The sequence below is a fragment of the Streptomyces sp. NPDC001093 genome, from assembly GCF_040298985.1.
Lineage (GTDB): Bacteria > Actinomycetota > Actinomycetes > Streptomycetales > Streptomycetaceae > Streptomyces.
In genome coordinates, this window is sequence record NZ_JBEPBF010000010.1 from 1 (window position 1) to 56,937 (window position 56,937).

Here is a 56,937-nt window from a genome sequence, read left to right on the forward strand (position 1 = left end):
GCGCCGAGCAGATCGCGCCGCCGGCGCAGCCCCCGCCGGCGGCGCGGACGAACCGGACGGCGCCGCCGCCCTCCTCGGTACGCCGCAACCGTGCCGCGCCCTCCGGTGACGGGACCCACTCCCCGCCGAAGGCTTCCGACAGCGCGCTGTCGATCGCGGTGTAGTCCGCGTCCGTGGCCGGCACCTCCACCTCGACCGGGTCTGCCGCGCCGTGGCCGGGAGCCGGCACGGCCAGCGTGGCGGGTGTGCAGACCAGGTATTCGTGCACCGCCTCCGTGCCGAAGCCGGCCCGGCGCAGCGCGGGTTCCACGGCGGGGGCGGTGTCCGGGGCGAACTCCAGCCGGGGCCTGAGTCCGCGCTCGCGGAACGCGGCGATCAGGTCGGCGACGTCCCGGTCGGTGGGCCGGACGCCGGGAAAGGGGGTGGCGTAGTTGACGTACGGGCTGGTCGTCGAGGGGTCGAACCCCACGACGAAGCCGCCGACTTCACGCGCCGCCGGGCGGCGCAGCAGGTGGGCGACGGCAAAACTCTGGACATCGGTGCGCACGACGAAAACCTCACGGTGTGGGCTGGCACAAGGGGACGACCTCTGCGAGGAGGCGAGCGGTGTACGGGACACCGCGTCGTCGGGCCGCCGTGAGGAGACGCGAAGGGTACTGCGCAGCACTGCGGTCGGGCAGGTGGCTCAGTACCGACGGCGGCCGCTGGGGGACGCCGGAACCATGGACCTCAGTCCTTCGTGACGAGTGGTCGGATGCGCTGTCGAACTCGGTGGATCCTGCCATGGCGGCGAAGTGCCTGACAAGAGGCCGCCTCAGCGGCTCGAGCGCTGCGCTGCCACGATCGCGTTCACCGTCGGCTCCGCCCCGGCCAGCCGCTGCACCCGCTCCGCGAACCCCGGGAACTGCGACGCGACCTTGGTGAGGAAGCGCAGCTCGGGCGGCGCCACATTGACCTCGGGGAGATCGCGTTCGATCGCCCGCGTGACGCCCTTGCAGACCTGCTCCGGCGAGACGGTACGGACACGGCCGGGCGTCGCCGAACCCGTCTTGGCGAACATGCCCAGCTCGCGCACGAAACCGGGCTGGACGATCGAGACGCCCACGCCGGTGCCGTGCAGATCCTGGCGGAAGGCCAGTGAGAAGCCGCGCAGTCCGAACTTCGTCGCCGTGTACAGGGACGACGACTTGGTGGCGGCCATGCCGGACAACGACCCGACGAAGCAGATGTGACCGCGCCCGGCGGCCACCATGCCGGGGGCGAGCAGCCGGGCGAGCATCGCCGGGGCCCGCAGGTTCACGGCCAGGGCCCGGTCGATCTGTTCCGGTGTGTAGTCGAGGAGGTCGCCGCTGGACGGCAGGGCCGCGTTGGCGATCAGGATGTCCGTGCCGGCGGTCTCCTCGGCCAGCCGCCGCACATCGTCGGGGTCGGCCAGATCGGCGGCGACGGTGCGGGCGCCGTATCGATCGGCGAGGGGCTCGAGCGCCTCGACACGGCGGCCGGTGAGCACGAGACGGGCGCCACGGGCGGACAGTTCGGCGGCGAGCGCGCCGCCGATGCCTCCGGTGACACCGGTGAGCAGAACGGTTGACCCGGCAATGTGCACGAGGACCCTCCAGTTTCCTGTTCGTTCGAACGAACAATAGAGAGGCCGGGCGGCCCTGTCCACAGCCGGGGCAACCCGGTGATGGAAGAATGCAGGCCATGCATGCCGCCCCTGCCGCCCCGATGCGCCAGCGCATCATCACCGCCGTCCTGAAGATCATCGGCGAGGACGGAGTCGCGGCGGTCACCAACCGGCGGATCGCCAAGGAAGCCGGCGTGTCCCTCGGTTCGGTCACCTACCACTTCGAGACCCAGCACGAGCTGTTGCGGGAGAGCCTGCTGCACTTCGTGCGCGAGGAGGCCCGGCACTTCACCGAACTGGCCGACCAGTGCCAGACGGAGGGCCTGGACGTCGAGGACGCGGCGTCGCTGGCCGGCCAGGTCGCCTGCGGCTCGGCCCTGGACAGCGCCCATCTGGCGCCCTTCGAGCTGTACCTCCACGCCGGCCGTGACGAGCGCCTGCGCGAGGCGGCGGCCGAGGCCTTCCGCGCCTACGACCTGCTCGCCGCCCGGATCCTCACCGCACTGGGCGTCCCCGACGCGGAACGCCTGGCCGCCACGACGGTCGCCCTGGTGATGGGCCTGCAGCTGCGGCGGCTGGCCACGGGCAGCCCCGTGGACGACCTGGTCGACGCCCTGCTGCTGCTCGTGCGCGGCTCCGCCGACCGGTCGTCCACGGCCGCTTCGGGAGAGCCCACGGCACGGTAGGCCGTCCGGCGCAGGCCGGACCACACCGTGCGGCCCGGCCTACAGGGCCCGGGCGATGAGCAGGGCCACGTCGTCGTGGTCGTCGGGGTGGCGCAGGCCGTACAGCAGGACGTCACAGGTTTCCTCCAGCGGCCGGTGCGGCTCGTCCAGGAGGTCCAGCAGGACGTCCAGCCGGTCGTCGATGGGGTGCTGACGGGTCTCCACCAGGCCGTCGGTGTAGAGGACCAGCACATCACCGGGGCGCAGGGCGACCGACGTGGTCTCGAACCGGACGCCGCCGACGCCGAGCGGTGCAGCGGTCGGCAGTTCCAGGAACCTCGGGGCGTCGCCGGGTCGCGCGAGGGCGGGCGGCATGTGTCCGGCGTTGGCGATGCTGCACTGGCCGGTGGTGGGGTCGTACACCGCGTACAGGCAGGTGACGATGTAGTGCTCCAGATCGCAGGTGATCTTGTCCAGGTGCTGGAGCACGGCGCCGGGGTCGAGATCGACATCGGCGTAGGCGCAGGTGGCGGTGCGCAGCCGGCCCATGGTGGCCGCCGCGTCGATGCCGTTGCCCATGACGTCACCCACCACCAGGGCGGTCTTGTCGTCGTTCAGCGGGATGACGTCGTACCAGTCGCCGCCGACCTCGCTGGTGGCCTGCGCGGGCTGGTAGCGGGAGGCGAGTTCCAGGCCCGTGTGGTGCGGGGAGTGGTCGGGCAGCAGACTGCGCTGCAGGGTCAGGGCGGTGTTGCGGACGCTCTGGAACCAGCGGGCGTTGTCGATGGCGACGGCGGCCCGGCCGGCGAGTTCGGCGGCCAGGACGACGTCGTCGTCGTCGAACGGCGCCGGATTGCGGGTCCGCTTGAGATCGAGGGCGCCGAGCACCTCGCCGTGGGCGATCAGCGGCACGGCGAGGTACGAGTGGACGCCGGCCTCCGCGAGCAGGGCCCCGGCCGCGGTGTCCCGGGCGATGCGCGGCAGATCGTGCGGCTCGACATGCCGCACCAGAACCGGCCGCCCGCTGTGGACGCACAGGGTGACCAGGCGGTCACCCTCGTAGGCGGCGATGTCGCCGGGAGGGTCGGCGGCGCGCAGCGCGGGGGTGGGATGGGCCGCCTTCAGGGCGAGGGCGCGGAAGAGCTCGGGGCCGTTGTCCGGTCTGCGCACACGCCGGCAGGACAGGGCGGAGTCGAGGACGTCCACGGCGACCACGTCGGCCAGCGCCGGCGCCGCGATCTCGGCCAGTTCGTGGGCGGTCTGCTCCACGTCCAGCGCGGTGCCGACCCGCGCGGAGGCGTCCGCGATGAGCGCCAGGCGCCGCCGGGCCCGGTCCGCCTCGGCCGCCGCGCGGTGCCGCTCGGTGACGTCCACGACCGAGACGGCCGCGCCCAGCACCCGGCCGCCCGGATCCTCCAGACGGTAGAAGGACAGCGACCAGGCGTGCTCCTGGCTGGCATCGGCCGGCGGCCGGCCGACGTGGTACTGGTCCAGCAGAGGCGTACCGGTGGTCAGCACCTGACGCAGGGCGGACTCGACGGTGTCCACGTCCGGGAAGGGCAGGGTCTCCCTCAGGTGGCGGCCGATGTGGTCCTCGGCGCGCGTGCCGTCGATCCGCTCCAGCGCCGGGTTGACCAGGACATACCGGAGGTCCGGGTCCAGGAGGGCCAGACCGATGGGGGACTGGTTGATCAGCCGCTCGCACAGGGCCAGGTCGGTCTCGACGCGCTGGAGCAGGGAGTGATCGGCCGCGATACCCAGCGCGTAGACGTCCCCGAGGTCGTCCAGCAGCCGCATGGTCCGGAACTCCGTCAGCCGGCTGCTGCCGTCCTTGTGCCGGACGGGAAACGCGCCGGCCCAGCCCCGCCCCGTCTCCAGCACCTCCGCGAACAGACCCTGCACGGCCTGCAGATGTTCCGGGTCGACGAGCAGACGCGCCGCGGTCCTGCCGAGGGCCTCCTGCGACGAGTAGCCGAAGAGATCCTCGGCCTGCGGGGTCCAGAAGACGATGCGGCCACGGATGTCCAGGGCCACCGCGGCCACGCTCAGCACGTCCAGCAGCCCGGTCGGCCGGGGCGTCCTGTCGCCGTCTTCCTCGTGGCCGGCCGCCAAGGAGTCCATCGCCATGCCGGTTCACCTCCACCGGCCGAGCGGGCACGCGCCGAGCGGGCACGCGCTGATGCAGACGACCGGTGCTTCATGGTCCTTCCCTCCATGGTCCCTCCGGCCTCGGCCCCGCCCAACCGCAGCGCGCCGCATCCGGGCGGAGCCCCACGCCGCCCGCCGTATACATGCGCATCAGGTCCAAACGGTCTCATAGTGGTGTATGGGTGGAACTGATGGAATCTGCGCCAGAGGATTTCGCCGCAGCCACGCCGAGGGGACCGGGTGATCTCTTCGACGCGTCCACCGACGCGGCTGCGGTGATATCGGAACACGGCGTGGTGGTCGGCTGGACCCGCAGCGCCGAAGCAGTCCTCGGCCACGCGGCACGGGACGTCGTGGGCGCCTCCGCCGCGCGGCTGCTCGCCATGCCCGAGGACCACGTGCGGCTCGCCGGGGTCGTGGAACGGTGCCGCGCCGGAAACGGCTGGAGCGGGCAGATCGCCGTACGGCACCGCGACGGCCGCAGCCTCGACCTCCAGCTGCGGGTCTCGGCCGCGTTCCGCATCGGTGACACCGAATGCTTCCTGGTGTCGGCCCGGGAACCGCGGCAGCGGTGGAGCATGGGCCAGTCGGTCCTGGACGGGTTCCTGACCCGCTCCCCGGTCGGCATGGCCGTCATGGACACCGAACTGCGCTACGTCTGGCTGAACGACACCCTGGAACGGCTTGGCGGGGTCCCCCGGGACGAGCGGCTCGGACGGCGGCTGAGTGACCTGCTGCCCGGGCTGGAGGGGCAGGCCCTGGAAAGCCTGATGCGCAAGGTGCTCGCGACGGGCCTGCCGGTGACCGACTACGAGTACACGGGCTGGAGCTGGGCCGACCCGCACCGCCGGCACGCCTACTCCGCCTCGTTCTTTCCCCTGGTCGACGCCGACGACACCATCACCGGCGTCTGCTACATGGTCCAGGACGTCACCGAGCGGTGGAACGCCCGGCAGCTGCTGACCATGGTCAACGAAGCCGGCACCAGCATCGGCACCACACTCGACGTGATGCGCACAGCCCAGGAGCTCGCCGACTTCGCCGTCCCCCGCTTCGCCGACTTCGTCATCGTCGACCTGCTGGAACCCGTGCTCAGCACCGAGGGCCACGGGGCATGGCTGACCGACGCGGGCCCCGCGCCCGCCCGGCCCGCGATGCGCCGGGCCGCACTGCGTTCCGTGCGTGAGGGCGCCCCCGAGGCCGTCGTCGGGATCGGCGGGCGCGTCGACTTCCTCCCGCCGCCGCACGACGGGCACCTCGTCCTCCACGGCGAGCCCCTGCTCATCCCGACCCTCGACTCGTCCGACGAACTGTGGGTCGCACGGGACGCCCAGCGCACGCAACGCATCCGCGAGTACGGCCTGCATTCACTCATCGCCGTGCCGATGCGGGCCCGGAACACCGCCCTCGGCCTCGCCACGTTCGCCCGGTCGCTCAACCCGGTCTCGTTCGGCTCCGACGACGTCCTGCTGGCCCGGGAACTGGTGGCACGCGCGGCGGTGTGCGTCGACAACGCCCGCCGCTACACCCGGGAGCACGCGGCGGCGATCACCTTGCAGCGCAGCCTGCTGCCCCCCGCCCTGACCGGCGGCACCGCGCTGGAGGTGGCCTCCTCCTATCTGCCCGCGGACCCCTCCGGCGGCGTCGGCGGCGACTGGTTCGACGTGATCCCGCTGTCCGGCGCACGGGTGGGCCTCGTCATCGGCGATGTGGTGGGCCACGGCATCGGCGCGGCGGCCAGCATGGGCCGGCTGCGCACCGCGGTGCAGACCCTCGCCGTCATGGAGATGCCCCCCGACGACCTGCTCGCCCATCTCGACGACCTCGTGCTCCGGCTGAGCGACGAGGAGGCGGCCGCCGGTACGGCCGCCCGCAGCACCTTCATCGGCGCGACCTGCCTGTACGCCGTCTACGACCCGGTCAGCAGGCGGTGTGCGATGGCCCGCGCCGGTCACCCGCCGCCCGTCGTCGTGGCACCGGACGGACACGCCTACTTCCCGGAGATCCCCGCCGGGCCCCCGCTCGGGCTCGGCGGCATGGCCTTCGAGGCCGGCGAGATCGAACTGGCCGAGGACAGCCTTTTCGGCCTCTACACCAACGGTCTGACCGAGGGCTGCGACCACGACGTGGAGCGGGGCATGGCCCGGCTCGCAGAGGTCCTCGCCGGCACCGGGGACGACCTGGACACGCTGTGCACGTCCGTCGTACGGCAGCTCGTGCCCGTGCCCCAGCCCGACGACATCGCCCTGCTCCTGGCCCGCACCCACACCCTGGGAGCCGACCGGGTCGCCTCCTGGGACGTACCCCCCGACCCGGCCGCCGTCGCCACCCTCCGCGCCCTCGCCACCCGCCAGGTCGAGGACTGGGGCCTCGGAGAGCTCGCCATGACGACCGAACTCGTCGTGAGCGAACTCGTCACCAACGCCATCCGCTACGCCGCAACACCCATACGGCTGCGGCTCCTCCGCGACGCCCGACTCACCTGCGAGGTCCACGACGCCAGCAGCACGGCCCCCCGGCTCAGGCACGCCAGGAGCACGGACGAGGGCGGCCGCGGACTCTTCCTGGTGGCCCAGCTCGCCCAGCGCTGGGGCGCCCGGTACACCGGCGAAGGGAAGATCATCTGGGCCGACCAGGAGCTCCCTGCGAACCCGGATTTGCCTTCGAGCGGACTCCAGCATCCAGACTGACCATGACGGAATCCGTGCCGAGGACAGAACAGGACGGCGGCAGCCGATGACGATGACACACAGGGCCGGGCATCCGCTGCCCTACGACACCTACCGCGAGGCCGTCGCCCGCGAGACCCTGCGCTTCTGCGAGGTGGTCCAGGACGCCGACCCGGCGACCGCGGTGCCCTCCTGCCCCGACTGGACCCTGGCCGACCTCACCCGGCACGTCGGAGCGCTGCAGCGCTGGTTCGGCACCCTGTTGACCCGGCTGGTGCAGGAGCTTCCCCGCAGCCGCGACGTCGAGCTCGGGCTGCCGGAGAACGCGCGGGACTATCCCGACTGGTTGGCGGCGGGCGTGCCCGGTGTGGCGGCCGTCCTGCGGGACACCGATCCCGAGGCGCCGATGTGGGTGTGGGGCGAGGACCGGCACGCTCGGTTCTGGGCCCGCCGGATGCTGTTCGAGACGCTGGTGCACCGGGTCGACGCCGAGCGTGCCGTCGGCCTGCCCTCGGACATCGACCCCGTGCTCGCGGCGGACGGCGTGGACGAGTTCCTCGTCAACCTGCCCTACGCGGGACTCTTCGCCCCCGGCGTGACCAAGCTGCGCGGTGACGGCGAGACCCTCGCGTTCCGCAGCACGGACGCCGGCGACGGCCCCGGTGCGGAGTGGCGGATGCGACTGGACCCGGACGGCTTCCGCCCGGTGGGCCGCGAGGCCGAGTCCGAGCCGGTCACGGCGGCGGTACGGGGGCAGGCGGCGGACCTGCTGCTCCTCCTCTACGGGCGGCGGTCGTACCAGGATCCCGCCTTCGAGATCTCGGGACAGACCGCGGTCCTCGACAACTGGTTCGCCCACACCGCCTTCTGACCCGGGCCGCGCTCACGGGGCCGTCGGTTCCGCCGGCGGTTCCTCGGGCAGCGACGGTTCCTCGGGCAGCAGGCAGACCGCGAGCGCGGCCGTGTCGTCCTGCAGGCCGTTGCTGTAGGCCAGCAGATCGTCGTGGAGCCGCGCGAGCAGCTCCTTCGGAGAGAGGGGACCCCAGGAGCGGAGGCGGTCGAGCAGCGGGTAGAAGGCGCCGGCCGCGTCCCTCGTCTCCGTGACACCGTCCGTGTACAGCAGCAGCTGATCGCCGGGCCGGAACGGGTAGGTGTCCAGGTGATAGGGGTCCTCGACCAGCATGCCGAGGTTCAGGGGCGGCGCCGGCCGCCCGCTGTCCAGTTCGCGCACCTCGCCGGCCCGCAGCGAGACGGGCGGTGGATGGCCGCAGTTGACGATGCGGACGACGTGCTCCTCGGCGGGGACCTCGGCGAAGACCGCGGTGACGAACCGTTCGCTCGTCTCGGTACCGCCGAGCTGCGTCGCCCTGCGGCTCATGCTCGTGTCCACCCGGTCCGTCAGGGCGAGCAGATCGGGTGCGTCGAAGGCCGCCTCGCGGAACGCCCCGAGGAGGGTGGCGGCGGTCTCGACCGCCAGCAGTCCCTTGCCGCGTACGTCGCCGATGAGCAGACGGACCCCGAAACGGGTGGGGACGGCCTCGTACAGGTCACCGCCGATGCGGGCCTGCGCGGCGGCGGAGAGGTACAGGCTCTCCAGGAGCAGGTTGCCGATGCGGTGCGGTACGGGGCGCAGCAGGACCCGCTGCGCGGTCTCGGCCACGGACCGCACATCGGCGAGCGTGCGCTCACGCCGGATCCGGTGCTCGGCCAGGATCGCGCCGATACCGCCCACGAGGGCCGTACAGATGTAGGAGGCCACGTAGTGACGGTCCAACAGATAGCCGGCCTCCCGGCCCGCGCAGCAAGGCGTACCGGCCAGCGCCGCTTCCAGACCGACGGCGAACACCGTGGCGACACCGACGGCCACGGGCCCGTACGCGAAGGCGGCCAGTACGGGCACGGCGATCAGTGCGAAGCTCACCGGCCACTCGACGGGTGTGACCGGCTCCAGCAGCAGTACGGCCACGACGTACAGCGCCGGCAGCCAGCGCAACCATGCCGGAGGCGCCGGCACCCGCGATTCCGTGGCTGCCGCCGCCTCCGGTTCATGTCCGATCCGTCCGTGCTTCACCCGTCCAGCCTGGTGTGCCGCGCCCCCCTATCCCCGTGATTGCTCCACTCAACGGCATGTTCCGGCGGTCAGCCCCGTCCCCGTGCCGACGATGCGCTGCCGAAGCCGACCGCGAAGACGTGCAGGCCCCCGGCGGCGACATCGGACGGCAGGCGCACGCTGCTGACCGTCCTGCCCGCACTCAGGGCCACCGGCGCCGTGGCGAACACATATGTCTTCGTGCTGTCGGGGGCGGTGCCCGCATGATTGCGGTAGGGCATGGTCAGCGCGACGGTGTTGTCGGCGAGCGGTGAAGCGGCGCCCGCGCTCAGCGTCCAGTCGGACAGGCCCAGGGGGACCGACTGCGTCGTGCCGTCCGTGTAGGTGACGGTCGCGGTACCGGACACCGGGCCGTTGTTGGCGGCACCCAGGAACGAGATGCTGCCGGAGCCGGACGTCCGCACCGTCTGCCCGTTCGCCTCGTAGTTGTCCGGAGCGCCGGGCGCCACGTCGGGCCAGGTGAAGGTGACCCCGTTGACCGTGACCTTCGAGCCGGGCGTGACTCCCGCGGTGGCCAGGGCGTGCGCGGAGTAGCTGTAACCCGCGCCGTCGAAGTTGCCCGAGGCCGCCGCGGTGTCGCCGGACGCCCCGACGTCGGTGTACCCCGGCGCGCCCGGGTAGGAGCGCGGGGCGGCGGAGGCGTCCGAGGCCCAGGACGTGTTGGGGGACGTGCCGAGGACGTAGGTGAGGGTGCCGCCGCCGGTGAGGGCGCCGTCGGGCGCGTGGGCGGCGTTCCAGGCCGTGCCGTTCCAGGTGGCCGACTGGACGTACGGAGCGTCGTCCGCGGCCCCCGTGCCGTTGACCGTGAGGGTGTGGCCGGACGGCAGGGTGATCACCGCCTGGGTGAACAGCGGGCTGCCCAGTGCCAGATCGGCGGTGCCCGGCGTCTCCGGATACATGCCGAGGGCGGACCACACGTACCACGAGCTCATCTCGCCCAGGTCGTCGTTGCCGGCGAGCCCGGACGGGCCGGCGGTCCAGATCTGGTCCTGGACCTGCCGGACGACCTTCTGCGTCTGGTACGGGCGGCCGATGTAGTCGTACTCCCAGGGGATGTTGAGGCTGGGCTCGTTGCCCAGGTCGGTGTATCCGCCGGCGCCGGTCAGCGAGGACAGGTCCGTGTCCAGATACTTGGCCAGGGCCGCGTCACCGCCCATGGCGGCCGCCAGTCCGTGCACGTTGAACGGCACCATCGGCGTGTACTGCCAGGAGTCGCCCTCGACGAAGTTCTTCCCCGACGTCGGCGAGAATCCGGCCGTCCAGCTGCCCGAGGCGTCGCGCGGCTGGATGAAACCGCTGCCGAAGGCGAACAGGTTCTGCCAGTCCTGTGCCCGGTCCGCGAACCGGTGCTGATCCGCGGTCTGTCCGAGGGCACCGGCGAGGGCGGAGACGGCGAAGTCGGCCGAGTCGTACTCGAGCGTGGTGGACGCCGCGCCGTAGAAGTTGCAGCAGCCGTACTTGCCGTTGCTGGGCAGCCGGCCCAGCTGCTCCAGATAGGCGAGACCGGGACGGTTGTCGTTGGGGGCGGTGGCCTCCGCGATCATCCCCTTGAGCGCGGTGGCGGTGTCGAACTTCCTGGCCCCGAAGGCGTAGTAGTCGGCGATGATCTCGTCCGCCGGATCGCCGACCATGACGTAGGTCTCGCCGTTGTTCTCCGACCACTTGGGGAACAGGCCTGTCTGGCGGTAGTCGTCGACCATCGACTGGGCGGTGTCGGAGGCGGTCTGCGGCGCGAGCAGGCCCTCGAGCTGGGCCTGCGAGCGGTAGACGTCCCAGCCCGAGTAGTTGGCGTAGGCGGCGCCGTGACCGGGGTCGACGGTGTGGACCTTGCCGTCGAAGCCGGGATAGCGGCGGTCGGTGTCACTGATCACGTTCGGATGCAGCAGCGCGTGATAGAGCGCGGTGTAGAAGACGGTCTGCCGGGCGGGCGTCCCGCCGGCGATCCGCACCCGGCCGAGCAGGGACTTCCAGGCGTTGTGCGCCGCGCCGCGCACCTTGCCCAGGTCCCAGCCGCCGTTCTCCGCCTGGCGGTTGCCCACGGCGCCGGCGGCCGACACGTACGAGATGCCGACCTTGGCCTGAACCGCCCGGTGGGTGGTGGTGTCGAACGTGACGTAACCGTCGGAGCCGCTCGCCCGGGGAGCGAAGGAGCGGGGCGTACGGGGCACCGTGCCGTGCAGCGTCGGCTTGTTCGGCGCCTCGGGCGCGCTGGGGGAGGCGTTTCTCCTGGGCGTGGTGGGCCCGGCGGCGGCCAGGGCGGTGCCGCTGTGGCGGAACGGCTGGTCGAAGACCATGTCGTAGTAGACCGTGTAGGAGTTGCCCTCGCCGCAGAAGTTGCCGCTGGTGACCTTGCCTCTGACCTCTTTGTCGTTCACCACGTCGAACTCGGCGGCGCTGTCGCCGTTCTCGCTGTCCGTCAGCTTGAACAGCAGGTTCGCCTGACGGGTGGACGGGAAGGTGAACCGGGCCATGCCGCTGCGGGTGGTGGCGGTGAGTTCCGTCCTGACGCCGTTGTCCAGCGTGACCGTGTACGAGCCGGGGCTCGCGGACTCGTTGGCGTGCGAGAAGCTGTCCGTTGCGCGGGTGTCGACCGCGCCGACGGTCGGCAGCACCGGGATGTCACCGGCGGCCCGGCAGCCCGGTCCCGCGATGTGGGTGAGGCCGAATCCGGTGATGGCCGAGTCGGCGTACTCGTACCCGCCGCCGTCCGGCCGGTGCGGGCTGGTGTCGGGACTCCACTGGACCATCCCGAAGGGGGTGTCGGCCCCCGGGAAGTCGTCGGCGGCGTGCGAGGTCCCGATGAACGGATCGACGACAGAGGCCGGATCGGCGACCGGCGCGAGCGAGACGGGATCGGCGTGGACGGGGGCGTAGGAGGCGGCGCCGACGAGCAGGGCGCCAGTGGCCAGCACGGACAGAAGGCGGAACGGCACCATCGTGACCATGTCCCTTCGACAACGTTGTCCCGAAGGTTGCCGCTCCAGCCCCTGCTGTCAAGGATGCGCGGTACAGAACCAGCCGTCCGCCTGACATGACGTCACACCAGGTGACCAGCCATCAACTTGGCTCAGGTTCAAAACTTGTCATAAGGCCAAAGCAACAAATCTTGACGGCAACCACCACTGTGCGTACGTTCCGCAACGGCCGCCCCAGCGCTCCAACTCGACTGCTCCCAACCCCGATCCCCCCATCGAGGAGCCCAGCATGCGCGGAAGCCCCAGATCGCTCGCCTCGCTCCTGGCCGTCATCGGCCTCGTCCTGGGCGCGTTGCTCGGCATGCCCGGACCGACACAGGCCGCGGGTTCGCTGCCCTGTGACATCTACGGCACCGCCGGCACCCCCTGCGTCGCCGCGCACAGCACCGTGCGCGCTCTCCTCTCCTCCTACGACGGCCCGTTGTACCGCGTCACCCGCGCCTCCGACGGAGCCGGCGCCGACATCGGGCTGCTGTCCGCGGGCGGATACGCCGACGCGGCGCAGCAGGACAGGTTCTGCGCGGACACCACCTGCGTCATCACGAAGATCTACGACCAGACCTCCCGGCACAACGACCTCACCCCGGGCCCGGCGGGCACCTCCGGCATGGGCGCGGACCGGGGCGCGGACGCCTCCGAGATCGCCGTCACCGCCGGCGGGCACAAGGTGTACGGCGTGTGGATCTCGCCGGGAGTCGGCTACCGGTACACGGGCGCCGCCTCAGGTGTCGCCGTCAACGGACAGCCGGAGGGCGCCTACATGGTGGCCAGCGGCACCCACGTGGGCTCCGCCTGCTGCTTCGACTACGGCAACGCCGAGAGCACACCGGCGGACACCGGCAACGGCCACATGGACGCGGTCAGCCTCGCGACCACCTGCTACTTCGCACCGTGCACCGGCGCCGGGCCCTGGGTCGAGGCCGACCTGGAGAACGGCATGTTCCAGGGCGACAACGGCTCCAACACGGCCAACCGGGGCAACGGCAGCACCTTCGTCACCGCCGTACTGAAGAACGACGGGCAGACGCGGTACGCGCTCAAGGGCGGCGACGCACGGTCGGGCGGACTCGCCACCTGGTGGGATGGCGCCCTGCCCACCCGCGGCGGCTACCAGCCCATGCACCAGGAGGGCGGCATCATCCTCGGCACGGGCGGTGACAACAGCAACTGGAACATGGGCACGTTCTTCGAGGGCGTGATGGTCTCCGGCTACCCGACCGACGCCGCCGAGAACGCCGTCCAGGCGAACATCGTCTCCGTCGGCTACTCCGGTGAGACCAACGTCCCGGGCGGCCCCCAGGGCACCATCACCGGCCCCGGCGGCAAGTGCGTCGACGTGGCGGCCGACGACACCGGCACCGACGGAGCGGCCGTACAGCTGTGGGACTGCCAGTCGTACGCGGAGGACCAGCACTGGACGCACTTCGCCGACGGAAGCCTGCGCACGCTGGGCCGGTGTCTGGACATCAATGGGAACGGGTCGGCGAACGGTACGCAGGTGGAGTTGTGGGACTGCAATGGTGTGGGTGGGCAGAGGTGGGTGCAGCGGGGTGATGGTTCGTTGCTGAATCCTCAGTCGGGGCGGTGTCTGGACTCCCCCAGTGGCGCGACGGCCAATGGGACGCGGTTGCAGATCTGGGACTGCAACGGTTCGGCGGCCCAGAAGTTCTCGGTCGACGGGGGCGCCCCGATCGCGGGACCGGGCGGCAAGTGCGTCGACGTGGCGGCCGACGACACGGGCACCGACGGGGCGGCCGTGCAGCTGTGGGACTGCCAGTCCTGGGCGGTCGACCAGCACTGGACGCACTTCGCCGACGGAAGCCTGCGCACGCTGGGCCGGTGTCTGGACATCAATGGGAACGGGTCGGCGAACGGTACGCAGGTGGAGTTGTGGGACTGCAATGGTGTGGGTGGGCAGAGGTGGGTGCAGCGGGGTGATGGTTCGTTGCTGAATCCTCAGTCGGGGCGGTGTCTGGACTCCCCCAGTGGCGCGACGGCCAATGGGACGCGGTTGCAGATCTGGGACTGCAACGGTTCGGCGGCCCAGAAGTTCCCGCTCGGCTGACAGCGGGTCGCTCCTGGGCCGCCATGGGTGCAGCAGGTGTCAGAGGACGTCCTCTTCCTCCGGCACCACGACCTGGTCGATCAGGTTCTGGATCTGTTCGCTGGGCAGGGCGACCGCCAAGGCCCAGTAGTAGATGGCCAGGCTGAACGCGGCCGTGACGCCGATGTCCCACCACAGCGGGAACCAGGGGTCCTTGAGCGGCCCGAAGTCGCTGAGGTAGACGATGAGCCCCATGCCCACCAGGTAGACCGGCAGCCACTGCGCGGCGCGCAGGTCGAGCTGGGGAGTGATGGGGTTCATCTTGAACACCCGGTTGGCCACCAGGATGACGTAGCCGATCAGGATGGCGACGCCGAGCTTCCAGTCGGTGGTCCAACCCGACCACAGGATCAGCAGGTTGGCGACGATGAAGGCGAGCGGCGACAGCACGCCGCCGCCGGGCAGCCGGTAGGGACGGTGGGCCTCGGGCAGCCGGTTGCGGAACACCCCGAAGGACAGCGGGGCACCGGCATACATCAGCACGCTGGCGCTGGTGATCAGGCCGACCAGGGAACGCCAGCTGGGGAAGGGCAGGAAGCAGATGCAGCCCACCACGAAGGCCGTGATCAGGCCGACCCAGGGGACACCGCGCCGGTCGGTGTTCTCGAACGCGGACGGCACATAACCGTTGCGGCTGAGGCCGTACGACACCCGGGAGGAGCCGGTGATGTAGATCAGACCGGTGCCGGCGGGGGAGATCACGGCGTCCAGATAGAGCACCGTGGCCAGCCAGCCCAGGCTGATGAGCGTGGCGACCTGCGCGAACGGCCCGCTCAGCGCGGTGAACGCGGAGTTGGCCCAGTGGCTGCCGATCTGGGAGGCGGGCAGCGCCGCGAGGAAGGTGACCTGCAGCAGGATGTAGATGACGATGCCGAGCAGGATGGACCCGATCACCGCCCGCGGGATGTCCCGCTTCGGGTTGGCGCTCTCGCCGGCGAGCTGGTCGGCCTGCTCGAATCCCAGCAGGGCGAAGATGATGCCGCTGGTGGAGACGGCAGACAGGATGCCCTTGGCCCCGTACGGATTGAAACCGTCCGCCGCGGTGAAGTTGCTGGTGTGGAACTGGGCGATGGCGAACACGAAGATCGTCAGCAGGGGGATGCCGACCTTCCACCAGGTCGCGGCGCTGTTGGTGCGGGCCAGGAGCCGGATGCTGAGGAAGTTGATGGCGGTGATGACCGCCATCAGCCCGACCGCGACGGCGATGCCGGGCGGGGTCAGGACGTGCTCGCCGCCCTTGACCTTCTCCCAGCCGCTCGCCCAGGAGTAGTGCTGGCCGTACGTGATCATCGCCAGCACCTCGATGGGTGCCACCGTGGCTGCCTGCAGCCAGGAGAACCAGCCGAACGACGCACCGGCGGCGCCGCCGAAGGCGTAGTGCGGGAAGCGCGCGGTGCCACCCGAGACCGGGTACATGCCGCCGAGTTCCGCGTGCACGAGCGCCAGGATCAGGATCGCTATGCCGCCGATGGCCCAGGAGATGATCGCCGCCGGTCCGGCGGCCGCCAGGGCGCCTTGTGCGCCGAACAGCCACCCGGATCCGATGATCGATCCCTCTGAGGCCCAGATGAGGCCGACGAAGCCGATCTCACGCCGAAGTCCGGGTTTGTGGGTTTTCGGGCCGGGTGTCGCCTCTGACACGGCCATGGGTCACACCCCCTCGATAGGGTGATATGCATCACTATCGTGCCACGCTGACGCGGTCATGGCACTGACCGTGCACGCACCGGTTTCTGACGCGGTCGCCCCTGCCGATGAGCGCCCGCGCCCATCGGTCAACCGGAGGTGAGGTGCGGTCCGGCCGGTGGGGCGCCGGTGACCGCCGCACGGTAGAGCGCCTCGGTGGCCGTGCCGAAGTAGGCGCTGTAGGAGATCTGCGGGGTGTTGCCACCGGTGTGGTATCCGCCGATCACTCCGACGACCGCCCATCCACCGGGCCAGGGCACGAGCATGGGGCCACCGCTCGTCCCGCCCACGAAGGCGTCGCAGGCGATGCGTGGGAACGTGCCCGGGTCGGCCGGGTCGTCGCTGTCCCACCGGGTGGTCCAGCTCCAGCACTCCAGCGGCTTCTCCGCCCCCGCCGGATAGCCGATCATCCGTACCGGGGCGTGGTAGTAGCCGGTCCCGGTGAGCAGCCGTACTCCGCCGACCGCGTCCTCCAGACGTGTTCCGTCCTGGTTGGGCTCGGTGATCGCGAACGCGAAGTCGTAGTCGGCACCCGCGTGTTCACCCAGGTCGTAGTACTGCTGCGGGACATAGACGCCGTTGGTGCGCACGGGGAAGATCCCGAACGGCTTGAGGCTGTCGTGGTACTGCGGCACGAAGGCCAGGTGCCGCTTGGGCGAGGTGCCCGCGTAGCCCTTCAGACAGTGGCCGGCGCTCAGGACCAGGTCGTGGCCGGGACTGCGCACGACGGAGCCGCTGCACGTCCGCCCGGTACCGGTGGCGTCCGTCCAGAAGAACGTGCCGGCCTGGGGCATGCCGTCGAAACTCCTGCTGGGCGGGATGTACTCGCCCGGCCGGGGACCGTCCACGGCCGGGGACGCCCCGGTCTCCGCCGTACCGGCCCCCTTGCCTTTGACGGGGTCGACGGGCAGCGCGGCCTCCATGCGGGCCGGTGTCCAGTAGGCGTCGAGCTGGTCGGCAAGCGGGTCCCGGCCGGTCGTGGCACTGTCGGCGGACGCTGTGGTCGTCTCGGCGGATGCGGTGGTGGTGAGGCCGGTACAGAGCAGGAGGGCCGCCGCGCAGATGGCGGCGTATCGCACGATCCTGGTCGCGGGTTCCATCGGTTCCCCTCGGCGCGGACGCAACTGACGGCCCACCATAAGCCTGCGGCCGCGGGCAGAACAGTGTCCCCGGCCGTATCGGGCGCACCGAAGCCAGGTCGGCGGGACAACTCCCCCCGGTACCTGCCTCCTGTCACCCGGTCAGGTCGCCGAGCGCAGTGGGTGTACGGTCCGGCACCTCGTCGGCGTTCGCGAGGTCGGCCGCGGTCAGCCGGAAGCCTGGGGACAGTCCGGACGCCCGGTGCGCCGGGCGGATTCGCTGGTGCGCCACGTGTACAGACAGCGCGCCCGCGACGGCGGAGGCCGCGCGGGTCGGCCAGTGCGTCTGGCGGTCCCCCTGACCCCGACGGACGCGGACCCGGCGGCCCCGGACGCCGAACCCGTACTCCAGGTACTCCACAGCGAGCACCGACGGTTTGCCGACTGCCGCGGGACATCCGGATCGATGTCGTCCGGCACCCGCGCTGCCGAGCTTGGCTTTGCCCGGACCCACCGTGTCGAGGGCTGCGCCCACCCGCTCGGCGGCCTGTGCCGGAGCAAAGGTCCTTCATCGACGACCGGGTCCTGCTGGAGGCGCGGCGGCTGCCGTGTCACGCAGACCTGCCGGCCGCGGCCGTCGGTGACCGCCTCGGCTTTCCCGACGCCACCGTGTTCACCAGGTGCTTCCGCGGCGGCGCACCGGCGAGACCCCGGCCGCGTTGCGGGCACGGGCCCGGGGGACGAATGGGGCGCGAGCTCCTGGGTAGACGCCCCTACCGGCCAGGGACGGACGGTCTTCGGCTCTGCCGGCATCGGCCCTACCGGAAGGAGAAGGCGATGATGAAGCTGATACGGAACGCGGGTGCGGCCGGCGCTGTCACCGCGATGGCCGCGGGCGCGCTCCTCGCGGACGGCAGTCCCGTGGCCGCCGCCGGCGGGATTGCGGCTCCCGGGGCGACCGGACACACGGCCCCCGGCGCCATGGGGGTGCCCGTCGGCCACGCCGAGCACCACCGGCGCGGTCTCGAGTGCATGGACCCGTGGGTCGCCGGCCAGCTGGCGATGTTCGACCCCGCCGCCAGGCACCGCCTGGCGGTGTTCGACCCGTGGATCAAGGACCAGCTCGCGCGTTACGCCGCTCCCTCCTGCCAGTCCCGGTGAGGCTTCCCTCCTCTCAACCTGTGCCCCTCACGCTCACTCTTCTCGGAGACGCCGCGGTCACTTCACGAACACCATGTCCGGGTACTCCGGTGACGGTCCCTCGAGGAGGCGGCCGCTGCCGCCGCGCAGCCAGTGATCGAAGTAGGCGGAGACATAGGCCTCGTTGGTGCGTATCGCGGTGGCCGGGGCGATGGTGCCGAGGTCGTCGGCACGATCGCAGGGCCGCAGATGCAGCTGCGGCACGAGCGCCTCCGCATCGGTGAACGAGCCATGCGCAGAGCCGCGCAAAGTGAGCTGACGATTCCACCCGGGGGTGTGGGCGCGGAACGACTGCCAGCCGGGGCCGGTGTCCGTGTCGCCGTCCTTGCCCAGGAGCAGGAAGGGCCGGCCGAGGCCGTGCCGGGCGACGGGCATGAGCGAACCGTCGAGATAGGTCAGGTTGCCGTCCATGTCGATACCCGCCGAGATCCGGTGGTCGGCGTCCATCGCCAGCGCGGCGGCGGTACCGCCCATCGAATGGCCGAACATGCCCACCCGGGCCGGATCCAGCGCCCCGGCCAGGCCGTGAGGCAGCGGCTGTGCGTCGGCGTCGGGATTCCGGCCCCTGGTCAGCGCCTTGAGCTGGTCCAGGACGAAGCCGGTGTCGGTGACGCGGACGGCCAGTGCCTTGCGCACGTATGCGTCGGCCGCGTCACGAGTCGAGGGCGGCGGCGGCATGGTGGCCAGTGAGCCGTCCGGGAACTGGACCTCCGGCGACTCGTAGGTGTTGTCGACGGTGACGACGGCATAGCCGCGGCCGGCCAGATCGGCCGCCAACACCGTGCCCCAGGTGCGGGGTTCACCCAGTCCCGGGGAATAGAGGACGACCGGAAGCCGCCCACCGTGCCCGGCGGCCACGGGAGTGCCCCGGGTCACGTGGGTGGCGGTGCGGGCCCAGTCCGCCCGGCCGGGCGGAATGTGCAGCCCGAGGTAGTCGTTCGCCGTGACGTCGTCGAAGTGGGCGGCTGCCGCAGGCAGCATGTACGGGGCCGCCGGACGGCCGGCCGTGTGGGTCGTGGGGTAGTACACGCTGACCATCAGCTCGCGGCGGCCCTGGCCGGAGTGCCAGGGATCGGGCCGTGACCGGTCCACCAGATGCAGGTCCACCTCCCCGACCCGGAACCGGCCGCTCGGGGCGGGCAGGGAGAGGGGGCGAGCGGACGACGGGCTCGGAGCGGCGGGCGCCGGGGCGGCGCGGGTGGCCGCGGCGGCGGGCAGAGCGGCGGTCAGTGTCAAGAGCGCGGCGGCGGCGCAGGCGGCACGTGCTCGTCGTCGGGTGCCCCCGCGAGGGGCTGTCGGGAGACGCTTCGTCATGGATCAAGCCTGACGACAGGTCGCTCCCCGCACATCAGGGGCAGTCCCCCATCTTGGCCCTCAGGGTTGTCCGTAGGGGCTGCGCGAGGGCCGCCCCCGACGGGCGTTGCACGCCGCTCACGTGGTTGCAGCCCTCTCACGTGCCGTCGATTCGGTCGAGCAGCGCCTGGGCCTCGACGGTGCGGTGATGGTCCGGGCCGAACGCGGCTCGGCAGGCGTCGTGGGCGGCCATGGTTCGAGTACGGGCCTCGGCGGCGCGGCCCAGCCCCAAAAGGGCGGTGGCGACGGCCAGTTCGACGGCTCCGGTCTCCGCGCGGGAGAGGTCCTCGGGCGTTTTCCGGCGCACTGCCTCGGCGCGATCGGCCTCGGCAAGAGCCTCTGCGTGGCGGCCCTGACCGTTGAGGGCGCGGGTCAGGCCGAGTTGCAGCACCAGGGTCAGCCGGCTCGGTGCGGGATGGGCGGCGAGAGTCCCGCGGGCGAGCGCCTCGGCCTCCTCGTGTCGGCCCTGCTTGTTGAGGGCGAAGATCAGTCCGTTGCGGGCGGCTCCCGCTGTGTAGTGCATCAGCGACCCCGCACCACGGTCGGCGATCCGGGCGACGGCCGCGCATTCCGCCTCGCATTCGGCATACCGGTCGATTCCGACCAGCGTCTGCGCGCGGTCCGAGCGGAGTTTGAGCGTCTGCGGATGTTCGGCGCCGAACGTCCTGCCGAACACCGGGAGCAGTTCGTCGTAGGCGGCAAGTGCCTCGGCATGGCGGCCCTGGGCGCACATCGCGAGCGCGGCGACGCTCAGGGCCAGCAGTGCGTGGGAATCGAGGCGCAGCGCCGACCGGGCCTCGGCCACGGCGCGGGCCTCGGCCTCCGCCTCGGCGTAACGCCCGTTCATGTACAGGCTCATGGCCTGGGCCAGCGGTGATGCCGCGGTCGTTCCCGCATCGTTTCGGCCACGCGACCGGAAGAACTTCATGCCGGGAGCATACGGATGCCGCACACACGGTCGTGAGGGTGGCGGGTCGCTCGACGGGTCAGGCGCGCAGGCCTTGGACCAGGAGCCCCACCAGCCGGCGCGCGTCGTACCGGGGATCGCTCTCCGCGCCGATGCAGAGGTTCCCGACACCCCGCATGAGCTCGTAGGCCTGCAGGTCGGAGCGGATCTCGCCGGCGGCGGCCGCAGCTTGCAGCAACTCGGTACAGACGGGGACGAGCCGGTCGAGGAAGTAGGCGTGCAGCGGGTCGAAACCGGCGTTGTCGGGCTTCAGTACGGCGGCGAGGCCATGCTTGGTGACCAGGAAATCGACGAAGAGACCGATCCACTGCCCGAGTGCGGCATGGGCGGTGGCGCTTGTCTCCAGCAGCGTCGGACCGGCCTCGGCCAGGCTCTCCACTTGGTGCCGGTAGACGGCGATGATGAGGTCCGCACGCGTCGGGAAGTGGCGGTAGATCGTTCCCACCCCGACCCCGGCCCGGGCCGCGATGTCCCGTACCGGCGCTTCCACACCCGACGTGACGAAGACCGCCGCGGCCGCGTCGAGCAGCGTCTCCTTGTTGCGCCGGGCGTCGCTCCTCCCGGACCGGGCAGCGTGCCCCGTCCTCTCGTCGCGGTCGGTCACAGCGCCGCTCCCTTCACAGCCGTGCTTGCTAAACGGAACAGTGTTCCGTATTGTCATTACCGGAACGACGTTCCGCTTACTTATGGTGTCAGAGCGTCGGCCGACGGCCAAGGCGGGCCCGCCATGGCCGGCTGTGCCGCAGCCGCGACGTTCCCGCTGCCGCTCCCTGATCGGTTCCGCGACACACCCCTTCTCGTCATCGGTTTCCACGACGCTTCCCCCTCGCAGTGAGGAGACAGCTCATGCAGTACCGCACCTTGGGCCGCACCGGCGTGCAGGTCAGCTCCCTCGCGCTCGGCGCGATGAACTTCGGCAGGATCGGACGCACCACCCAGGACGACGCCACCGCCCTCGTCGACGCCGCTCTCGAGGGCGGTATCAACCTCATCGACACCGCCGACATCTACGGCGACGGTGAGTCGGAGGAGATGGTCGGCAAGGCCGTAGCGGGCCGCCGTGACGACATCGTGCTGGCGACGAAGGCCGCCCTGCCCATGGGCGACGAACGCAACCACCGGGGCGGTTCGCGCCGTTGGCTGGTCACCGCGCTGGACAACAGCCTGCGCCGACTCGGTGTCGACCACGTCGACCTCTACCAGATCCACCGGTGGGACCCGGACACCAGCGACGAGGAGACCCTGTCGGCGCTGACCGACCTGCAACGCGCGGGAAAAATACGCTACTTCGGCTCCTCGACCTTCCCGGCGCACCGCATCGTCCAGGCCCAGTGGGCCGCCCGCGAACACCACCTGAGCCGTTACGTCACCGAACAGCCCAGCTATTCCGTCTTGCAGCGCGGGATCGAGAGCCATGTGCTGCCCGTGGCCGAGGAGTACGGGCTCGGTGTGCTGGTGTGGAGCCCGCTGGCCTCGGGCTGGCTGTCGGGCGCGGTCCGCGCGGGCCGGGACATCACCACCAACCGCTCGGCGCTCATGCCGCAACGCTTCGACATCGGCGTCCCCGCCAACCGGTCCAGGCTCGAAGCCGTCGAGCGGCTGGCCCGGGTCGCCGACGAGGCCGGTCTCACGCTGATCCAGCTCGCGCTCGGTTTCGTGACCGCCCATCCCGCGGTGACCAGCGCGCTCATCGGCCCCCGCACGCCGGACCACCTGCACGCGCAACTCGCGGCCGCCGACACCGTGCTGTCCGCCGACGTACTCGACGCCATCGACGCGATCGTGGAGCCCGGTCTCGACCTTGCCCCCGAGGAGAAACACGACACCCCGCCCGCGCTGCTCGACCCGGCACTTCGGCGCCGGTGACCGCCGTGTCCGCCACGGGCCTGCCCCGGCCCACCAACTAGCGCGTGCCGAAAGGACCACCAGCTCATGCCGCACACATCCCGGCCTCGCTTCGGCATCATGACCGCCCCCTCGCAGGTCGACTACCACGACGTTCTGCGGGTCTGGCGCGAGGCGGACGCGATCCCGGAGATCGAGCACGCCTGGTTGTTCGATCACCTCATGCCGATCTTCGGCGACCCCGACGGCCCGACGTACGAGGGCTGGACACTGCTCTCGGCCCTCGCCGCCCACACTCGGCGCCTGCGCATCGGCGTGCTCGTGACCAGTAACCGGTTCCGGCCGCCCGCGATGCTCGCCAAGATCGCGACAACCGTCGACATCGTCTCCGGCGGACGGCTCGACTTCGGCATCGGCGTCGGCTCCCGGCCCGGCCATCCCCTGGCCCGGCGCGAGTACGAGGCACACGGCCTGCCCTTCCACGACTCCGCGCACGCCGTGGCGAGCCTCGCCGAAGCCTGCACGGTGATCCGGCGGTTGTGGACGGAGGCCCAGCCCTTCGACTTCCACGGCACCCACCACCGTCTCACCGGAGCCTTCGGCAACCCCAAACCCGTCCAGCGCCCCCACCCGCCGATCCTCATCGGCGGCCGCTCGTCCGCGACGCTGCGCGTGGTCGCCGAGCACGCCGACCTGTGGAACATCCCCGGCGGCGACATCGTTGACGTCGTCGCCCGCAGCCGGCTCCTGGACCGCTACTGCGCCGAGATCGGCCGTGACCCCGCCTCGGTCACCCGCTCGATCCACCTGCCCGTGTCGTACGACCGGCCCGGCAGCACCCGGGAGGCGATCGGCGAGGCGATCGACGCCGGTTTCCGGCACCTCGTGCTCGGACTGCCGTCGCCGTACCCCGACGGGGTCGCCCAGTGGGTCGCCGACGAGCTCGCCGGCCCGTCGGCGTGAGCCGAGACGGCCCGGCGGCGCCTGCCGGCCCGGCGGGCGTATGATCACCGGCAAGGCGGGGTCGTAGCACAGAGGTAGTGCGCCGCGACATCATCTCGGAGGACGTCGGTTCGAATCCGACCGCCCCGCCCCCTCGGAACCACTTCCAGGTCCCGCCTCCCCGGACGTCCGCGCCAGGCCCCGGCGCATCACACCCTCCGATGCGCGTGCAGCAGGTATTCCTCGCGGTGCAGGGGGTTGTGGTCGGTGCGCCTGCGGGTTCGCGGAGCCGTGGCCGGACGGTGGTGGTCGAAGGCCGTCTCCAGGACGCCCTCGCCGCCGGTGAGTTCGGGCAACTCGGCCTCCAGACCGTGCACCTGGTCCGCGGGCACATGGCCCGCGACGACGTACGCGTCCCCGAGCGCCACGGGCGGGTCGGCGAGGGCCCGGCGGCGGGCCAGGGCCAGTGCCACGGACGCGTGGGCGTCCTGCGGGAACTCCAGGCGGAAGCGGTGCATGGGCTCGTGTACGACTGTCCCGGCCCGGCGCAGCGCCGTCATGAGGACCAGCGGGGTCAGGCCGCGGAACGCGCCGGCGGTGCTGCGGATGCTGCAGAAGCCCGAGTGGGTCATCGTCACGACGCAGTCGGGCACCTGCCAGCCGTACAGCCCCTGCCGCAGCGTGGTGTGGACCGTCTCCTCCACGGCGCGCATGTAGCCCAGCGGGAGCGAGCCGAGCTCGACTTCCCGGCGGAAGACGACCCCGCCGTCGACGTCGCCCGGCTCCACACGCAGCCCCACGGTGGCCAGGAACGGGTTCCCGTCGTGGTCGAGGATCTCGTACGCCGCTCCGGTCCCGGTGACACGCTCCACGCAGATCGGGGTGGTCTCCCGGAACGCGACCGCGAGCCCGTACTCCTCGGCCAGAGTGGTGGCGAGGACCTCCTTCTGCACCTCGCCGTACAGGGAGACGGACAGATCCTGGCCCTCCGGGTCCCGGCGCAGCCCGATCAGCGGGTCCTGCTCGGCGAGTTGGGTCAGGGCGAGGTGCAGGGTGCCCTTGTCGCCCGGATCGGCGGGCACCACGACCGTCTCCAGCGAAGGCGGTGCGAAGACGTGCTGGTACGGGCGGTCGTCCGGCTCCCGCCCGATCTCGTCCCCGATCCGGACGTCGGCGAGACCGCGCAGCATCGCGATCTGACCGGCTCGTACCGACACCCGGCGCTCCACCGCACCCCGGTCGAAGACGGCCAGGTCCGTGACCCTGCCCTCGCGCGCCGCGACCGGGACGCGCTCGCGGGCCCTGAGTTCGCCGGAGAACAGCCGGGCGTACGCGATCTTCTCGCCGCTCGCGCCGCGTTCCACCTTGAACACCCGCCCCGACAGCGGACCTTCGGCATCGCCGCACCCGGCGGGCAGGAATTCCCTCACGCCCTCGATGAGGTCGGCGATTCCCGTGCCCGTGATCGCCGAGCCGACATAGACCGGATGGATCTGCCCAGCGCGGGTCTGCGCGGCGAGCACGGCACGCAGCCGCTCGTACGTGACGGAGCGCGCGTTAGTGACGTATGCGCCGAGCAGGGTGTCGTCGTGGAGGGTGAGCGCGTCCAGGAGGCGCTGGGTGAAGGTGGTGTCCTCCGGAGTGAAGGGTTCGGCCCGTGCCTCGGCTGTGCCGATGTCGCCGACGATCCGCCCCATGGGGATCACGGGTACGGCGAGCCTGCCCTCGATCTCGCGCAGAACGCGGCCGTCGTCGGCGCCGCGCCGGTCGGCCTTGTTGATGAACAGCAGTGTGGGGATGCCGAGCCGCTTCAGTGTCCGCATCAGCACGCGGGTCTGCGGCTGCACACCCTCCACGGCGGAGACGACGAGCACCGCGCCGTCCAGGACACCGAGGACGCGTTCGACCTCGGCGATGAAGTCCGGGTGCCCAGGGGTGTCGACCAGGTTCACCGAGACGGCCGAAGCTCCGCTGCCGAGCACGAAGTTGGCGACCGCCGTCTTGATGGTGATGCCACGACGGCGTTCCAGCTCCAGGCTGTCGGTCCGGGTGCTGCCCGCGTCGACGCTGCCGATCTCGTCGATGACCCCGGCCGCGTACAGCAGCCGCTCGGTCAGGCTCGTCTTACCGGCGTCGACATGTGCCAGGATCCCCAGGTTCAGGGTGCGAGAGGTGGTGCGCACAGAGTGTCATGTCCTTCAGGTTGATGGTCATTCCTTTCGTGTGGGACATGAACAGTCGGCGCATCGGTCGGCTCCTTCGTCACAGGGGACTGCTTCTGCAAGCCTGACACATCGGACATCGGGCGGCGAGGGAATTTCGGCCCGGCCCGACGGGACACTCACCGACCGTGACGCCGGAGCGGTGACGGAACGCGGCCGTGCCCGGGGCGCGGGTTGCCGTCGATCGTCTCCAGCAGCGGGGCGATCAGGGGATTGCGGTCGTCCACGCGCCATGCGACGGCGACCCGCGTCCGAGCCGCCCCGGGGACGATCCGGCGGAAGGCCACGCCCTTGAGCCGGATGCGCCGGATGCTCCCCGGCGCCACGGACACCCCCAGCCCCGTCTCCACCAGGGCACACACCGTCTGCCACTCCACCGCGTGCTGCGAGATCCGGGGCGTGAACCCCGCCGCCTCGCACAGGCCGGTGATCCGGTCGTACAACTGTGGGCCTACGTCACGCGGCAGCAGGACGAACGGCTCGTCCGCCAACTGCGCGAGCGGTACCGTCCGTTGGGCGGCCAGTGGGTGGGCGGCCGGCAGCACGGCCACGAACGGCTCGCTGAGTACGGTCCGGAAACCGAGCTCGGACACATCGGCCGGGCGTTCCCGGAGCAGGCCGATGTCGATGGTCCTGTCGCACAGGGCGTCGAGCTGCGGAGCCGTGGTCATCTCGCGGATGTCGAGATGTGCGTCGGGATACCGTCGGCGGAAGTCGCGCAGCAGGCCCGGCAGGACGGTCAGGGCCAGTGAGGCGGCGAAGCCGATCCGCAACCGCCCGGACCGGCCGCTGCCCACGGCCCGCGCCGCGGCCAGTCCGTCGGCCAGCCCGGCCAGGGCCTGCCGGGCGGCCGGCAGCAGCGCACCGCCGGCCGGGGTGAGCCGCACACGCCCCGGCTCACGGTCGAAGAGCGCGTACCCGACCCTCTCCTCCAGCCGGCGGATCTGCTGGCTCAACGGCGGCTGGGCGATGCCCAGACGGGCGGCGGCGCGGCCGAAGTGCAGTTCCTCGGCGAGCACGACGAAGGCGTGCAGCTGCGGCAGCGGGAGTTCGGGACGGTCCATATCCCCAGAGATATCAGCTCATCCCGAGATCCGTATTAGACGTATCGGCACAGGTCACCTAGCGTTCCGGGCATGACAGAGCGACGCGCCATCCTCAGCGGCTCGGCCTTCGAGGAGCAGATCGGTTACGCCCGTGCCGTCGTCGACGGCGACTGGGTGCATGTGTCCGGGACCACCGGGTTCGACTACACCACCATGACGATCTCGGACGACGTCGTGGAGCAGGCCGAGCAGTGCCTGCGCAACATCGAGGCCGCGCTCACCGAGGCGAAGTGCACCTTCGCCGACGTGGTGCGGGTGCGCTATCTGCTGCCGGACCGCGCGGACTTCGAGCCCTGCTGGCCGGTACTGCGCCGCTGCTTCGGCGCCGTCCGCCCGGCCGCCACCATGCTGGAGTGCGGCCTCGCCGACCCTCGTATGAAGATCGAGATCGAGGTGGACGCCCGCCGCCACGCGGGGCAGTAGCCGGGGCCGGCCACGTCCAGGACCTCACACCGGGCCCGGGCCGGGGCCGGTCCTGCGGGCCTCCGGGACGCCGCGGCGCGACGCGGCCGGCCCGGCGAGCGAACCGCTCACCCCGACGACGATATGTCCGGCAGGCGGGCCACTCGTGTTTTCCTGTGGCTGTGGTGCCACGTCACCCAGGTCAGGAAGGTGCGGGCTTCTCGGGGCGCAGGAACGCGCTCCACCCGCCCTCCGGCTTCTCGCCGACCTCGAGGCTGCGCAGCTTCACGAGGATCTCGGGGTCCTGGGCGTCGAGCCAGTCGACGAACTGCCGGAAGGAGACCAGACGCACGTCCTCCCGGCCGGCGATCTGCCGGAGCGCCTCCTCGGCCGCGTCCATGTAGATGCCGCCGTTCCACTGCTCGAAGTGGTTGCCGATGAACAGCGGCGCCCGGTTGGTCTCGTACGCCCGCTGGAACCCGGCCAGGTACGCCTGTGTCGCCTGGGCGCGCCAGTAGGGGTAGTTGTAGGAAGGCGCGCGTGTCGTGGTCTTGGACTGGTTCGCCAGCATGTTGTAGTCCATGGACAGCACCTCGAACGTGTGCCCGGGAAAGGGGATGCTCTGCAGCGGCAGGTCCCACACGCCGCCCCGCCTCCGCGGCCAGCGTTGCAGCCCGCCCGGTGAGGAGGCGTCGTAACGCCATCCGAGCTCACGGGCGACCGGCAGCAGGTTCTCCTGCCCGAGCAGACAGGGGGTGCGGCCGCCCACGAGTTCCTTGTCGTAGTCGAAGGGGAGCGACGGTTCGTCGTGCCAACCGGTGTGCGTACGCCACGACCTGACGAAGGACCTCGCCTGCTCGATCTCGGAACGCCACTGTGCGGACGTCCAGTTGGCGACCGATCCGGGGCCGGCGCAGAAGTGGCCGTTGAAGTGGGTGCCGATCTCGTGGCCGTCCAGCCAGGCCTGACGGACGTACTTCAGCGTGGCCTTGAGGTGTCCGTCGGTGAGGTAGCCGATGTCCGAGGCGCCGAGCGGGTTGTTCGGGGGGTCGTAGAGCCGTTTCCTGTCCTCCGGCAGGAGGTAGAGGCCGGACAGGAAGAAGGTCATCTGCGCGCCGTGGGCGCGGGCGAGCTCCAGGAAGCGGGGGAACAGGCCGGTGCCCAGCTCCCCGGCGCCGTCCCAGGAGAACACCACGAACTGCGGCGGCGTCTGACCCGGTTCGAGGGCCAGGGGCGACGCCGGCTGGTGCGGCTGGCGGCCGGTGTACGACGTCGAGCCGTCCCCGATCGGCCGGTACACCCTCTCCTCGTCCGGGCTTCCGGGAGAGCCGCTCCATCCGCGCCCGCCACCGCATGCGGCGAACGACACGGCAGCCACACCGACGCCCGCGCCGAGACCGAGGCGTGCCACACTCCGGCGGCTGATCCCGCTCATGGCCACCATCCCAACCCGCGCCCTGGCGCGACGCGTTGTGCGCACCCTCAGCCGAAACTCCCGTTTCCTCGCACCATAGGGGAGATAAATATACAAACTGGTTAATCGGGTGCGGTGTGGCGCGCAAAGGAGCCACCAGGTGTCGCTCAGGTCACCCATACGGCGGTCCTGCGGGGCCTCGGCCGGAGCGCTGCCGAAGCATGGCCAGACGTCGTGACTCGGCGACTCGGCGGTGCCGTCCAGCCATGTCTCCGCCGCTCACGGGTCGAGCTCGCCGGAATCACCGCATGGGCGGAGCGATCAGCGGAAAGCTGTCACGTTGCGTGCCGCCCAGGCGGAGAAGGGGGCCGCGGGGCGGCCGAGCAGGCGCGCCACATCGGCGCCGACGGCCTGCTCCTCCGGGGTGGGGGAGCCCAGGACGGCGAGCGTGCCCTCGGCGACGGCGGGCGGCATGAACCGCACCATCTGCGCGTGCGCGTCCTCGCGGCTCTGCTCCACGAACGTCACCGGCTCTCCGAGCGCGGCGGCGATCGCCGCCGCACGCTGTCGTGGAGTGGTGGGCTCCGGGCCGGTCAGCGTGTACGTGACGCCGTCGTGTCCGTCCTCGCGCAGTACGGCCGCCGCCACCGCGGCGACGTCGTCCGGATCGACGAACGGCAGTGCCACATCGGCGAACGGCGCCGCCGCGATGCGGTATCGGCGGACCGGCTCGGCCCAGGCCAGCGCGTTCGAGGCCAGCCCGCCCGGGCGCAGCACGGTGAACGGCAGCCCTGACTCGGCCACCGCCGCCTCGAAGCGTGCCGCGTGCGCGTACGTGTCCGGCCGGGTGCCCGCGCCCTGCGAGGACAGCAGCACCACCTTCCCCACCCCGGCCGCGGCGGCCCGGCGCAGGATGCCGGCCGGATCCTCTCCGGCCACGAGGAGGAACAGTGCCTTGGCGCCCTCCAGTGCGGGGGTGAGGCTCTGCGGCTCCCCGAGATCGGCGGCGACGGCCCGCACTCCCGGCGGCACGTCCTCCACGCCGATGTGCCGGGCGACGGCCGTCACCGTCTCCCCGGCCCGGATCAACTCCGCGACCAGGGTCCGTCCGACGTTCCCCGTGGCACCCGTGACAGCGATCATGGCGACTCCTCAACTTAGTTAGTTGACTGACTAAGTCGAGACCATAGCCCGCGGCGCGGCCGTTGTCTATCCTCAGTCAGGTGACTGACTCAGATTCCGCCGCCGCGGCCCGAACCGCGCGGTCCAGCCGATCGGGCCGGGGCGGCAAACGTGAACGCCTGGTCAAGGCGGCCGTCCAGGTCTTCCACGAGCAGGGTGTGGAGAAGACCACCCTCGGCGACATCGCCCGTACGGCCGAGGTGCCGCTCGGCAACGTCTACTACTACTTCAAGACCAAGGACCAGCTGGTCGAAGCCGCGGTGGACGCCCACTGCGAGCAACTGGACGCGCTCACGGCCCGGTTGGACGCCCTCTCGGATCCGGCCGCCCGGCTGAAGGCCCTCGTCACCGGCTGGGTCGACCAGCGCGAGACCGCGGCCCGCTTCGGCTGTCCCTTCGGCACCCTCGCCACCGAGCTCGACAAGCGTGACGACGGTCTGGACCAGGCCGCCGCGAAGGTCATGCGGGCCCTGCTCGACTGGGTCGAGTCGCAGTTCGCCCAGCTGGGCCGGGACGATGCCGCCGCCCTTGCCGTCGAACTCGTCGCGGCCTACCAGGGCATGTCCGTCCTCACCAACACCCTGCGCGACCCCGGCCTGATGGCCACCCAGGGCGAACGCCTCCACCTGTGGATCGACGGGATCGCCGATCGGTAGGTGGTGCCGGCCGGCGCATCGGTCAGGCACCGGATGCGGCTCAGGTCGCCATATCCCGTTCTTCCACCGCGACCGGCACCACGGCGATGTGCTGGACGGCCCGGCTGAGCACCAGCACGCCCCCGACGATCAGCAGGGTGCCCGCGGCCTCCGGGAGCAGCCACCAGCCCGTGCGGATCCGCTCCCCGAACAGGGTCATGCCGAGCGTCAGACTCACCACGGCGTCGCCGATGGTCAGCGCCGGCTGCGCCGCGGCCAGCGGACCGGCCTGGAGGGCGTTCTCCAGCAGGATCACGGCCCCGACACCGGCGAGCGCGAAGCCGTACGTCTGCCAGGAGCGCAGGAACGCCGCGAAACCGTGGTCGGCGAAGGTGCCGCTGGCCGACTTCAGCAGGGCGGCCGTCAGCGCGTTGCCCGTGGCGGCGGCCGCGGCCAGCAGCGCGGCGCGCCGGGCCGGCGGGCGGTCCCGGCCGGACAGCAGAACCGCCGCGGCCATCCCGCCGACGCACAGGCACAGCGCCGGGATCCAGCGGGTTAGCGGCGCGTGGTCGACGGCGCCGTGCGGGGCGGCGGCGACCAGCAGTACCGCGAGCCCCGCGACACAGGCGCCGACGCCCCACCAGCCCGAGGGGGGCAGCCGTCTGTGCATCAGCGGGGCGGCGACGAGCAGGGCGAAGGGCAGCTCCAGGACGAAGAGCGGCTGGACCAGCGAGAGCGGGCCGTTGACCAGGGCCAGGCTCTGGAACAGCGCGGCGCAGACCACACCGCACATGCCCACCACCCAGAAGGGCCGGCGCACCAGCTCGGCGAGCAGCCGGATCCCGCCGCGGCTGCTCGCCGACGCGGCCTTGCGCTGGAAGGCGGTGCCCACGGCGTTGCTCGCCGCGCCCGCGACGGCGAACGCCGCGGCCAGTTCGATCACGACCGTCTCCTGCCTTCGGGAGACCTCCCGGAGGAGCTTCGGTCTCTCCAGCCTACGGAAGGCGGCGGCCGGACGCCGGGTGACGGCCCCCCCGCTGTCGGCAGGCCGATCACATGAGCGGGCCCCGCCCGGGCATCGCCGAGCGGGGCCCGTCGCAACGGTTGGTCAGCCCAGGGTGAGGTCGTCGGCGTAGACCGCGCCCTGGCCGTACCAGCCGTGGACGTACACCGTGACCGTGCCCGAGGTACCGGTCGTGAACGGGACCGTGAGCTTCGACCACGACGAGGAGGAGGTCCAGGTGCTGGCCGTGGCGCCTCCGCTGACGCCGAGGTAGGCGTACGGGCCCTGCACCCAGCCGCTCAGCGTGTAGGAGGTGTTGGGCTTCAGGGTCAGGGTCTGCGCGCACTGGCCGGTCCGGGAGGCGGAGGGCGCGGTCTTCAGCGCATGGGAGCCGCCGTGCACGGGGGAGGAGACGACCGCGGCCCCGGTGTCACAGGTCCACGGCGCGAGCGAGCCGCTCTCGAAGTCACCGTTGCCGAGGACCGTGGTGCCGCCGGACCCCTTGACCGTCAGGGTGAGCGTGGAGCTGTGCCGGGCCGAGCCCGCCGTGCCGGTGACGGTCAGGGTGTAGGTGCCGGGTGCCGTACCGGAACCGGTCTGCACGGTGAGCGTGGAGCTGCCGCCCGCGGTGACCGACGACGGGCTGAGGGAGGCGGCCACTCCGCCCGGCGCGCCGCTCACCGTCAGAGCGACCGTCTGCGCGCTGCCGGAGGTCACCGAGGTCTTGACCGTCGCGGTCGCGGTGCCGCCGGGGTCGACCGAGGCGGTGGCGGGGGAGAGGGACACGGAGAAGTCGTTCGCCGGCGGGGGCGTCGTACCGCCGCTGAAGGGCGCGAAGGTGTGCGTGAAGTACCAGGTGTCCTGGGCGATGCCGGAGCAGGTGTCGGAGGCGCCGGAGCCGGGGCAGCCGCCGTTGTCGCGCTGGAGGGCCCAGAAGGAGAGGGTGTTGATGCCCTTGGCGACCGCCCAGTCGTACACCGTGGGGGCGTCGGCGGTGGCGAAGGTCTCCGCCGGGCCGTAGTCGTCCACGCCGGGCATCTCGGTGACGCCGACCATGTTCCACAGCCGGCTGTCCGGCAGGTTCGGGTAGAGCTGGGCCAGTTGGTCGTGCAGTCCGCTCGCGGCGGTCTCGGTGTCGGTCGCCATGTGGTGGGTGGCGCCGTCGTAGTAGTCGAACGTCATGATGTTGACGACGTCGATCCTGGCGCCGGCGCTCTTCGCGCTGCGCAGCACGGCGAGGCCGCTGTCGGCGAGCCCGGTCGTCGTGGTCGGCAGGGTGTAGGAGAACTGCACCGAGCGGCCGTTCGCGGCGGCCCAGTCCTGGACCTTCTTGATGGCCTGGTTGCGGCGGTCGATGCCGGCGGTGTTCGTGAGCGAGTTGTCCTCGACGTCCATGTCGAGCCGGGAGACGTCGTAGGTGGTGATGATCTTCTCGTAGGCGGCGGCGATGGAGTCCACGTTCGTGCAGCTGTCGGCGATCTCGGTGCCGCCGTTGTCCGCCGCGTAGCCGCCGAGGGACGGGATCACGTCGCCGCCGCGCGAGCGGATGGTGGTGAAGTCGGCGCCGAAGACCGAGGAGTTGACGGGTGTGCTGGTGTTGCCGTTCCAGTACGGGGTGCAGGAGCCCTTCGTGTCGGCCTGCAGGAAGGCCATGGTCAGGTACTTGGCGCCGGAGGCCTGGGACAGCGCGGCGGGGCTGTCGCCGTTGTAGGCTTCGAAGTAGGGCGCGAAGACGTGCGTGGGCAGCGGGGTCGCCGCATGTGCGGTGCCCCCTGTCCCGAGGGCGAGTCCCGCGGAGGCGGCCAGGGTGGCCAGGCCCGCGAGCAGGGCGCGTACGGGTCTCGGACGTGTCATCGGGTACTCCCGGTTGGCGAACGACGCGGTGCGCCCCGGCCGGGGCTATTGGTCTAGGCCATGATTGGTCTGGACCAAACGTCGGTCAAGGTGCGGGAGTCGCCTTTTACACGTTCATGAGAGAGCCAAACCGCTTGATGTCGGGGGAAGTTGACGCAGTACGGGGAAGGCGGCCCGGCTTGTGACCAGGCCGCCTCGCGGCCCGTCCTGCCCTCCGCCGTGGCCGCTCAGTTGGCCCGGGTGCCACCTCCCCGGCGGATACGGCCCAGCAGGTCCCGGTGGTAGGCGGCGAGTTGCCCGGCCGGCACCGGGGCGGGGCTGCCGGCGAGGGTGTACCAGGTGTCGCTGCCGGAGTGCTGGATGGCGACGCGCGCGCTGTGGCCGTCGGACAGCAGGATGGTGGCCACGGTCAGATCGCCGGTGATGACGCCGACTTCCTCGGTCATCGCCCCGCCGGGGCCCGCGGTGACCCGGTCGACGTAACTGTTGATGCTCGGTGGGGTGTGCATGGGGCGCAGGCTTCCATCATCCCGGGCGGCGAGCCCCGCACCGCGCAGGTGTCGCCCGCGCGTGTCCCCGTGTTGGGCGTGTGATCGGCGCCGGCCGGCACCGGGGAGGGGCTCAGCCGAACAGCGGGAACCGGTCGGCCGCAGCGCCCAGCGTGGCGCGTTCGGCCTCGGTGAGCGCCGCCCGGCCGGTGCCCACGCGCGCGTAGTGCGCGTCGCTCCACTCCGGGAGCGCGGGCCGGCCGAGCAGACCGTCCAGGGTGGTACGCACCGCGGCCAGCCCCTCGGGCGCCGGTCCCGGAGCATGCGGGAGGTGGACGGTCAGATCCAGGTGGTGGACGGTCGCCTCCACCGCGAGGGTGCTCAGCAGATCCCCGGCCGTCAGCACGTGACCTTGGGTTCTGACATGCCGCGCGGGGTCGGCCGCCTCCGCCGCGTGCACGGCCGCCGCCAGCGTCTCCAGATACAGGCCCTGGAGCTGGCCGAAGTCGAGGAACATGCTCGCGTTCACCCGCACCCACCGCCGGCCGTTCGCCGCCCCCACGGTGTCCGGCCGCCAGTCCTGCCAGTACGTCACCGCGTCCCGGTCGGCCGGCTCCCGCGCCGGTGTGTGCAGGGCGACCAGAGCGCGCTGGGCGTCCGTGAGGCAGTGGAAGACGAGGTCGCGGACCGCCCAGCCGGTACAGCCGGTCGGCAGCCACGACTCCTCGTCACCCAGTCCCGCGACGGCCGCCGAGGCCGCCCCGTACGCCGCGCGCAGCGCCCGCGCGGGAGCGTCGGCATCCCCTGTGCTCATCCGTCCCCCTTGTCGTCCGCCGTACAGGGTGTCACACCCGGCTCGACGTCGCCGTGTCCGCCGACAGCCGCTGGGCGACGTAGATCGGGACCACCGACATCAGGACGAGTACCGCGGCCACGACGTTCACCACCGGTGCCTGCTGCGGCCGGGTCATGTTGTCGAAGATCCAGATCGGGAGCGTCTCGATCCCGGGTCCCGCGGTGAACGTGGTGACCACGATCTCGTCGAAGGACAGCGCGAAGGCGAGCAGACCGCCGGCCAGCAGCGCGGAGCGGACCAGCGGGAAGGTGACGTCCGCGAAGGCGCGGAAGGTGGTCGCGCCGAGGTCCATGGCCGCTTCCTCGTACGAGGCGGCCGTACGGCGCAACCGGGCCACCACGTTGTTGAAGACGATCACGATGCAGAAGGTGGCGTGCCCGATGATCACCGTGAACAGTCCGAGCCCCACGCCGAGCGGCTCCAGCACCGTGCCGAACGCCGAGTTGAGGGCGATGCCCGTGACGATGCCGGGCAGCGCGATCGGCAGGACCACGATGAACGACACCGTGTCCCGGCCGAAGAAGCGGTGCCGGGCCACGGCGAACGCGATGAGCGTGCCGAGGGCCAGCGCGATCGCGGTCGCCCCGAGGCCGGCCTTCACCGAGACCCACAGCGCCTGCCGGGCGCCGGAGTTGTGCACGGCCACCGACCACCAGTGGCCGGTCAGCCCCGGCGGGGGCCAGCTCGCACTGCGGTCGGGATTGAGCGAGTTGACGAGGACGAGCAGCAGCGGGACGTAGATCACCGCGAAACCGAGCCCGGCGCCGGTGCGCAGGGCGATGCGCGCGGTGCGGCTGAGATGCATGGCGCTGTTCTCCTCCAGGTCCTACAGGCTGTTCAGGGCACCCGTGCGGCGGATCGCCAGCAGATACAGGACGATCACGACGACGGGGACGGTGCCGAGCGCGGCGGCCATGGGCAGGTTGAGCTCGATGTTGGAGTACACGAGGTTGCCGATCAGCTGGGTCTTGCCGCCGACGATCTGCACGGTGATGTAGTCACCGAGGCTGAGCGAGAAGGTGAACACCGAACCGGCCGCGACCGACGGCAGCACCATCGGCAGCACCACCGAGCGGAAGGTACGCCCGGCCCGCGCCCCGAGATCGGCCGAGGCGTCGAGCAGGTTGGCCGGAAGCTGTTCGAGGGCCGTGTGGATCGGCAGGATCATGTACGGCAGCCACAGGTACGTCAGGGTGAGGACCGCGGCCGGCAGTCCGAAGCCGGGGCCGTTCAGCCCGAACGGCGCGAGCATCCAGTCGGCGAGGCCGCCCTGGGACAGGATGAGCCGCCAGGCGTACACCTTGACCAGGTAACTCGCCCACAGGGGAGTCAGGATGGCGACCACGAGCAGGGGGCGCCACCTCGGCCGGGCCACCCGTGCGGTGTAGAAGGCGACCGGGAAGGCGATCACCGCGCACAGCACGGTCACCGCGAGCGCCACGCCCACACTGCGCAGGATCACCTGACGGAAGACGGGCGTGGTGAACAGCTCGTGGAAGTTGTCCGTCGACCAGACCTTCACCACCTGCGAGGTGAAGGAGTTCGTGGTCCAGAAGGCCGAGACGAACAGGACCGCCAGCGAGCCGAGGTAGAGGACGGCGAGCCACAGCAAGGGGGCGGTGAGCAGGAGGGTCAGCCGCAGCCGGGGCCTGCGGTGCAGGGTTCCGGCCAGCCGCCGGACGGTTCCCCGGCCGGCGGCGGTCGTCGCGTCGGTCGTCACGGCTCAGCCCTTGATCTCGGTCCAGGCCTGCACCCACTTGGCGTACGGCACGCACTTCACGTCCTTGCGGCCGTCCAGGCACTGCTCGATGGGCGTGTTCCAGAAGGCGATCCTCTTCCAGTAGCTCTCGTCGGCCGCGTGGTAGACCGTGCAGAAGTTCTTGTCGCTGGTCTCGGCACAGGCCTTGGAGTTGGCCGGAGCCTCGCCGAAGTACTCGGCCACCTCGGCGTTGACCTTGGGCGAGACGATCCAGTTCAGCCACTGGTAGGCGCAGTTGGGGTGCTTGGCCTTGCTGTACACCATCCAGGTGTCCGACCAGCCGGTCGAACCCTCCTTCGGCACGAGCGCCTTGACCTTGGCGCCCTCGGAGGCGGCGAGGTTCGCGATGACCTGCCAGGTGGTGCCGACCACCGAGTCGCCGCTCTTGAAGGCGGAGACCTCCTTGAGGTAGTCGCTCCAGTACTCGCCGACGTTCCTGTTCTGCTGCTTGAGCAGGGCCACGGCCGCGTCGAACTGCTTCTGGTCGAGGGCGTACGGGTCCTTGATCTTCAACTCGGGCCTGGCGGCCTTGAGATAGAGGGCCGCGTCGGCGATGTAGATCGGCGAGTCGTACGCGGTGACGTGTCCCTTGTACCGCGAGGCGTCGTCGAAGACGGCGGACCAGGAGGCGGGCGCGGGCTTGACCTTGTCGGTGTTGTACATCAGCAGGTTGGCGCCCCGGCCGTGCGGGATGCCGTACATCTGCCCCTTCACCGAGTTCCAGGCGCCGTTCTTCAGCCCGCTGAAGACGTCCTTGTAGTTGGGGACGAGGGCGGTGTTGACGGGGGCCGCGTCGCCGGAGGCGATCAGGCGCAGGGAGGCGTCGCCGGAGGCGGAGACGGCGTCGTACTCGCCGGTCTTCATCAGCTTGACCATCTCGTCCGAGCTGGCGGCGACCTTGGAGTGGACCTGGCAGCCCGTCTGCTTCTCGAAGTCGCCGACCCAGTTCACCTTGGGGTCGTTGGAGCCGTCCTCGACATAGCCGGCCCAGGCGATCAGGTTGACCTGGCCCTCCGTTTTGCCGAGCTTCGTCGGGGCCTTGAGGTCCGGCGGGTTGAGCCCGGTGGCGGACGAGCCGCCCGAGCCGGAGGAGTCACAGGCGGCGGCGAGCAGCAGCGCGGCGGCGCAGGCCGCGGTGCGCAGGGTACGGGTGGGGCGCACGGTGTTCTCCATGGGGACGTAGAGGCGGGGGAGAGGTCAGGAGGGCAGCCGGACGGCGTGCCGGCGGTGCCACGTCAGGCGGACCCGGGTGCCGCGGTAGGCGGCGGCGTCCTCGGAGGAGGTGTCCAGGTTCTGCTGGAGCGCGGTGAGCCGGCCGCCGCCGTCGAGGTCGACCAGGAAGCGGGTGGCGTCGCCGAGATAGACGACCTCGGCGACGGTTCCGGTCGCGGTGGCGTGCTCGGGTTCGTCCGCCTCGGCCGACTCCTTCAGGACGCGGATCTTCTCCGGCCGGATGTTGTACGTGCCCGGGGTGCCGACGATCCGGTGGGCCACCTCTCCGTCGAGGAGGTTCGAGGTGCCGACGAAGGAGGCCACGAAGGGGGTCGCAGGACGCTCGTAGATCTCGGCGGGTGTCCCGACCTGGGCGATGCGGCCCTGGTCGAAGACGGCGATGCGGTCGCTCATCGTCAGGGCCTCCTCCTGGTCGTGGGTGACGAAGACGAAGGTGATGCCGACCTCCCGCTGGATCGCCTTCAGCTCGACCTGCATCTGCTCGCGCAGCTTCAGGTCGAGGGCGCCGAGCGGCTCGTCCAGCAGCAGCACTCGGGGCCGGCCGACGAGGGCCCGGGCGAGGGCGACGCGCTGACGCTGCCCGCCGGAGAGCTGGGCCGGGCGCCGCTGGCCGTAGCCCTCGAGGCGGACCTCGGCGAGGGCCTTGCGGGCGCGCACGAGCCGTTCGGCCTTCGGCACCCTGCGGACCTTCAGCCCGTAGGCGACGTTCTGCTCGACCGTCATGTGCGGGAAGAGGGCGTAGTCCTGGAAGACCGTGTGCACGTCCCGCTCGAACGGGGCGAGGCCGGTGACCTCCTGCCCGGCGAGTTCGATCCGGCCCTGGTCCGGTGTCTCGAACCCGGCGACCAGCCGGAGGACGGTCGTCTTGCCGGATCCGGACGGGCCGAGCATCGAGAAGAACTCCCCGTCCCGGATCTCCAGGTCGACCCCGGCCACGGCGGTCGTCTCACCGAACGACTTCCGCAGGTCCTGCAGCCGGATCGCAATTCCCTCCATAGGGGAACCTTTCTGGCGCGCTGTACGTTGAACCGCTTGACCGTAAACATATGAAGTCATAGTTCTAAGCTCAAGGTCCCCTTAGGGTAAAGCTTGAGTCAATGCACGAGGTGGTGACCGTGAGGCAGTACGAGATGGAGGGCGGCGCCCGCAAGGCCCTCTTCAGCCCGGTGGACAACCGGGCCCGCGTGGACGCGGTCGCCCACCGCATCGGCGACGCCATCGAACTGGGTCTCCTGGCCGACGGCGAGCAGCTGCCCGGCGAGACCGAGCTGGCCGGACAGCTCGGCGTCTCCACGGTCACCCTGCGCGAGGCGCTCATGGCCCTGCGCCAACAGGGCCTGGTCACCACCCGCCGGGGCCGCGGCGGCGGCAGCTTCGTCTCCCTCCCCGAAGTCCCCGCCGACGACCGCCTCAAGGCCCGGCTGCGCGGCTGGAGCACCGAGGAGCTGCGCGACCTGGGCGACCACTGGGCCGCCCTGTCCGGCGCCGCCGCCCGGCTCGCCGCCCAGCGCACCGAACCCGAGGACCTCCACCAACTCCGCCGTACCGCCGAGGAGTTGACCCGAGCCGAGGACGCGGCGGCCCGCAGCCGGCTGTACGGCCGCTTCCACGTCGAACTCGCGGCGGCCGCCCAGTCCGCCCGGCTCACCCGCGAACAGGTCGCCCTGCAGAGCGAGATCGGCGCACTGCTGTGCCTGGTCCTGGCCGACGACGCGTTTCGTGAAGAAGTTGCGGACCGTCACCGCGCCGTGATCTCCGCCGTGCAGGATGGGGCCCACGAAACGGCCGGCACGCTGGCCGAGCGGTGCGTCAGGGAGTCGACGGCGCGGCTCGTCGCCGTACGCCTCACCCTCTGACCGCGTCGCGTCAGGTTCCCGTCCGCTGGAGGACACCATGGGCCGGAGCCCCGGGGCCGCCACCCTCGACACGGAAGCGGAGGCGTGGGTGGCCGCACAGGTCGGCGGTGCGCTGGAAGCCGTCTTCGAGACGGTCGCCGCCATCCGCGCCGACACCGAAACCCTGCTCGGCCGGGTGGTCGCCGAGGGCCGCCGGCCGGCCAGCGCCGACCTCGCCGCCCTGCGCCCCGGACTGCACGTCCACCTGACCCGCGGGGAACTCGTCTCCGGCGTCGGTTTCGTCGCGGCGCCCGGTCTGCTGACGGACGTGCCCGCCTGGCTGGAGTGGTGGCAGTCCGGCGCCGACGGCGAGGTACGCCCCCTTCTGCTCGACCTCGATCCCGGCCAGTCGGCGTACTCCGACTACACGCACTGGGACTGGTTCGCGCTGCCCCGCGACACCGGGCGCCGGGCGGTGGCCGGACCGTACGTCGACTACCTCTGCTCCGACGAATACAGCCTCACGCTCTCCGAACCCGTCCTCATCCAGGGCCGGTTCGCCGGAGTGGCTGCCGCCGACGTCTATCTGCGGCACTTCGAGACGGCCGTCCTGCCCCTCCTGCGGCGCCTGCCCCGCCCCGCACGCCTGGTGAACGCCCGGGGCCGGGTCGCCGCCTCCGCAGACCCCGCCCACCTGGCCGGCTCCCTCACCAAGGGTCCTGGCTTCGGTGAACTGCTCGGCGCGGGGCGGCCCGGCGCGTACGACGGCATGCGCCTGGTGCCGTGCCGGGGTGTGCCGCTGGTGCTGGTGCTCGCCTGAACCCGAGTCCGAGGAGGCGGGCGGCTCAGTCGCCGGTGCCGTCCCGGTACGGCACGCGGGCGAGCTCATGGACCTCGCCGAGCGTGCCCCACTCGTTCCCGCCCAGCCGGGACAGCGGCCGCAGCAGCCCGATACCGGGCCTGCCGTCCACCAGCACGTCCTCGCGGACGGCTGCGTGCACCACCCGGCCGAACACCACCGTCGAATCGCCGAGGCGCAGCGTCGAGTGCAGAGCGCACTCCAGCGCGACGGGAGACGCGGCCACCCGCGGCGGCCGCACCCGCAGCGAGGGCTCCCGCTCGATGCCCACGGCGTCGAACTCGCCCCGGTCGCGCGGAAAGTCGGTCGCGGTCGCGTTGATCTGGGCGAAGAGCGGCTCGGGGGCGAAGTTGACGACGAACTCGCCGGTCGCCTCGACATTGCGCAGCGAGTCCTTCCGGCCCACCGACGTGAACTGCACGATGGGCGGATCGGTGCAGGCCACGGTGAAGAACGAGTGCGGGGCGAGGTTCGCCGTCTCCCCGTCCGGAGCGAGGGTCGAGACCCAGGCGATCGGCCGGGGGACGACGACGGAGGTGAGCAGACGGTAGAACGCCCTGGTCGTCATGGACTCGGGCGAGTAGTCGACGCGCATGACAGCACGCTAGGGGGTGGCGCCCGGGCCCGTGCCACCCGGCCCACCCGTTGATCATCGGCAGCTCGCCGCACTAGGGTACGAGGACAGCCGTACCGGGAGCCGATAACCATCCGCGAGTGTCTGACCCCTCGTGCGCGCGCCGCCCTCGCCCTGGGCCGGGGACTCGTCGCCGTACCGGCCCCGGGGCTCGTCCTCGGCGGCATCCTCGGCCTGCAGGGTGGAGCGGCGCTGACGACCCGTCTCTACCCCGCCGTGGGACCGGCCGGCGTGGTGACCCTGCGGCTGGCCATCGCCGCGCTCGTGCTCACCGCGCTATGGCGGCCCCGGATCCGCGGCGACCGGGCCGGCCTCGGCATCGCGGCCGCCGCCGGAACCCTGCTCGCGGTGCACCATCTCGCGTACTACGAGGCGGTCGCCCGGCTGCCCCTGGGCGCCGCCACCACCCTGGAGTTCCTCGGCCCCTTCGCCATCGCGCTGTGCGCCTCACGCCGCGCCCCCGACCTGGTGTGGGCAGGCCTCGCCGCCGCCGGCGTCCTCCTGCTCAGCCGCACCGGTACGGCCCTGGACGCGACCGGGATCGCCTGCGCCACCGTCGCCGGATGCTGCTGGGCCGGATACATCCTCATCGGCAAGCGGCTGGCCGGACGCGTCCCCGACGGCCGAGGCCTCGCGCTGGCCGTGACCTGGGCAGCGCTGCTCAGCCTTCCGTACGGCATCACCCAGGCGGGCACCCGCCTCCTGGACCCGGGCACCCTCGCCGTGGCCGCGGCCGTCGCCGTGCTCTCCAGCGTCGTGCCCTACACGTTCCAGCTGGAGGCGCTGCGCCGTCTGACCCCGGGCACCTTCGGGGTACTGACCAGCCTGGAACCGGCGATCGGCGCGCTGATCGGACTGCTGTTCCTGGGGCAGCACCTCGCGGTGGCCCAGTGGGCGGGAGTCGCGGCGGTGGGGCTGGCCTCGGTGGGGGCGACGCGCACGGAAGGTGCGGCCACGGCGCAGGACTTGAGCGACTCGGCGGAGGCTACGCACACCCCGGTCGAGACAGCTCGGGGAGACGGCTTCCGGCACCACTTTCGGCGAGCAAGGCCGATGATGGCAAAGCCCCCCGAAGGTCGCGGGCCGGCCGGTCATGCGGATCCGCCCGATGCCCTGCCGTGACGGGCGGGAACACCCGGCCCCGCGAGGAACCGCTCACCTCCCGCGCCGTCCAGGCCCACGACCAAGGTGAAGGGCTCGGCCGGCGCTCGACCGAGCCGGGGTCGAATACGTCCCGGCCATCGAACCCTGAGTGCCCGCTTCGTCGATGACCTCGAGCGGCCCGGCCCGGTGCCGGGTGCAAGGCGGCGCCGGGCCGGGGCGAGTGGGCCGGTCAGGCCGCCAGGCGCTCCGCGAGCTGCTTGGCCTTCGTGGCCGCTTCCTCGAGGGCACGGTCGCGGGAGGCCTCGTACAGCGGGACAAGCTCGGCCATCGCCGGGTTCTGCGGGGCCATGGTCAGCTCCGGGACGATGAAGTCGACGTCCAGGCCGAGCATGTCGGCGAGGACGGCCGTGAGGTAGTTCTGCACGTACTCGAATCCCTCGCGCGGGGTGCCCGGCCCGTAGGCGCCGCCCCGGCTGGCCACGATCGTGACCGGAGTGCCCTTGGCGGACGGGGTCTCGCCCGCGGTGCGGCCGAAGAGGACCACGTTGTCCACCCAGGACTTGAGGGTCGAGGGGATCGAGAGGTTGTACATCGGGGCGCCGATCAGTACGGCGTCCGCCTGCTCCAGCTCCTCGATCAGCCGGACGCGCTCGGCGAAGGCCGCCGCCTGCTCCGGCGTGTGCGAAGCCGGGTCGGCGAAGCCCGCGGTGTGCGCTGCGGCGGTGATGTGGGGGACGGGCTGGGCCGCCAGATCGCGGTAGACGACCGTGCCGTCGGGGTGCTGCTCCTGCCAGTGCGTGCGGAAGGCCTCCGTCACGGCACGCGAGGCCGAGGCCTCGGCCGGGAACACGGACGAGTCGATGTGCAGCAGGGTGGCCATGGTGACTCCGAAATGAAGACAAAGAAGACAATAGGGACAGAGGTGGCCCGGCGGCTCAGCGCCAGGGCCGAGTTTTCGTACTCGACTATCTTTAACACAGGGACTTACTTTTTTTCATCCCCCTACGGCGAGGTAGTACCCTGATCGCATGGCGGCGGACGTGACCCACGACAGCGCGGTGTGCAAGCGGGTGGACGATGGCATCACCCGTGTCTTCCAGCTGCTCGGAAAGCGCTGGAGCGGCCCGATCGTGGCCGTCCTGGTGGAACAGCCCGCGCACTTCGCCGACCTGCGCCGGGCCGTCCCCGGCATCAGTGAGCGCATGCTGTCCGACCGGCTCGCCGAGCTCGGCGCGGCCGGACTCGTGCTCCGCGAGGTCGACGAGGGCCCGCCGCTGCGCGTGTCCTACCGGCTGACCGAGGCGGGAGCCGCCCTGGAGCCGGCGCTCCGGGAACTGGGCGAGTGGGCGAAGGCCCACCTGCCGGACGCGCCGTCGTGCCCCGGCGAGGAGCGCGACCGGCGGGCCGGGTCACCGACGTAGCGCCCGGTCATGGACATCACGGTGCAGCGGGTGAGGACCGGCTGGACCGAGCGGTCACGCGGCGGCGTTGCCGCCGCCCGGCGGAACGCGGTGCCGGTCGGGTTTCCGTTGCCTCAGGTGCCGCGCCGTCGGGCCGCGCGCACGTTGTGCGGGTGGCCGGGCGGCACGGCTTCGAGCCCGGGGAGAGCCGGACGGATCTCGGCACCCTCAGCGTGAGCCTGCGGGAACGGGACAGCGGCCTCCGGGCGTGCGCCCAGGGCGGGTTCGGGCTTCCGCTCCGGCCCCGCAGGCCCCCGGCGGTGTGGCTGCGGCCGGGCCAGTGGCTCCGCCGGCAGCTCAACCACCGCTTCGGCAGCGCCTCCGGGATGGCGGACCGGTCGTACTCGCTCGACACCTTCACCGTCGCCCACGGCCCGGTCGAGCGTGACGGGTTCCTCGGGAAGCGGCCGTGCTGGTCGACGAGTGCGGGCCGGTGCGACAGCCCGGCGGCGCTCGCGAGAGCATCGAGTGGACGGCGTCACCCGGTCCGGTGAGCGGATGCGGGGGCCAGCCCCCGTCCTGACACACCGGATGACCGGATGGTGCGGGCCCGGGTGCGTCGGCGACGGTGGTCCCCCGTGGACACCCGTCGGAAGGACACGCACGTGCACACCCTCACGGCCACCGCCGCCGCCCTGCTCCTCGCAGCCGGAGCCGTACCGGCCGCGGCCGCCGCACACCCCGAGCCGCCCGGGACCGACGGGGTGTGGCGCATGGACGGCTACGGCACCGTCCTCGTCCTCGGCGGGGGAGTGCTGCAGGAGCACCAGACGACAGCCGTCAGCTGCCTCAAGGGCGACACCTCGCGGCAGACCGGTCCCGGCACCTATGCGGCACCCGACGGCTCGGTGCTGACCGTACGGACCGTGCACGACCGCGATCACGCGCTGCTCGCCGCGGACAGCTCGGTGGGACACCCGAAACTGCGCCGCCTGAGGGCCCTGCCCGCCCCGTGCACGCGCCCCGCCCCCACGGACCCGCGTACCACCTTCGACGTCTTCTGGCGGACCTTCGAGGAGAACTACCCCTTCTTCGCCCAGAAGCACATCGACTGGCACGCCGTCCGCGACCGGTACCGCCCGCTGGTGCACAAGGACACCACGAAGGATCAACTCTTCGGGATCCTCGGCGAGATGGTGCGTCCGCTGTACGACGCCCATGTCACGGTGGTCGACGGCAACCGCCACTTCGGCCAGGTCCGCCCCGGCACGGAGAAGCCGGGCCCGGAACTGGACGCCAGGGTGAAGACGTTCATCGAGGCCCGCGACCTCAAGGACGCCTCCTCCCGGCAGGACTTCGGCGCGGGCCGGATCACCTACGCCGACCTGCCGGGCGACCTCGGCTATCTGCGCATCTCCGGATTCGGCGGCTATGCCGGCAAGGACGCGCCCTACACCGCCGAACAGGCCGAACTCGACCGGGCCTTGAACACCGTACTCACCCGGCGCCGTACCGAGCGGCTCAAGGGGCTCGTCATCGACCTGCGCGTCAACGGTGGCGGCCACGACCCCCTCGGCATCCGGATCGCCGAGCGGCTGACCGGCACGCCGTACACCGCGTACGCGAAACGGGCCCGCAACGACCCCGCCGACCCCACCCGGCACACCCGCCCCGAACCCGTACCCGTCGTCCCGGCCGGCGCGCCCCGCTACACCGGCCCGGTCGCCGTCCTCACCGGCGGCTCGACGGTCAGCGCGGGCGAGACCTTCACCCAGGCCCTGATGGACCGGCCCGGACGGACCGTGCGGATCGGGCAGCCCACCCAGGGTGTCTTCTCGGACGTGATGGTGCGCCACCTGCCCGACGGCCTGGCCTTCGGCCTGCCGAACGAGGAGTTCCTGACCCGTACCGGCGGCACCTTCGACGGCACGGGCATCCCGCCGCAGCTGACCGAACCGGTCTTCACCAAGGAGGAGTTCGCGAAGAACCGCGACTCTGCCTTCGACCGCGCGGTGAACCTGCTGAGCGGGCGCGGCTGAGCCGGATCAGTCCACCGGCCAGGTGTGGGCCGGGGCGTTGAGGTGCATGTAGTCGATGTACAGCTGGGTCATCCGGCGCAGGGCCTCGTGGCGGCCGGCACGCGTGGTGGCGTCGAGGTGGTGGAACATCTCCATCTGCCACACGGCGCCGTTGCGTGCCGCCACACAGCGCTGCTCGATGATGCCGAGCAGCGGCTCCCGCCACGCCTCGTCCATGCCGGACTGCTCGAGTCCCCGGTGCGCCAGCGGCAGCAGCCTGCGCAGCACCAGTTCCGGGACCGGCACCTCGCCCATTCCGGGCCAGTACAACAGGGCGTCGATGCCACGCCGGGCGGCGGTGTGCAGATTGTCCTCGGCTGCGGCGAACGACATCCGCGACCACACCGGCCGGTCCTCCTCCACCAGGGCCCGGGTGAGGCCGTAGTAGAAGGCACCGTTGGCGAGGGTGTCGGCGACGGTCGGTCCGGCGGGCAGCACCCGGTTCTCCACCCGAATGTGCGGGACGTCGTGGGAGACCGCGTACACCGGACGGTTCCAGCGGTAGATCGTGCCGTTGTGCAGGGTCAGTTCGGCGAGTTCCGGGATGTCGCCGCGATCCAGGGTCTCCGCCGGGTCCTGTTCGTCGCACAGCGGGAGGAGGGCGGGGAAGTACCGCAGGTTCTCCTCGAACAGGTCGAAGACACTGTTGATCCACCGCTCCCCGAACCACACCCGGGGCCGTACGCCCTGCACCTTGATCTCCTCCGGGCGGGTGTCCGTGGCCTGTTCGAACAGCGGGATACGGGTCTCGTGCCACAGCTCCTTGCCGAACAGGAACGGTGAGTTGGCCGCCAGCGCCACCTGGACCCCGGCGATGGCCTGCGCCGCGTTCCAGTAGGAGGCGAACTCCTCGGGAGACACCTGCAGATGGAACTGCGTGCTCGTGCACGCGGCCTCCGGGGTGATGGTGTCCGCGTAGGTGCGCAGCCGGTCCACGCCGTCCACCTCGATGCGCAGGTCCTCGCCGCGGGCCGCGAAGATCTGGTCGTTGAGCAGCTGGTAGCGCGGGTTCTCCGACAGGGTCTCCTCGCCGATGTCGTCCTGGCGCAGGGTGGGCAGGATCCCGATCATGATCAGCCGGGTGCCGACCGACCTGGCCCGCTCGTCCGCGTGGTTCAGCGCGGCGCGGATCTCCGACTCCCACGCGTCGGGACCGCCCGCCGTCAGCCGCCGTGGCGGCACGTTGATCTCCAGGTTGAAGCGGCCCAGCTCGGTGGACCAGGCGGGGTCGGAGATCGCCTTCAGCACGTCGGTGTTGCGCATCGCCGGCTCGGCGTCGTCGCCGACCAGGTTCAGCTCGATCTCCAGACCGACCTGCGGCCGCTCGGACTCGAACCGGGACTCGCGCAGCATCTGCGCCAACGTGTCCAGGCACGCGTGCATCTTGATCCGGTACCGGCGGCGGTCCTCGCGGGTGAAGACGAGCGCCGGGACGTCGCGTCCCATCGGCCCTCCCTGATGCCCCTCGTCGCAGCCTCCTGCATTCAGCGTCGCACCAACACGTGAGCCTCACCAGGCACGGCCGGTACCTGCCGGCCCGACGGCATGAGCTGGGTCCCGGGACCGCTTCGGTGCATCCGGCCGGTGCGTCTCCATCGTGTACACGGCCGTGCACAGCACGTGAGCGCGACGGATGCGTTCGGTGAGGTCCCGGTGGCAGGGGGCGCTGGCCCCGGCGCGGTGGAGGTTGCGAAGATGGGCCCATGACCACCTCGCACGGCGCTCGTCGGCCCACGATCGCCGACGTCGCCGCGGCGGCGTCGGTGTCGCGCACCACGGTGTCCCACGCCCTCAACGGCATCGGCAAGGTCGACCCGCGCACCCGCGAACGCATCAAGAAGATCGCCGCCGAGCTGGGGTACCGGCCCAACCTGCGCGCCCAGCGGCTGCGCCGGGGCCAGGCCAAGGCCATCGCGCTGGCCTCCTCGATGCCGTTCGCGGTGGCCGGCGGCCCCTCCCGGCTCGGCTTCTACATGGAGGTGGCCGCCGCCGCGGCCGAGCGGGCCCTCGTCCACGGCTACGCCCTGGTGCTGATCCCGCCGGTGCAGTCGGGCTCCGCGCTCTACTCCGTCGACATCGACGGCGCGATCGTGGTCGAACCGGCGTCGGACGACGCCGCCGTGGCCCAACTGCGCGAGCGCGGACTGCCGTACGTCGCGCTGGGCCGGCCCACGGCACCCGACGACGACGCCCCCTACGTGGACCTGCACGGCGGCAGGGTGGTGGAACTGCTCCTGGACCACCTGCGCGACCAGGGCGCCCGCAGCCCGGCGCTCATCGTCGGCGCGGGCACCCGGCACTCCGCGGTCGACGCCCGCGCCGCCTACGAACGGATCGCCGCCGCGTACGGCTGGCCGGCCGTCGTCGCCACCGCGCCGGAGGAGGGCGGCGAGCAGGCGGGGTACGACCGGTGCGCCGCGCTCCTCGCGGAGCACCCCGGCATCGACGCGCTGTGCGTGCTCGTCGACGCCTTCGCGGTCGGCGCCGTACGGGCGCTGCGGGACGCGGGGCGCCGGATCCCCGACGACGTCATGGTCGTCACCCGGTACGACGGGCTGCGCGCCCGCACCTGCGAACCCCCGCTCACCGCCGTCGACCTGGGCCTGGACCGGGCCGCCGCGGACGCGGTGGAACTGCTGCTCGCCCGGCTGGGCACGCGACCGGCCGCGGACGCGGCAGCCGGGCCGACGGAAACCGGGCCGGCGGAAGCGGGGGACGAGGTACCGGCCGCCGCCGTACCCCGGCTCGTCCCGCGCGCCTCGTCCCTGCGACGTCCGCCTACCGCCTCGGACGGGACGCGCCCGGGAACGGAGTAGAAGAGGACGCTTTTCCGGAACGGCCGACGAGCCGTCAGGGTCACGTCCCTGCCATGAGCGCCACCCCCGACACCAGGGCGAAGACGAGGACGAAGGCGCGCATCCTCCTCGCGTCGAGGCGCCGGTGCACCAGGCGGCTGAGCCAGGCTCCCGCCGCGAGCGCGGGCAGCAGCAGGAGCGCCCAGCCCATGTCCGCCGGACGGCCCCGCCCGGTGACGAACAGCAGGGCCAGGGAGGCGACTTCACCCACCAGAAAGCAGGCGGCGACCGTGGCCCGCAGCTCGCCGGGCGGCCGGTGCTGGTAGACGAGCGCGAGAGGCGGGCCGCCCACGCCGGTCGCGGTCTCGGTCAGCCCGGTGACGACACCGGCGCCCAGATAGGCACCGCGCCCCGGCACGAACGAGGGCACGACGAGGCTCACCACGGCCGCCAGGACCGTCGCCGCGCCGACCACGGCACCGAGAGAGCCTGCCGGGATCGCCCACAGCAGCGACAGCCCCGCCGGGGTCGCCGCAAGCCGCGCCGCCGTGATCCAGCCGGCGCCGCGCAGATCGAGACTGTGCCGTTCACGCCACGCGACGTACAGGTTGAGCGGGATCATCGCGGTCAGCACGAACACGGGCAGCAGCCCCGGATCGAGCAGCCCCGCGACCGGGGCCACGATCAGCGCGAACCCGAGGCCGCTGGCCCCCTGCACGAACGCGGCCGCCGCGACGGTCACCGCCAGCACCGCCAGGGTGCCGCCGCTCATCGCCGGTCACCGGGACAGGACATGTCCCCTCCCGCCGCCTCGGTGTGCGCCGCCGCCCGCTGCCGTGCCGCCACCGACGTCGGATGGGCCCGTGTCACCCCGGCGCGCCGTACCACCTGCGGGGCCAGCTCGGCGGCCCGGCGGACCAGTGCCGGTCCGTCCCAGTCCGGCGGCCAGCCGCGCCACAGGCGCAGGCGGCCGGCGACGAACACGGCGGTGAGCTGGTCCCGGTTGCCGCGCCGCACCAGTTCCCACGGCAGGTCCCAGGACGGCCGCATCTCCGGCCGGTCGAGGTCGGCCAGGAGGAAGTCCGCGGCGGCGCCGGGCACGATCCGTCCCGTGTGCCGGCCGAGTCCGACCGCGTCCGCGCCGCCCGCCGTGGCCCGCTCCCACCACGTCCAGCCGGCGCCGCAGGAGGAGTCCCCGCTGGCCAGGCCGTAGGTGAGCCGCTGAGCGAACTCCGCCGCGTCCGTGAGCCGGAAGCCGTCACCCCGGGTGCCGTCGGTGCCCAGCCCGAACCGGATGCCGCGCTCGGCGAAGGCGGTCGCCGGGGCGACGGCGTTGCCCTTCCACGCGCTGGCCACCGGGTTGTAGCTCACCGCGGCGCCGCTGTCCGCCAGCAGCGTGACCTCGACGGGGGTGAGCAGCGTCGCGTGCGCGGCCAGCAACTGCGGGCCCAGGGCGCCCACATGGCGCAGATGCTCCAGGGGCCGCAGTCCGTGCCGGACCAGTGAGCGCTCGACGGCGACGAGGTGCTCGTTCACATGGATCTGTACGACCGTGCCCGCGTCGGCGGCGAGCCGTGCCGTCGCGGCCAGCGTGTGCGCCGTCGCGGCCTCCGGCACGGACACGGCGAGCGAGGGACGGACCAGGTCGTCACCGCCGTAGCGCGCCAGGTGCTTCTCGGCCGCGGCGAGCACCGTCTGCGGATCCGCGTCGGCTCCGGTGCCGTCCGAGATGTCGTCGCAGACGAGCCCCAGCACACAGCGGATCCCCGCGTCCCGCGCGGCCGAGGCCACCACGTCCACGTCCACCGAGGCCCGGGTCCCCGACTCGGCGACGGTCGTGAAACCGCCCCGCAGGGACTCCAGCGCGGCCAGTTTCGCGGCGACGTAGGCCGACTCCTCGTCCAGGGCGCGCTCCAGCGGCACCCACACGCGGCGGAAGATCTCCGACGGCTCCCCGAAGGCGAGGGCGCCGCCGAAGCTCTGCGTCAGATGGTGGTGGGCGTCGACGAAGCCCGGCAGCAGCGCGTGCCCGGGCAGCCGGAGCGGGGTCAGCGACGGATGGGTCCGGACGATCCGCTCGACCGGGCCGACGTCACGGAACACGCCGTCCCGCACCACCACGGCCTGGAGCTCCAGCGGGCCGTCGGGAGTCAGCGTCACGTCGGGGACCAGCAGCAGCGCGCCGTGGCGGAGCCGGTCGGGGGTCAGGTCGGTCATGGTTCTCCGTGGTTCGAGGTGGCTGTGCGGGAGTTCAGGCACGGGCGGCCGGACTCGGCGCCTCGGCCGGCACGGCGGCAGCGGGGTCCGCGGTGCGCCGCCCCAGGTGGTGGAAGACGACGTTGAGGACGGCGGCGACGAGGGCGCCCACCGCCACGCCGCTCTCCAGCACGATCCGCACGTCGGACGGGAACCCGGCGTACACCCCGGGAACCAGGATCGGCAGCAGCCCCAGCGCGAGCGCCACGGCGCAGGTCACCGTGGCCGTGTGGTCCTCCAGCCGGGCCCGGCCGAGCATCTGCGCGCCGAGTACGGCGATCACCGCGAAGACGACCATCGCGGCGCCCCCGACCACGGCCGAGGGCATCACACTGATCGCCCGCGCGACGGGGGGCACGAAGCCGAGGACGACGAGGACCAGACCCGCGGCGGCCGTGACGTACCGGCTGCGCACGCCGGTGACCCGGACGATGCCGATGTTCTCCCCGCTGGTCACCATCAACGGCAGCCCGAAGCAGCCGCCGAGCAGCGAGGTCAGCGCGTCGCCGCGCACCGTGCACGGCACGTCGGTGCGGACGTCGAGGTCCTTGCCGACCGCCTCGGCGTTGATGACGGTCTGCCCGGTCGCCTCCGCCATGGACGCGAGGCTGTACAGCATCAGCGGCAGCGCGGCGAGCAGGTCGAAGACGGGCGTGCCGAACGGCAACGGCCTGGGTACGCCGACCAGTTGACCGGACAGTGCGGAGCCCGGGTGGACCTGGCCGAGGGCGAGGGCGAGGGCGGTGCCGGCCGCGAGGCCGAGCAGTACGGCGAGTTGCCGCAGGACCCCGCGCAGCAGCCGGGTGAAGACGACGATCAGGCCGATGGTGGCGAAGGCGAGCCCCAGCCGTACCGGGTCCGCGAAGCCCGGCGTACCGGGCTGCCCGGTGACGAGCAGCGCGCCGACCTTCACCAGGTTGACCCCGACGATCACGATCATCGTGCCGATGACCAGCGGCGGGAAGAACCGCAGCAGCCGTGCGAACAGCGGCAGCACCAGGAAGGTGAAGGCGGAGGTCAGCAGCACGGCGCCGGTCGCCGTGCGCAGCCCGTGGGCTTGCGCGATCGACAGGAACAGGATCAGCGGCGCACCGCCCGGCAGCATCACGAACGGCAGCCGCGGCCCGAACTTCCAGGGGCCGAGGGACTGGACGAGCGAGCCGATCCCGGACAGCAGCAGAGCCGCCGAGAGCAGGTCGACGGTGATGACCGGGCTGAGCCGGAGGGTGGCGCTCATCAGGAAGACCGCGGAGATCGGTGTGGCCGCCATGACGAGTACGTGCTGGATGCCGAAGAGCAGGATCCGCCCGAGGGGGCGGGACTCGTCGACGGGGTGCACGGCACCGGGGCCGGCGGACGGTACGGAGGAGGGATCTGCGGACGGTACGGGGGTGGGGTCGACAGGATGTACGGGACTGGACACGCGCGGGCTCCGTTCGGCTCGCTCGGCTCAGGCCTCGACGATCCGGCCGGGACGGCGGCCAAATCGATTTGGCCGCATCGATTCGGCCGTCAGTATGAGGGCGTCGACGGGGGGTGGGTCAAGGGGGTGACCGGTGAACGGGACACTGTGGGTACGGGCGGGACTACTCGATGCCTCCGCCCGGGATCCCGGATTCAGGCGTTCTTGCGGGCCACGCCTCCGTAGAAGCCGATCGCTTCGGAGCCGGGCGGCGGAGTGGAGTCCGGGCGCCAGAACGGGACCTGGGTCAGGCCGGGCTCGACCAGTTCGAACCCGTCGAAGAACCGCGCGACCCGGTCGCGGGACCGAAGGTTCATGGTGGCGGTCGCGCTGTTGTAGACGGCCTCGGCCTCGCTGCGGTCGTCGGCGAAGTCGCCCGTCGCATGCGAGAGCACCAGGAAGCTGCCGGCCGGGAGCGCGTCGCGCAGGGTGGCCACGATCCGCTCGGGCTCCTCCGCGTCGCGGATGAAGTGCAGGATCGCGACGAGGAACAGGGCGACCGGCTGGTCGAAATCGATGATCCGCCGGACCTCGGGGTGATCGATGACGGACTGCGGATCGCGCAGGTCGGCGAGCACGATGCTGGTGGTGCCGGCCCGGCTGAGCAGCGCGTCGCCGTGGGCCTTCACGATCGGATCGTTGTCGACATAGGCGACGCGCGCGTCCGGAGCCGCTTCCTGGGCGACCTCGTGCACGTTCGGCGAGGTGGGCAGCCCGGTGCCGACGTCGAGGATCTGGCGGACGCCACTGCCTATCACGTACCGGACCGCACGGTGCAGAAAGGAGCGGTTGGCCCGTACGGAGATCCACACCTCGGGTGCCGCCGCGGCCAGTTGGTCGCCCGCCAGTTGGTCCACCTCGTAGTTGTCCTTGCCGCCCAGGAGGTAGTCGTAGATCCGTGCGGGATGCGGCTTGCTGGTGTCGATGTGCACGGCCCGGCCGCCGTCCTGAGTCACGCTGTGCTCCTCTCCACGACCGTCACGGCCTCGGTCCCGCAAACGGTTGGCCAAAGCTTCCCATATCAACTACCGGTAGCGCGCACGGAGTTCCCGGAGCTGAGGAGGCGATCCCGGCGGCCGCGCACGCCCCACAGCTCGCCCGGCGTCCCTGGTCGAGGGCACCCGGTGGGTCGCGGTGATCCAGGAAGGGCCGGCCGGGTGGTGTCCGGGGCGGGACGGGTTCGCGCCGGGTCGTGTTCGCACGGAGTCGTCCCCGCGCCGGGCCACGCACATGCCGGGTGGTGCCCGGCGTTCCCCCTGAAGGGCCGGGTGGGGCTCACCCGTGCTCGCCCCGTACCTGACCCGGGTGTGTCTCACACCGGCCTGCCCCGCGCCCTGGGCGTGTCTCACGCGGCCGGATCTGCCCCGCGCCCCCGCCCGGGCCGCGTGCGGCACTCGGCCGGCCTGCCCTGCGCATCGGACGCACCTCGCGGGTCGGGCGCGTCTCCGTGCGCGGGACGCATCTCACGGGCCGGGACCGCCCGTGCACCGGGCGGCCGTCACCCGGGCGGCTCGTTCGGCTGGCCTGTGCGTCGTCGGTGTCGGATGGTCGGAACAAGATCGGTGAGTCGAAGCTTCGTCCGACCGGTCGCGGGTCGTCCCTCCGTGTCCGTGACGAGGCGGGCGACGCGCCGGGGGCGGGGAACGGTTAATCCATGCGCTCGGGTCGTTCCCCGCCCTTCCAGCTCTCCCGCCCCGGCTCGGCCGGTGCTCGTCGCTGCCGCTCGGGCCCGCCGGAGGAGTCCGCGCTCCGTCGCGCGGGAGCCCGCCACCCGCCGGAGACCTCCTTGGCCGGCTTGTGCGGGAAGCGGCGTTCGGCGTACCGCTGTGCCTCGCCGGCGGGGCGGACGGCCAGGCAGTAACCGGACTTGTAGCTGGGCTTGAAGGCGAGGCTCTGCCCCATCGACGCGTTCTCCGGATCGGTGACCCGGGAGCGGAAGCCGGCGGCGTCCTCGCTGCCGGCCACGGTCCGCACCCAGTCGGTGAACCCGCTCATGAACTCCCGGTAGTTGGGGGTCGTGCAGGCCAGGGCGTCGACTCCGTGCCGACAAGTGGCCGGGTCCTCTGGGACGGCGGGCGGCCCGTACCCATGACGGCGGTCCGGGAGGCCGTCGACGCGATCGGCATGCGCGAGGCGGTCGAGCGGCTTCCCCACGGGCTCGGCACCGCGCTCGCCACGCGAGAACTTCGGGAGCGCCGAGCTGTCCGGCGGACAGTGGCCGCGCCTGGCCCGCGGGCGCGCGCTGTACCGCCGTACCCCCTGCTCATCCTGGACGAGCTGACGTCACTCAGGTCGTTGCAGCGTGCATAGGATCGCCGGCATGACACTGCGACCTGTTCAGGTGAACATCAAGGCTCTTGATGACGCGGCGGTCGGCCGGTTCTGGGGGGAGGCGCTCGGCTGGGGTGTTTCCAGGTCGGGAGGCGGCGCGACCGCCGTTCTCCCCGCCGGTTTCGACTGGCTGGACCCGGTCACCGTCTGCGTCGACGTCATCGCCGTCCCGGAACCCGGGACAACGGCAAAGAACCGTGTGCATCTGGATCTCGCCACCACCTCTGCGGCCCATCAGGCGGAGTTGGTCGCGCGCCTCCGGTCTCTCGGTGCGACGCCCGCCCGCGTGGGCCAGGGCACAGTGCCATGGACGGTTCTCGCCGACCCGGAGGGCAACGAGTTCTGTGTGCTGGAGCCTCGGGAGAGGTACCGGGACACCGGCCCGATCGCCCGGGTGGTGGTCGACTGTGCGGATCCGCGGGCCATGGCCCGGTTCTGGGACCGGGCGATGGACTGGACCCTGCACGAGGTTACCGACGCTCATGCTGTGTTGCGCTCCGCCAAGGGTGTCGGCCCGTATCTCGAGTTCCTCCGCACGCCCGGAGTGAAGACCGTGCCGGACCGCGTCCATCTCGACCTGGTGCCGTGCCCCGGTGACGATCAGGAGGCGGAGGTGACCCGGCTGCGGGCCCTCGGCGCCACCGACCTCGACGTCGGCCAGGGTGACGTCCCGTGGAAGTGCATGGCTGACCCGGAAGGCCACGAGTTCTGCGTTCTCGCCCGCTCTTGACGCGGAGCCTCGACGACACCCCGGCACCTGAGCTCTGTCTGCTCGTGCGCCATGCCCCCCGAGTGGGTTGCGCTGCGGCCTCTCGAACTTCACGACGCGCCGCTGAAGTTGGTCGATGTCCGGTGCGGCGGCGGGCCCGGACTCACGCACGTCACACCACGGCCGGGAAACCCCGAGAGAAGTCAGCTGCGTGCACACCTTCCGTCCGACGCCCGTCCGGCCGTTCCCTGGACAGACGGGCATCGGTTTCCTTAGAGTTCCTGTCCAGGAATGGAAAATCAGTCCAAGCACTCCGGATGCCGTCCTGCGTGACGCTCGGCTGAAACCACGTGGTACGACGGAAGGGAAGAGAGACCGCCATGGCCCCCGATTCGCCCGTAACGTTCGACCACGTCCGTGCGGCCGCCGCACGCCTCGAAGGCGTCGCCCACCGCACCCCCGTCGTCACCTCGCGCACCCTGAACGCCCTCGTGGGCGCCGAGGTGTTCATCAAGTGCGAGAACTTCCAGCGCGTCGGCGCCTTCAAGTTCCGCGGCGCCTACAACGCGGCCGCCCAGCTCTCCCCGGACCAGCTGGCCAAGGGCATCGCCGCCTACTCCTCCGGCAACCACGCCCAGGCCACCGCCCTGGCCGCCCGCGAACTCGGCACCAGTGCCGTCATCCTGATGCCCGAGGACGCCCCGCGCCTCAAGCGGGAGGCGACCGCCGGATACGGCGCCGAGATCGTCACCTACGACCGCTACACCGAGGATCGCACCGCCCTCGGTACGGCGCTGGCCGAGGACCGCGGCCTGGCCCTCATCCCGCCCTACGACCACCCCCATGTCATCGCCGGACAGGGCACCGCGACCCTCGAACTCCTCGACGAGACCGGCCCGCTCGACGCGCTGCTCGTGCCGGTCGGAGGCGGCGGGCTGATCGCCGGCAGCGCCACCGCCGCCAAGGCCCTGCACCCCGGCATCCGGGTCATCGGCGTGGAGCCGGAAGAAGGGGACGACACCAAGCGCTCCCTGGAGAGCGGCGCCCGCGTCACCCTGCCCGTGCCCCGGACCATCGCCGACGGGCAGGCCCTGCCCACGCCCGGCGAGCTCACCTTCGAGATCAACCGACGCCTGGTCGACGCCATCGCCCTCGTCAGCGACGCGGAGATCGTCACCGCCATGCGCTTCGCCTTCGAGCGTCTGAAGATCGTCCTCGAGCCCAGCGGCGCCACCGGCCTGGCCGCACTCCTGGCCGGCCGCGTCGACAACCTCCCGCCCCGCATCGGCATCATCGCCTCCGGTGGCAACATCGACACCGGTCGGTTTGCCGAACTCGTCGGCGGATGAGGGGCGTTACCACGCGACACGAGCCAAGCCCCCCGGTTGCACACGCAGATGTACGGCGCGCCACGCAAGGCCGGTGGGACCTGGCCGACACCCCGGCGCGGGGATCCCCTAGGGTCGAGCCATGACGAGTGAGTTCAGCGACGCCTTCCTGCTGGAGGCCGAACGGCACGCCGCCTGGGGTGCCGCGCAGTTGGAGGCCCTGACCGCGTTCCTGCCCGAGGGGCCGTGGAGCGCCGAGCTGTCGTCCTGTCTCTACCGGCAGGGACACGTGACCCTGCGCGTCGCCGTGCTGGGCACGTACGACATGACCGAGCAGTCCTGGATGTGGGGTTGGGCCAACCCCGGACTGCGGGGCGCCGAGGTGGTGGCCGCGACCGGCGCGGTCGAGCGGTACGGACGGGACCACGGCATCGCCGAACTGACCGAGGAGGTCCTGCACCTGTCCGGGTTCGCCGATCCGCGGCGCGCGGCGGAGATGCTCGCCTTCACCGGCATGGGAGTGGCGGGAGCACCCGGCTACATAGGCGTGCCCGCGGGCGGTGGCACCCAGGTCTACTTCCTTCCCGACGACCCGCAGGTCCCGCGCGCCGGAGTCGACCCC

General features: G+C 71.8%; 50 protein-coding genes and 1 pseudogene (1 of these 51 only partly in view). 20 read left to right on the forward strand and 31 right to left on the reverse strand.

Translation table 11 applies throughout. The annotated features are described in order from the left end of the window. Both ABT288_RS07560 and ABT288_RS07565 read right to left on the reverse strand, forming a co-directional pair. On the reverse strand, positions 1-547 hold a 547-nt coding region (locus tag ABT288_RS07560; RefSeq protein ID WP_351603791.1), incomplete at its 3' end, for a GNAT family N-acetyltransferase. 267 nt (positions 548-814) lie between these two features. Then, positions 815-1,606 (reverse strand): SDR family NAD(P)-dependent oxidoreductase, encoded by a 792-nt coding sequence (locus ABT288_RS07565; RefSeq protein ID WP_351603793.1) that lies wholly within the window; start codon positions 1,604-1,606, stop codon positions 815-817. Between the two features lie 98 nt (positions 1,607-1,704). Between ABT288_RS07565 and ABT288_RS07570 the strand changes: the two genes are divergently transcribed. Continuing rightward, entirely contained in the window at positions 1,705-2,313 is a 609-nt protein-coding gene (locus ABT288_RS07570; RefSeq protein WP_351603795.1) for a TetR/AcrR family transcriptional regulator, read from the forward strand. A gap of 39 nt (positions 2,314-2,352) precedes the next feature. On the opposite strand, the gene ABT288_RS07575 is transcribed toward ABT288_RS07570, so the two are convergent. Continuing rightward, a complete protein-coding gene (locus ABT288_RS07575) occupies positions 2,353-4,419 on the reverse strand; it encodes a SpoIIE family protein phosphatase (RefSeq protein WP_351603797.1) in 2,067 nt (688 codons plus the stop codon). Between the two features lie 212 nt (positions 4,420-4,631). Here ABT288_RS07575 and ABT288_RS07580 point away from each other — a divergent pair, with 212 nt between their 5' ends. Continuing rightward, complete coding sequence (locus ABT288_RS07580; RefSeq protein ID WP_351603799.1) at positions 4,632-7,130, forward strand: SpoIIE family protein phosphatase; 2,499 nt, start codon at positions 4,632-4,634, stop codon at positions 7,128-7,130. Between the two features lie 46 nt (positions 7,131-7,176). Next, positions 7,177-7,980 (forward strand): maleylpyruvate isomerase family mycothiol-dependent enzyme, encoded by an 804-nt coding sequence (locus ABT288_RS07585; RefSeq protein ID WP_351603801.1) that lies wholly within the window; start codon positions 7,177-7,179, stop codon positions 7,978-7,980. A gap of 12 nt (positions 7,981-7,992) precedes the next feature. Here the strand turns inward: ABT288_RS07585 and ABT288_RS07590 are convergent, their stop codons facing one another. Next, positions 7,993-9,180 carry a PP2C family protein-serine/threonine phosphatase gene (locus ABT288_RS07590; RefSeq protein ID WP_351603803.1) on the reverse strand — a complete coding sequence of 396 codons (1,188 nt, stop codon included), beginning with the start codon at positions 9,178-9,180 and terminating at the stop codon, positions 7,993-7,995. A gap of 68 nt (positions 9,181-9,248) precedes the next feature. Further along, positions 9,249-12,164, reverse strand: a complete 2,916-nt coding sequence (locus tag ABT288_RS07595; RefSeq protein ID WP_351603805.1) for a lectin — start codon at positions 12,162-12,164, stop codon at positions 9,249-9,251. Between the two features lie 259 nt (positions 12,165-12,423). Between ABT288_RS07595 and ABT288_RS07600 the strand changes: the two genes are divergently transcribed. Next, the gene (locus ABT288_RS07600) at positions 12,424-14,259 is read left to right on the forward strand and encodes an arabinofuranosidase catalytic domain-containing protein (protein ID WP_351603807.1); all 1,836 of its coding nucleotides are present in this window, start codon (positions 12,424-12,426) and stop codon (positions 14,257-14,259) included. A 39-nt stretch (positions 14,260-14,298) separates the two neighbouring features. On the opposite strand, the gene ABT288_RS07605 is transcribed toward ABT288_RS07600, so the two are convergent. The 3 genes from ABT288_RS07605 to ABT288_RS07615 form a co-directional block, all read right to left on the reverse strand. Continuing rightward, positions 14,299-15,945, reverse strand: coding sequence for an APC family permease (locus ABT288_RS07605; protein WP_351603809.1), 1,647 nt, complete (start codon positions 15,943-15,945; stop codon positions 14,299-14,301). 128 nt (positions 15,946-16,073) lie between these two features. Further along, a complete protein-coding gene (locus ABT288_RS07610) occupies positions 16,074-17,084 on the reverse strand; it encodes a trypsin-like serine peptidase (RefSeq protein ID WP_351603811.1) in 1,011 nt (336 codons plus the stop codon). A 133-nt stretch (positions 17,085-17,217) separates the two neighbouring features. Next, complete coding sequence (locus tag ABT288_RS07615) at positions 17,218-17,493, reverse strand: hypothetical protein (RefSeq protein WP_351603813.1); 276 nt, start codon at positions 17,491-17,493, stop codon at positions 17,218-17,220. Between the two features lie 407 nt (positions 17,494-17,900). Here ABT288_RS07615 and ABT288_RS07620 point away from each other — a divergent pair, with 407 nt between their 5' ends. Beyond that, complete coding sequence (locus ABT288_RS07620; protein ID WP_351603815.1) at positions 17,901-18,224, forward strand: hypothetical protein; 324 nt, start codon at positions 17,901-17,903, stop codon at positions 18,222-18,224. Positions 18,225-18,281: 57 nt separating this feature from the next. Here the strand turns inward: ABT288_RS07620 and ABT288_RS07625 are convergent, their stop codons facing one another. The 3 genes from ABT288_RS07625 to ABT288_RS07635 all read right to left on the reverse strand — a co-directional run bounded on the left by ABT288_RS07625 (position 18,282) and on the right by ABT288_RS07635 (position 21,187). Next, positions 18,282-19,577, reverse strand: coding sequence for an alpha/beta hydrolase family protein (locus tag ABT288_RS07625; RefSeq protein WP_351603817.1), 1,296 nt, complete (start codon positions 19,575-19,577; stop codon positions 18,282-18,284). 136 nt (positions 19,578-19,713) lie between these two features. Then, on the reverse strand, positions 19,714-20,544 hold the full coding sequence (locus ABT288_RS07630; RefSeq protein ID WP_351603819.1) for a tetratricopeptide repeat protein: 831 nt from the start codon (positions 20,542-20,544) through the stop codon (positions 19,714-19,716). 58 nt (positions 20,545-20,602) lie between these two features. Next, the gene (locus tag ABT288_RS07635; RefSeq protein WP_351603820.1) at positions 20,603-21,187 is read right to left on the reverse strand and encodes a TetR/AcrR family transcriptional regulator; all 585 of its coding nucleotides are present in this window, start codon (positions 21,185-21,187) and stop codon (positions 20,603-20,605) included. A 242-nt stretch (positions 21,188-21,429) separates the two neighbouring features. Here ABT288_RS07635 and ABT288_RS07640 point away from each other — a divergent pair, with 242 nt between their 5' ends. Continuing rightward, a complete protein-coding gene (locus ABT288_RS07640; RefSeq protein WP_351603821.1) occupies positions 21,430-22,449 on the forward strand; it encodes an aldo/keto reductase in 1,020 nt (339 codons plus the stop codon). 66 nt (positions 22,450-22,515) lie between these two features. Next, entirely contained in the window at positions 22,516-23,391 is an 876-nt protein-coding gene (locus ABT288_RS07645; RefSeq protein WP_351603822.1) for an LLM class flavin-dependent oxidoreductase, read from the forward strand. 188 nt (positions 23,392-23,579) lie between these two features. On the opposite strand, the gene ABT288_RS07650 is transcribed toward ABT288_RS07645, so the two are convergent. Beyond that, positions 23,580-25,553: a GTP-binding protein gene (locus ABT288_RS07650; protein WP_351603823.1), complete on the reverse strand. Its 1,974-nt coding sequence runs from the start codon at positions 25,551-25,553 to the stop codon at positions 23,580-23,582. 158 nt (positions 25,554-25,711) lie between these two features. Continuing rightward, positions 25,712-26,656 (reverse strand): LysR family transcriptional regulator, encoded by a 945-nt coding sequence (locus ABT288_RS07655; RefSeq protein WP_351603825.1) that lies wholly within the window; start codon positions 26,654-26,656, stop codon positions 25,712-25,714. 72 nt (positions 26,657-26,728) lie between these two features. Between ABT288_RS07655 and ABT288_RS07660 the strand changes: the two genes are divergently transcribed. Further along, positions 26,729-27,121 (forward strand): RidA family protein, encoded by a 393-nt coding sequence (locus ABT288_RS07660; protein ID WP_351603827.1) that lies wholly within the window; start codon positions 26,729-26,731, stop codon positions 27,119-27,121. 181 nt (positions 27,122-27,302) lie between these two features. Here the strand turns inward: ABT288_RS07660 and ABT288_RS07665 are convergent, their stop codons facing one another. Beyond that, a complete protein-coding gene (locus ABT288_RS07665; RefSeq protein ID WP_351603829.1) occupies positions 27,303-28,535 on the reverse strand; it encodes a polysaccharide deacetylase family protein in 1,233 nt (410 codons plus the stop codon). A 300-nt stretch (positions 28,536-28,835) separates the two neighbouring features. After that, positions 28,836-29,657, reverse strand: coding sequence for an SDR family oxidoreductase (locus tag ABT288_RS07670; RefSeq protein ID WP_351603831.1), 822 nt, complete (start codon positions 29,655-29,657; stop codon positions 28,836-28,838). Positions 29,658-29,737: 80 nt separating this feature from the next. On the opposite strand from ABT288_RS07670, the gene ABT288_RS07675 reads away from it, so the two are divergent. Then, positions 29,738-30,352 (forward strand): TetR/AcrR family transcriptional regulator, encoded by a 615-nt coding sequence (locus ABT288_RS07675; RefSeq protein WP_450857141.1) that lies wholly within the window; start codon positions 29,738-29,740, stop codon positions 30,350-30,352. Between the two features lie 40 nt (positions 30,353-30,392). On the opposite strand, the gene ABT288_RS07680 is transcribed toward ABT288_RS07675, so the two are convergent. The 8 genes from ABT288_RS07680 to ABT288_RS07715 form a co-directional block, all read right to left on the reverse strand. Beyond that, on the reverse strand, positions 30,393-31,274 hold the full coding sequence (locus tag ABT288_RS07680; protein ID WP_351603833.1) for a DMT family transporter: 882 nt from the start codon (positions 31,272-31,274) through the stop codon (positions 30,393-30,395). A gap of 165 nt (positions 31,275-31,439) precedes the next feature. Beyond that, positions 31,440-33,188 (reverse strand): carbohydrate binding domain-containing protein, encoded by a 1,749-nt coding sequence (locus ABT288_RS07685; protein ID WP_351603835.1) that lies wholly within the window; start codon positions 33,186-33,188, stop codon positions 31,440-31,442. A 227-nt stretch (positions 33,189-33,415) separates the two neighbouring features. Then, positions 33,416-33,697 (reverse strand): hypothetical protein, encoded by a 282-nt coding sequence (locus tag ABT288_RS07690; protein ID WP_351603837.1) that lies wholly within the window; start codon positions 33,695-33,697, stop codon positions 33,416-33,418. Between the two features lie 112 nt (positions 33,698-33,809). Continuing rightward, the gene (locus ABT288_RS07695) at positions 33,810-34,490 is read right to left on the reverse strand and encodes a maleylpyruvate isomerase N-terminal domain-containing protein (protein WP_351603838.1); all 681 of its coding nucleotides are present in this window, start codon (positions 34,488-34,490) and stop codon (positions 33,810-33,812) included. Between the two features lie 31 nt (positions 34,491-34,521). Further along, positions 34,522-35,337 (reverse strand): ABC transporter permease, encoded by an 816-nt coding sequence (locus tag ABT288_RS07700; protein ID WP_351603840.1) that lies wholly within the window; start codon positions 35,335-35,337, stop codon positions 34,522-34,524. A 21-nt stretch (positions 35,338-35,358) separates the two neighbouring features. Then, a complete protein-coding gene (locus ABT288_RS07705; protein ID WP_351603842.1) occupies positions 35,359-36,252 on the reverse strand; it encodes an ABC transporter permease in 894 nt (297 codons plus the stop codon). 3 nt (positions 36,253-36,255) lie between these two features. Further along, positions 36,256-37,452 carry an ABC transporter substrate-binding protein gene (locus tag ABT288_RS07710; protein WP_351603844.1) on the reverse strand — a complete coding sequence of 399 codons (1,197 nt, stop codon included), beginning with the start codon at positions 37,450-37,452 and terminating at the stop codon, positions 36,256-36,258. Between the two features lie 36 nt (positions 37,453-37,488). Beyond that, a complete protein-coding gene (locus ABT288_RS07715) occupies positions 37,489-38,520 on the reverse strand; it encodes an ABC transporter ATP-binding protein (protein ID WP_351603846.1) in 1,032 nt (343 codons plus the stop codon). Between the two features lie 101 nt (positions 38,521-38,621). Between ABT288_RS07715 and ABT288_RS07720 the strand changes: the two genes are divergently transcribed. Then, positions 38,622-39,380, forward strand: a complete 759-nt coding sequence (locus ABT288_RS07720; RefSeq protein ID WP_502972733.1) for a FadR/GntR family transcriptional regulator — start codon at positions 38,622-38,624, stop codon at positions 39,378-39,380. A gap of 37 nt (positions 39,381-39,417) precedes the next feature. Next, positions 39,418-40,179: a cache domain-containing protein gene (locus ABT288_RS07725; protein WP_351603850.1), complete on the forward strand. Its 762-nt coding sequence runs from the start codon at positions 39,418-39,420 to the stop codon at positions 40,177-40,179. Between the two features lie 25 nt (positions 40,180-40,204). On the opposite strand, the gene ABT288_RS07730 is transcribed toward ABT288_RS07725, so the two are convergent. Further along, positions 40,205-40,813 (reverse strand): flavin reductase family protein, encoded by a 609-nt coding sequence (locus ABT288_RS07730; protein ID WP_351603852.1) that lies wholly within the window; start codon positions 40,811-40,813, stop codon positions 40,205-40,207. 270 nt (positions 40,814-41,083) lie between these two features. Between ABT288_RS07730 and ABT288_RS07735 the strand changes: the two genes are divergently transcribed. Then, positions 41,084-41,974: an EamA family transporter gene (locus tag ABT288_RS07735; protein WP_351603854.1), complete on the forward strand. Its 891-nt coding sequence runs from the start codon at positions 41,084-41,086 to the stop codon at positions 41,972-41,974. 211 nt (positions 41,975-42,185) lie between these two features. Here the strand turns inward: ABT288_RS07735 and ABT288_RS07740 are convergent, their stop codons facing one another. Continuing rightward, positions 42,186-42,836, reverse strand: a complete 651-nt coding sequence (locus tag ABT288_RS07740; RefSeq protein WP_351603856.1) for an FMN-dependent NADH-azoreductase — start codon at positions 42,834-42,836, stop codon at positions 42,186-42,188. Positions 42,837-42,984: 148 nt separating this feature from the next. On the opposite strand from ABT288_RS07740, the gene ABT288_RS07745 reads away from it, so the two are divergent. From ABT288_RS07745 to ABT288_RS07755, 3 genes are all read left to right on the forward strand, one after another. After that, complete coding sequence (locus ABT288_RS07745) at positions 42,985-43,377, forward strand: winged helix-turn-helix transcriptional regulator (protein WP_351603858.1); 393 nt, start codon at positions 42,985-42,987, stop codon at positions 43,375-43,377. Positions 43,378-43,529: 152 nt separating this feature from the next. Beyond that, positions 43,530-43,910: a hypothetical protein gene (locus ABT288_RS07750; protein WP_351603860.1), complete on the forward strand. Its 381-nt coding sequence runs from the start codon at positions 43,530-43,532 to the stop codon at positions 43,908-43,910. 111 nt (positions 43,911-44,021) lie between these two features. Beyond that, positions 44,022-45,395 (forward strand): S41 family peptidase, encoded by a 1,374-nt coding sequence (locus ABT288_RS07755; protein ID WP_351603987.1) that lies wholly within the window; start codon positions 44,022-44,024, stop codon positions 45,393-45,395. A gap of 6 nt (positions 45,396-45,401) precedes the next feature. Here ABT288_RS07755 and ABT288_RS07760 read toward each other — a convergent pair whose 3' ends face one another. Next, positions 45,402-46,880: a glutamate-cysteine ligase family protein gene (locus tag ABT288_RS07760; protein ID WP_351603862.1), complete on the reverse strand. Its 1,479-nt coding sequence runs from the start codon at positions 46,878-46,880 to the stop codon at positions 45,402-45,404. A gap of 257 nt (positions 46,881-47,137) precedes the next feature. Between ABT288_RS07760 and ABT288_RS07765 the strand changes: the two genes are divergently transcribed. Next, complete coding sequence (locus ABT288_RS07765; protein WP_351603863.1) at positions 47,138-48,250, forward strand: substrate-binding domain-containing protein; 1,113 nt, start codon at positions 47,138-47,140, stop codon at positions 48,248-48,250. A 40-nt stretch (positions 48,251-48,290) separates the two neighbouring features. On the opposite strand, the gene ABT288_RS07770 is transcribed toward ABT288_RS07765, so the two are convergent. From ABT288_RS07770 to ABT288_RS07790, 5 genes are all read right to left on the reverse strand, one after another. Beyond that, positions 48,291-49,001 (reverse strand): sulfite exporter TauE/SafE family protein, encoded by a 711-nt coding sequence (locus tag ABT288_RS07770; protein WP_351603864.1) that lies wholly within the window; start codon positions 48,999-49,001, stop codon positions 48,291-48,293. After that, positions 48,998-50,446, reverse strand: coding sequence for an amidohydrolase family protein (locus ABT288_RS07775; protein ID WP_351603866.1), 1,449 nt, complete (start codon positions 50,444-50,446; stop codon positions 48,998-49,000). Before ABT288_RS07775 ends, ABT288_RS07770 begins: the two co-directional genes overlap by 4 nt. Positions 50,447-50,480: 34 nt before the next feature. Beyond that, positions 50,481-51,908 carry a uracil-xanthine permease family protein gene (locus tag ABT288_RS07780; RefSeq protein ID WP_351603867.1) on the reverse strand — a complete coding sequence of 476 codons (1,428 nt, stop codon included), beginning with the start codon at positions 51,906-51,908 and terminating at the stop codon, positions 50,481-50,483. A 194-nt stretch (positions 51,909-52,102) separates the two neighbouring features. Then, positions 52,103-52,903 (reverse strand): SAM-dependent methyltransferase, encoded by an 801-nt coding sequence (locus ABT288_RS07785; RefSeq protein ID WP_351603869.1) that lies wholly within the window; start codon positions 52,901-52,903, stop codon positions 52,103-52,105. Between the two features lie 691 nt (positions 52,904-53,594). Continuing rightward, the gene (locus ABT288_RS07790; RefSeq protein ID WP_351603871.1) at positions 53,595-54,101 is read right to left on the reverse strand and encodes a hypothetical protein; all 507 of its coding nucleotides are present in this window, start codon (positions 54,099-54,101) and stop codon (positions 53,595-53,597) included. Here ABT288_RS07790 and ABT288_RS50120 point away from each other — a divergent pair. The 4 genes and pseudogenes from ABT288_RS50120 to ABT288_RS07805 all read left to right on the forward strand — a co-directional run. Beyond that, positions 54,045-54,233 (forward strand): annotated as a pseudogene (locus ABT288_RS50120) (ABC transporter ATP-binding protein); the annotation flags it as partial. The gene ABT288_RS07790 and the pseudogene ABT288_RS50120 sit on opposite strands and share 57 nt — an antisense overlap. A gap of 34 nt (positions 54,234-54,267) precedes the next feature. Further along, positions 54,268-55,008 (forward strand): VOC family protein, encoded by a 741-nt coding sequence (locus ABT288_RS07795; RefSeq protein ID WP_351603873.1) that lies wholly within the window; start codon positions 54,268-54,270, stop codon positions 55,006-55,008. A 359-nt stretch (positions 55,009-55,367) separates the two neighbouring features. After that, entirely contained in the window at positions 55,368-56,336 is a 969-nt protein-coding gene (locus ABT288_RS07800) for a threo-3-hydroxy-L-aspartate ammonia-lyase (protein WP_351603875.1), read from the forward strand. Positions 56,337-56,457: 121 nt separating this feature from the next. After that, on the forward strand, positions 56,458-56,937 hold the 5' portion of the coding sequence (locus ABT288_RS07805) for a DUF6882 domain-containing protein (RefSeq protein WP_351603877.1). It continues 210 nt past the right edge of the window; 480 of the gene's 690 nt are visible here — the first part of the coding sequence; the start codon lies at positions 56,458-56,460; the stop codon falls past the right edge of the window.

Excerpts from the sequence above, each read along its gene's own strand:
- ABT288_RS07760 (WP_351603862.1), bottom strand. The coding sequence starts at position 46,880 with ATGGGACGCGACGTCCCGGCGCTCGTCTTCACCCGCGAGGACCGCCGC.
- ABT288_RS07640 (WP_351603821.1), top strand. The coding sequence starts at position 21,430 with ATGCAGTACCGCACCTTGGGCCGCACCGGCGTGCAGGTCAGCTCCCTC.
- ABT288_RS07715 (WP_351603846.1), bottom strand. The coding sequence starts at position 38,520 with ATGGAGGGAATTGCGATCCGGCTGCAGGACCTGCGGAAGTCGTTCGGT.
- ABT288_RS07765 (WP_351603863.1), top strand. The coding sequence starts at position 47,138 with ATGACCACCTCGCACGGCGCTCGTCGGCCCACGATCGCCGACGTCGCC.
- ABT288_RS07630 (WP_351603819.1), bottom strand. The coding sequence starts at position 20,544 with ATGAAGTTCTTCCGGTCGCGTGGCCGAAACGATGCGGGAACGACCGCG.
- ABT288_RS07730 (WP_351603852.1), bottom strand. The coding sequence starts at position 40,813 with ATGCGCGTCGACTACTCGCCCGAGTCCATGACGACCAGGGCGTTCTAC.
- ABT288_RS07620 (WP_351603815.1), top strand. The coding sequence starts at position 17,901 with ATGATGAAGCTGATACGGAACGCGGGTGCGGCCGGCGCTGTCACCGCG.
- ABT288_RS07695 (WP_351603838.1), bottom strand. The coding sequence starts at position 34,490 with ATGAGCACAGGGGATGCCGACGCTCCCGCGCGGGCGCTGCGCGCGGCG.
- ABT288_RS07580 (WP_351603799.1), top strand. The coding sequence starts at position 4,632 with ATGGAATCTGCGCCAGAGGATTTCGCCGCAGCCACGCCGAGGGGACCG.
- ABT288_RS07725 (WP_351603850.1), top strand. The coding sequence starts at position 39,418 with ATGGGCCGGAGCCCCGGGGCCGCCACCCTCGACACGGAAGCGGAGGCG.
- ABT288_RS07605 (WP_351603809.1), bottom strand. The coding sequence starts at position 15,945 with ATGGCCGTGTCAGAGGCGACACCCGGCCCGAAAACCCACAAACCCGGA.
- ABT288_RS07795 (WP_351603873.1), top strand. The coding sequence starts at position 54,268 with ATGACACTGCGACCTGTTCAGGTGAACATCAAGGCTCTTGATGACGCG.
- ABT288_RS07575 (WP_351603797.1), bottom strand. The coding sequence starts at position 4,419 with ATGGCGATGGACTCCTTGGCGGCCGGCCACGAGGAAGACGGCGACAGG.
- ABT288_RS07645 (WP_351603822.1), top strand. The coding sequence starts at position 22,516 with ATGCCGCACACATCCCGGCCTCGCTTCGGCATCATGACCGCCCCCTCG.
- ABT288_RS07775 (WP_351603866.1), bottom strand. The coding sequence starts at position 50,446 with ATGACCGACCTGACCCCCGACCGGCTCCGCCACGGCGCGCTGCTGCTG.
- ABT288_RS07660 (WP_351603827.1), top strand. The coding sequence starts at position 26,729 with ATGACAGAGCGACGCGCCATCCTCAGCGGCTCGGCCTTCGAGGAGCAG.
- ABT288_RS07800 (WP_351603875.1), top strand. The coding sequence starts at position 55,368 with ATGGCCCCCGATTCGCCCGTAACGTTCGACCACGTCCGTGCGGCCGCC.
- ABT288_RS07700 (WP_351603840.1), bottom strand. The coding sequence starts at position 35,337 with ATGCATCTCAGCCGCACCGCGCGCATCGCCCTGCGCACCGGCGCCGGG.
- ABT288_RS07685 (WP_351603835.1), bottom strand. The coding sequence starts at position 33,188 with ATGACACGTCCGAGACCCGTACGCGCCCTGCTCGCGGGCCTGGCCACC.
- ABT288_RS07720 (WP_502972733.1), top strand. The coding sequence starts at position 38,622 with ATGCACGAGGTGGTGACCGTGAGGCAGTACGAGATGGAGGGCGGCGCC.
- ABT288_RS07570 (WP_351603795.1), top strand. The coding sequence starts at position 1,705 with ATGCATGCCGCCCCTGCCGCCCCGATGCGCCAGCGCATCATCACCGCC.
- ABT288_RS07625 (WP_351603817.1), bottom strand. The coding sequence starts at position 19,577 with ATGACGAAGCGTCTCCCGACAGCCCCTCGCGGGGGCACCCGACGACGA.
- ABT288_RS07585 (WP_351603801.1), top strand. The coding sequence starts at position 7,177 with ATGACGATGACACACAGGGCCGGGCATCCGCTGCCCTACGACACCTAC.
- ABT288_RS07745 (WP_351603858.1), top strand. The coding sequence starts at position 42,985 with ATGGCGGCGGACGTGACCCACGACAGCGCGGTGTGCAAGCGGGTGGAC.
- ABT288_RS07595 (WP_351603805.1), bottom strand. The coding sequence starts at position 12,164 with ATGGTCACGATGGTGCCGTTCCGCCTTCTGTCCGTGCTGGCCACTGGC.
- ABT288_RS07770 (WP_351603864.1), bottom strand. The coding sequence starts at position 49,001 with ATGAGCGGCGGCACCCTGGCGGTGCTGGCGGTGACCGTCGCGGCGGCC.
- ABT288_RS07600 (WP_351603807.1), top strand. The coding sequence starts at position 12,424 with ATGCGCGGAAGCCCCAGATCGCTCGCCTCGCTCCTGGCCGTCATCGGC.
- ABT288_RS07690 (WP_351603837.1), bottom strand. The coding sequence starts at position 33,697 with ATGCACACCCCACCGAGCATCAACAGTTACGTCGACCGGGTCACCGCG.
- ABT288_RS07610 (WP_351603811.1), bottom strand. The coding sequence starts at position 17,084 with ATGGAACCCGCGACCAGGATCGTGCGATACGCCGCCATCTGCGCGGCG.
- ABT288_RS07740 (WP_351603856.1), bottom strand. The coding sequence starts at position 42,836 with ATGGCCACCCTGCTGCACATCGACTCGTCCGTGTTCCCGGCCGAGGCC.
- ABT288_RS07670 (WP_351603831.1), bottom strand. The coding sequence starts at position 29,657 with ATGATCGCTGTCACGGGTGCCACGGGGAACGTCGGACGGACCCTGGTC.
- ABT288_RS07665 (WP_351603829.1), bottom strand. The coding sequence starts at position 28,535 with ATGAGCGGGATCAGCCGCCGGAGTGTGGCACGCCTCGGTCTCGGCGCG.
- ABT288_RS07655 (WP_351603825.1), bottom strand. The coding sequence starts at position 26,656 with ATGGACCGTCCCGAACTCCCGCTGCCGCAGCTGCACGCCTTCGTCGTG.